The organism is Corynebacterium sp. HMSC075F02 (genome assembly GCF_001838335.1).
Classification (GTDB): domain Bacteria; phylum Actinomycetota; class Actinomycetes; order Mycobacteriales; family Mycobacteriaceae; genus Corynebacterium; species Corynebacterium jeikeium_D.
Window position 1 is genome coordinate 56808 of the sequence record NZ_KV836310.1, and the last position, 57671, is coordinate 114478.

Genomic DNA, 57671 nt, shown 5'->3' on the forward strand with positions numbered 1-57671 from the left:
CACCGCCGTGGCCATCAACCCGGACCGCAAGTTGCGGAATTACGCCCAGAAGATGGGGTGGACTATCTACGACTATCGCCACTTTCGCTCCGCAACCTTCGCCACGATGCGGTGGCTCTCGATCGGAGCACTGCTGGCAGGAGCTGTCGGGGGCGCGGGACTCGTCGGCAAGCGACTGTGGGACGCGAACAAGGAAAGTTAAACGCTGCTAGGCGCACTCGAGAGTTAGTGACTGCGTTTATGACAAAAATGGCTCGAAAAATGGCCTGAAAGTGTCATAAACTCCTACAGTTTCACATTTGCAGCCCGTAATCGGCAGCCCGTGATTAGCCCCCCCCCAACGACAAAACCCGCCCTATCTCAACGAGACCGGGCGGGTTTTGCTTTTAAAACGTGTACGCGACGCAGCACGCGCGCTCCTGCGATAACGGCAGGAATGCTGGCTTACTTGCCGAGCTTACGACGCTGCACGCGGGTACGGCGAAGCATCTTGCGGTGCTTCTTCTTCGACATGCGCTTGCGACGCTTCTTAATGACGGAACCCATCGGCTCGACCTCGCTATTCGTTGACGGAAATTTTTTCTTGCACAATGGCGGCGTACTCAATGCGGCCTTACAACCGCCGAGATGTCACGCCCTTTTTTTCCTTCCGCCTTCACAGCTCGATACTTCATGACTTGAAGACGATAGGAAACAGGGGCGCAGCACAGCACCATGTACTAATCGGATTAATCATAGCGGGGACATATGCGTTCAGGTCAAACAGCCCCGCTTAAAAGGCAGAAAAAATTAACCCGCGTTGTAGAAAGAGGAGTCCAGGTACTCCTTGACTGCGGACTCATGGACGCGGAAAGAACGGCCAACGCGCACTGCCGGCAGCTCGCCAGCGTGAACCAGGCGGTAGACGGTCATCTTGGATACGCGCATGATGTCAGCAACTTCCGCAACGGTCAGAAAGGTGCCTTTATCTGCATTCTGCATTAGTAAATATTCCCTTCAGCGCACGCGACGCGCTGCAGGCTTCCCCTCCTGCAGAAAATCGTGACACGCACGTGCTTTTCATATCCTACCGGTAGGCAAGGTGCCGGTGCGATTTTTGATAAAAAATAGGGGCATTGGCGAATGGTGTGACAGTTGTGACTAACTCATCGTCCCTGCGTATCGGATTAGCTACTGCCCCTAACCATTTCCAATGCCCCAAATATTGGGGTTACTTGTACACCCGCGACCACTCGGCGAAATACTTATTTACCCATCTCATTGGCCTTGTCATAGCAAGCCTGCAGCGCGCGATGCACCGCGCGACGAATACCCTCTTCCTCGAAAACTCGGGTGGCCGCTGCCGTTGTACCGCCCGGCGAAGTGACATCAGCACGCAACGCAGTCGGGTCCGCGCCTTCCTGCATCATCATCTCGGCTGCACCAGCAGCCGTAGCCGACGCCAGACGCTTAGCCTGATCACGCTTGAGGCCCAGATTCACACCCGCGTCGGTCATCGCCTCGACGAACTGGAAGAAGTAAGCCGGACCGGAGCCCGAGACTGCAGTGACTGCAGACATCAGCGACTCATCGACAACCTCAACGCTGCCGACCTTCTTCAACAGTTCGACAACCTCGTCGGTCTGGCTCTCCGTGACAAAGCGGCCCGGCGCGACTGCACAGACCCCCTTGCCCACCAGCATCGGGGTATTCGGCATGACGCGGATCACCGGAGTACCGACAGCACAGACGCTTTCCATCTTGTCCAGCGTGATGCCAGCCGCCATCGACACCACAATGGTGTCGACCTCAGAGTCATCGAGCACGTCGGCAATCTGCTCGAGCATGTCGATAATCAAGTACGGTTTTACGCACAAGAACACCACGTCGGCACCGTCGACGGCCCCTACTGGGTCGTCGGCATCGACAATGCCGTAGGTCTCCTTCAGACCGGCCAGGCTCTCCTTGGTGCGCCCCACCACATAAATCGAGGAGGGCGAGACACCACCGTCGATGAGACCACCGACGAGTGCGCTACCAATCTTTCCGCCACCAATTACAGCAATTCTTGTCATGGACGCTAAGTGTGCCAAAACTGGCCCACACATGCGAATGCAGGGACCGGAAAACTACGCTTCCGACCCCTGCATCAGGTGATGATTATTCTGTTGACCCCACTACAACTGGAAGAGAATCCAGGGGCCAAATGTCAGCGCCAAACCGACAAGTCCTGCAAGAATCGGTGTCAGTTTGTCCTTCTCACGGCGCAGGTAGTTCGCCATTCCCGCGAAGCCACCAGCGACCACGAGAGCCATGATGACAACCACAATCTTTGGCAGCGACGACCAGGCCATGGTGAAGCCCAGGAACACCAATGCACCAGCAATCAGACCCACGAAGACCTGGATTAGCAGCAACGGCACCGAGAGGGAATTGTCCTCGGCGTAGCCATCGCGCGCGACGGCCTTGCCCTTGGAGCTCTTGGATTCTTCACGCTTAACGACGTCCCGGGGCTCCGACTGCTTCTCGTCAGCTGCGGCCTGGGTCGGTGTGGTCTCGACCTGTGCAGCCTCAGTGGGGGCGTCCTCGGCCTGCTCGATATCGGCCTGTGCGTCTTCTGCCTGTGCAACTTCAGGAGCGACAGCGGCTGCCACTGCCGCCTTGGAAGCGGCACCGGTATCGGCGTCAGCGTCGGCAGCCTCGAAGGTAGCGGTTTCCTGAGCAGCTTCAGCCTCAGCAAATTGTTCACCGTCGACGTCATCCGATTCAGCGGATGCCTCGGACTCTTCGTCGACATTGTCCTGGACAACCGGAATGGAGGCAGTCGGACGGTCGTCGTAAGCGTTGGAACCGGTGAGTACCGCACGAGCGACTGGCCCCGGCTCCCCAAGCTGCTGCGACTCGTCTGCCATGTCACGCAGTTCGGTGAAGGTGTAGGTAATCTCCGAACGCTCGGAGTTGACCATGACCGGACGGGGTTCCATCGGAATTGCCAATGGCACCGCAGGGGCTGCTGGCTGCGCAGTTGGTGTGCTCTGCGCGGCTTGCTCCTGCTGCGGAGCTGCCGGTGCAACCGGTGCAACCGGTTCTTCAGCAACTTCGGCAACCTCGTCAGCTTCAACGTCGTCAGCTTCGACCTCAGCTACTTCGGCGTCAGCGACTTCGGCATCAGCCTCAGCTAATTCCGACTCCTCTTCTTCCTGAGCAGCAGCTTCAGCCTCGGCCTCAGCTTGAACCTCATGCTCCGAAGAATCCGCCCCTTCTGCAACTACCACTGACTCAGCGACAGCCTCCGAGTGCTCCGGAGCTTCTACCTCCGGTTCGGTTGCCTGTGCTTCGTCGGCGGCGTTGGCCGCAGCTTCGTCGGCAAGCAGATCGCTCGTAGTCGTCTGATCGTCGTCTGCGTTGGAAAGAGCGTGAGCACCACGTCGCGGTTCGTCGGCCTTTACACGAGGGATTGAGCCGGTGAGTTCCTGAACGGACACACCGCCTTCTTCAAGGCTGCGTCGACGGCGGCGCCGCGGTGGTTCAGAGGGGGCTCCCTCCTTCTGCCGCCGCGCCAGCAGTTCGGCAACGGTGAGCTTTTCCTCGCTCATCTCAACCCTTTCCGTATAGGTCACTGTCCAGTCGTCGGAAGATGATGCCCTCGCGCAGCGCCCAAGGACAAATCTCGACCTTCTCTAATCCCAATGCTCGCATACTAGCCTCTGCAACGAGAGCACCTGCGACAATTTGGTGAGAACGATTCGCACTAACACCCTCAAGTTCAGCACGGTCAGCCGCCGTCATGCGGGAAATAAACGCAATCAACTGGCGCAAACCAGCGGCAGTCAGAGTGCGCTTAACCCGGGGACCAGCAGCGGAAGGCGCCGCACCGGTCAGGCGGGCGAGAGTGCGGAAAGTCTTCGAGGTGGCGACAGCCAAGTCCGGCTCACCAAGCGTACGCAGATGACGCGCTGGCTCAGCGAGCTCAGCATCAATGTAATCGCGCAGCAGGTCAATCTTCTTGCGCTCCGGCGGATCGGTCTCGAACCACTCGTGGGTCAACCGTCCCGCACCGAGCAGCAGTGAGTACGCCGCCTCCGGATCTTCATCGGTACCCGACGTCAGCTCAAGAGAACCGCCACCGATATCCAGGTTGATTAGACGACCAGCAGACCAGCCGTACCAGCGCCGTACTGCCAAAAAGGTCAGACGAGCCTCATCCTCACCGGAGAGAATCTGCAGCTTAATGCCAGTTTCTTTCTCAACGTGGGCGAGAACCTCGTCCGCATTCGTGGCATCGCGAACAGCTGAAGTGGCGAAGCTAATCATCTCTTCGCACTTCATCTGCTCAACCAATTCCTTGGATTCAGCGACGTAGCCCGTCAGCTTGTCAATGCCCTTCTTGGACAGGTTGTTGTCCTTATCCAGGTACTCGACCAGCTTCATCGTCGACTTGGAATCGCTCATCGGAGTCGGATGTCCGCCCCGGCGGGCGTCCACCATCACCAAGTGGACGGTATTACTACCTACATCTAATACACCTAATCTCACTCTTAGTAGGTTAGACGGTCTACGGTGTATTGGTGTGAATCAACCCCACCCCCGCCCCGGTCGCGGACCGCAACCGTCTCCCGCTGAAGTCGCCTATGACTTTCCCCGCGAGTGGTTCGAGTTCGCCCACCCGGAGGACCCAGAACACATCATCACCTGCGACCTAACCTGGTTGATGAGCTCCTATCAATGCGCTTTCGGCACCTCCGCTTGCCAGGGCATCGACTCCGCGAACGCGGATGTCGGATGCTGCGGCCATGGCGCCTTTATCACCGACGAAGAAGACCGCGAGAGGGTTATTGACGTCGTAAAGCGAATGGAAGGCGACTCCACAGAGCCCCAGTGGTGGCAGAACCGCCCCAAACAAACCCTGAAGTGGCTCGAAACCTACGAAACCGACCCCTCCGAACCGTTGGAACCGTGGTTAGTGTGGGACGAGCTTGACGACGAAAACGGAGAGCCTGAGCCTGCTCTGAAAACGAAGGTCGTGAAGAATGCCTGCATTTTTGCCAACCGTGACGGGTGGCGCAATGGTGCGGGCTGTGCCATCCACCAGTGGGCAATGGCCAACGACATTGACCCCGTGAAGGTCAAGCCGGATGTGTGCTGGCAGGTGCCGCTGCGCCGACTGGAGGACTGGGAGGAACGCCCAGACGGCCAGGAGATTCTGCGCACGACCATTACTGAATATGATCGTCGTGCCTGGGGCGATGGCGGCGAGGACTTTGAGTGGTTCTGCACGGGCGCGCCGGCCACACATACCGGTGGCGAGCCGGTGTGGCGCACGCACAAGTCCGAACTAATAGAGCTCATCGGCGAAGAGTGCTACGAAATTCTCGCGGAGCACTGCCGTGCCCGAGAAGCAGCGGGCGCGGCCAAGGTTTTCGGGCCGAGTGGCTACCCACTGCTGGCGATTCACCCGGCCACACGCGCAGCGGCCGAGGGGCTGGCACCGGACGAGGTTTAAGTCGAGGTTTCTCAGACCGCCGGCGGAGATCGTCGGCAGCAGTCTGCTGAGCTAGTCCTCGAACTTGTAACCCAAGCCGCGAACGGTGACCAGGAATTCTGGCGAGGAAGGATTGCGCTCAATCTTGGAGCGCAGGCGCTTGATGTGTACGTCCAGCGTCTTGGTGTCGCCGACGTAGTCGGAGCCCCAGACGCGGTCGATGAGCTGGCCGCGGGTGAGCACACGACCACGGTTGCGCAGCAAGTACTCCAGCAGGTCGAATTCCTTGAGCGGCATTGCGACATCATCACCGTCAACGGTGACCACGTGGCGCTCGACGTCCAGCACGACCGGACCGCCGCGCAAGACCTCCTCGTAGATATCCTCGACATCGTCGGAGTCGTCGTGGCGACCGCGGCGCAGCACAGCCCGGATACGGGCAATAAGCTCCCGGGAGGAATACGGCTTGGTCACATAGTCATCCGCACCAATTTCGAGGCCGACGACCTTGTCAATCTCAGTGTCACGGGCGGTGACCATAATCACTGGGACAGAGGACTTTAAGCGGATGTTTTTGCAGACCTCGGTGCCACTCATACCTGGCAGCATGAGGTCCAGCAGCACAATGTCCGGTTCTGCCTTGGAGAATTCTGCAAGTGCTTCCTGGCCGTCAGCGGCCATCCGCACCTCGAATCCTTCGCGCTGCAGCAGAAACGCAAGCGGCTCCGCCAAAGCCGTCTCGTCTTCGACAATAAGTACCTCAGTCACGGATTACTTCATTCCTTCCTTGGAATCCTTGTTCTGGGAATCCTTATCCTTGCCACGGGTTTTGCCCGTACCTCGCTGCGCGTTTTTCTTAGCCGCAATTTTACCCGCAGGCTGGGTGTGGCCGATTGGCAAACGTGCAGATACATCGCCATCATTCGACGCGGAACCGTTCTTTTCCATCAGCGGGAGCTCAATGGTGAAGGTCGATCCTGTGCCCAGCCGACTCCACAGCTTCACGGTTCCCTTGTGATTCGCTGCAACGTGCTTAACAATTGCCAAGCCCAGACCGGTACCGCCTGTCGCCCGCGAGCGTGCCTTATCCGCACGGAAGAAGCGCTCGAAGATACGCTTCTGATTCGCCTGGGAAATGCCGATACCGCGGTCAGTGACGCGGATAGCGACGGTGTCGTTATCCTCCTTGACCGCAGTCACAGATACAGGCGTGGCCTCTGGCGAGTAGTTGATCGCATTTGAAATCAGGTTGGACACCGCGGTGATCAGCAGGCTGCGTTCACCTTCAACCACCAAATCCGGCTCACAGTCAACGGTGATTTCAATACCCGCCTGCTCCGAGAGCATCTGGTTACGACGCACAGCTCCTTGGACAATCTCTTCAACCTTCACGGGAGACATGTCCGGCAGTGGCTCTGCCCCCTGCAGCTTCGACAGCGAGATGAGTTCCGTAATCATGGTCGACATCCGCTTGGACTCCTGCGTCAGGCTCTCACTGAAGTGACGCACGGCAACCGGGTCGTCGGTAGCTTCATTCAGCGCCTCGACCAAGAGGCTGATGGCCCCCACCGGAGTCTTGAGCTCGTGGGAGACGTTAGCCACAAAGTCACGTCGCGCGGCCTCCATACGGGCCTGTTCGGAGACATCCGCCGCATAAATCACCACAAAACGGTCGTCCACCAGCGACAACGGAGTTAGCTGACAGCGGACGATTGTGTCCGGCGCCCCCGCCCGGCGCGACGGCAGCACCAGCGTTAGCTCCTGGTCCTCCTGCGAGTCAAAGACCTTGAGCGCAGCTTCCCAGCCCACGTCATTGAGGCGGCGCTCATAGACCAGCCCCAACTTGTGCGCCATGGAGTTCGACAAAATCAAATCACGCGAGATGTCAACGACCACCACACCCGTCGGAGACTTCTGAATGGCCAGGTGCATGACCTGCGCCATGGTGGTTATTGAACTTTCCTCGTCGCTCTTCTGACGCCGAGCGGCGTTATAGGCACCCGAGACAACTCCACCAAGAATCAGCACAGCTGCCATAACCGCAGCACCTAATAGAGCGGCGATAATGATTTTTGACACGGGTCTTACCCTAAGCTCTTTTCACAGTCCGCGCGCGCTGAAAAATCATTGCGCTAGCTAGCTCTAAATAGACCAAGGAGCACAGCCCCACTTGGCTGCGCCCCTTATCGGCCTATCAAACACCTACATATTTACTTGTTGCCCTGAGCAGCAACAGCAGCAGCACCTGCAGCTGCAGCTTCCGGATCCAGGTAGGTGCCACCCGGGTTCAAAACCTTGCCCTCAGCATCAAAGTCGTAAACCAGCGGGATACCGGTCGGGATGTTCAGAGCGGCAATGTCCTCGTCCGAGATGTTGTCCAGGTGCTTGACCAGTGCACGCAGGGAGTTACCGTGAGCTGCCACCATGACAGTCTCACCGGACTTCAGACGCGGCAGGATTTCCTCTTCAAAGTAAGGAATGAAACGCTTCACGACGTCCAGGAGGCACTCCGTGCGCGGAACCTCATCCAGGTTGGCGTAACGCGGGTCATTAGCCTGCGAGAACTCGCTGTCATCCGACAGCTCCGGCGGCGGAGTGTCGTAGGAGCGACGCCAGGACATGAACTGGTCCTCGCCGTACTTCTCCTTGGTCTCTGCCTTGTTCAGACCCTGCAGAGCACCGTAGTGGCGCTCGTTCAGACGCCAGTCACGGATAACCGGAATCCACAACAGGTCAGCGGTATCCAGGGCAATGTGTGCGGTGTTAATTGCGCGACGCAGCAGCGACGTGTAGAGAACCTGCGGCTTCAGGCCTGCCTCTACGAGCATCTCACCGGCACGTACTGCCTCAGCGCGGCCCTTGTCGGTCAGTGCAACGTCGACCCAGCCCGTGAACTGGTTGGATGCGTTCCACTCACTCTGGCCATGACGGACAAGAATCAGTTTTCCATTGCTCATACCCCCAATTGTGCCCCAAAACGGGAAAGCCCGCCGTTCGTTGCCCCGCTATGTGGGTTGCTACCCCCGGCTACTCAACCATGTGGCGGAACTGCTCCAGATTGGCCAGGTTTTCCCCACGGTCAACCCGCCACTCCCACTCGCGCTTAATTGCCGATGCAAAGCCGCGTTCGAGGATCTGGTTGAAGTCCCCATCGGCCGTCTCGAGCAGCTGACCGAGGAGGCGGTCGAGGTCATCGTCGGAAAGCTCAGCCGGCAGTTGACCGACCAGGTAGATGTCGCCGGCGGCGTCGATGGTGTAACCGATGCCGAACAGGCGGCGGTTGCGCTGCAGCAACCACTTGTAGACGGCCTCGTGGTTTTCTTCGACCGCGCGACAGACGAAGGCTTCGACGCGCAAGGAGTCCGGCGCCGGGATGAGGCCGACGACAGTCTTGAGCTTCTTCTTACCAGGCAGGACCACCACGGCGGCATTGTCTGCAAGACCATGCTCGACACCGAGGCGTTCCAGCTGCTCACCGAGGGATTTCAGCTGTACTTGGATGTCCGTGCTCATCGTGAATCATCTCCCTGCTTTTGTGGCTACGGCTCTGGCGGTACTGAAGCTAACGAAACCTACCGGGAGCCGCCCGCATCCCGGATAGAGCCGGGACAATTTTCCTTTTGGAGTTCGGTTCGATGATAGACATCGGCCAACCGATCCACGGTCTTTTGCCAGGAAAACTCCAAGGAGTGCTCGCGCGCCTGGGTGGCCAACTTAATGCGCAGCTCGTCGTCCTCCACCAGGCGACCGAGGGCATCGGCCCAGGCTGCAGACTCGTGACCGTCGACAAGCAAACCGCTGACCCCATCGTCGACAGCGATGGAGAGTCCGCCGACATTCGCCGCGACGACGGGAGTTCCGGTGGCTTGAGCCTCCATCGCCACCAACCCGAAAGTTTCGTTGTAACTGGGCACGGCGACAATATCTGCGGCCTGGTAGAGCTTCGCCAGATCCTGCGGCGGGCGCGGGGGCATGAACCGGACTAGGTGATCAATCCCCTCTTCCGCGGCGAGATTGGTGAATTCGTCGGGCGCGTGCAGCCCAGAACCGGACAGGCCACCGCAGATAATCACTCGGACATTAGTGGCGGGATGGCGACGCATGAGCTCACCGACACCCCGCAGCAATACCTGCGGGCCTTTCAGCCGCTGCAGCCTACCGACGAACAAAATGACCTTAGTGTGCAACGGGATGCCCAGCTCACGACGGGACCGCTCGGTGGCACGATCACTGCCCGGCGAAAAGAGCTCCACGTCCACCCCGGGCGGCACGACATTGATGCGCCACGGGTCGGCATCGTGGAGATCCGCGAGCTGCTTAGCCTCGGCATCGGTGTTGACGATGAGCCGGCACGCATTGTCCACAATCTGCTGCTCACAGATACGCCGAGACTCCGGCTCCGGCGTATCTCCCTCCGCCAGATGGAGATTCTTCACTGCCGCCAGCGTGTGCGCCGTGTGCACAAACGGAATGTCAAGCAAATCCGACAGCAGCCACCCCACCTGGCCAGAGAGCCAGTAGTGCGAATGGATCAGGTCGTATTCAATCCCCTGTTTGCGGGCGAATTCAATGACCCCACCGGCAAAGGCCGGCATCTGCGTAGCCAGGTCTGACTTCTCTAACCCCTCATATGGGCCAGCCACAATGTTGATGACGCGGAAGTTCTCACTGACCTGAATCACCGGCCCATCGCTGGAACGCGTGGCGCGGGTGAAAACATCCACCTTCACACCGCGTCGCGCCAGCTCCTCGCAGGTGCGCAGCACGTAGACATTCATGCCACCAGCGTCACCGATGCCCGGTTGCTCCAGCGGAGAGGTATGCATGGAGATCATCGCGATGCGGTTCGGCCACGCCGGGGTGTTAGAGGTGGCCGCGTCTGCGCCCGCCGTTGCCGCCGGAAATGTTTCGCTCATACTGCCCAGAGTGCCTATGCCAGGGGCAACCCCGCAAATGAGTACCTCAAATACGTGTATAGGAATTCCGGCATCGCAGTGCGACGTACGGCACAATAGAGGTCGATACCTACTACGTCGTAGGTTATTATCACCTCACGACATAGTCAGGCGATAAACAAAAACCTAGGAGGATCCCATGGCCGATACATCCAGCTCACACGCTGCAAATGACTCTGCCCCAGCTCACGGTTCCACACCCAACGCTGCGGCCTCCAAGGCCTGGCTGAACCTGTATCCGGAGTGGACCCCACCCCACATCGACTACAACTTCGACACCCTCCTAGACGTCTACCGCCACACTCTGAGCAACCACCCGCGCCGCAAGGCATTGACCTTCTTCGGTCGCTCCACCTCCTACGCCGAGCTGGATGCCAAGGTTCGCAGCGTTGCCGCCGGCCTGCGCGCACTTGGCGTACGCAAAGGCGATCGCGTGGCACTGCTCATGCCGAACTGCCCGCAGCACGTCATCGCCTACTGGGCAGTTCTGCACCTCGGCGCTGTTGCCGTAGAGCACAACCCCCTCTACACCGCCCACGAACTGCGCCACCCATTCAACGACCACGGCGCCCGCTTTGCCATCTGCTGGGACAAGATCGTCCCCGTACTTGAGGACCTCCGCAACAACACCCCGCTCGAGACCATCATCGCGGTCAATATGCTGCAGGACCTGCCGTTTGTCATGCGCACCGCCCTGTCGATCCCGCTGCCGAAACTCCGCGCCGCCCGCGCTAAGCTGCACTCCTCCGCACCGCAGGTCATGGGTTTTGACGCTTTGCTTCACGACGCCGTCGGCGGAGACGGCCACGACCTCCAGGCCGATGAATCCATCACTGCCGATGACACTGCAGTGATGATGTACACCTCTGGCACCACGGGCTCGCCAAAGGGCGCGCAGTTGAGTCACCAGGGGTTGGTAGCCAACATTCTGCAGGGCAAGGCCTGGGTGCCGGGCCTTGGCAAGGAGCGGGAGATCTCCCTCGGTGTTCTGCCGATGTTCCATGCCTACGGCCTGACCATTGTCACCAACTTGTCCATGCTGATTGGCGCTGAACTGGTGCTGGTGCCGGCACCGGAGATTCCGCTGATTATGAAGGTGATGAAGAACAATCGCCCGACATGGGTGCCTGGTGTGCCGACTCTCTACGAGAAGATTGTCGAAGCCGCCGAGCGCGATAATGTCGACCTCTCCGGCGTGAAGTTCGCCTTCTGCGGTGCTGCTACCCTGCCGGTTTCCCTTGTGCAGAAGTGGGAGAAACTCACTGGCGGGCGCCTTGTCGAAGGCTACGGCCTCACCGAAACGTCACCGATTATCGTCGGCAACCCGATGGACGGCAACCGCCGCCCGGGCTACGTTGGCCTGCCATTCCCCGACACCGAGGTTGCCATCGTTGACCCCGAAAATCCCACCAAACTCCGCGCTGACGGCGAGGAGGGCGAGGTCATCGTCCGAGGCCCACAGGTTTTCGCCGGTTATCTCAACCTCCCGGAGGCAACGGAGAAGTCCTTCACCGATGGGCCTGCTGAGCTTCCCGCTGGCGACCGTTGGTACCGCACCGGCGATGTCGGAGTCATGGAGTCGGACGGCTTCATCAAGCTGGTTGCCCGCATCAAGGAGGTCATCATCACCGGTGGCTTCAATGTCTACCCGGCCGAGGTCGAGGAAGTACTGCTCTCCCACCCGGACATCACCGATGCCACGGTCGTCGGCCTGCCGAAGAGTGACGGCTCCGAGATGGTCGTGGCCGCCATCACCCTTGCTGACTACGCCCGACTGGATTCCGACGCCTACCGCGACCACTGCTACGACAACCTGACCCGGTACAAGGTGCCGCGCGCATTCTTCCACCTGGAGGAACTACCTCGCGACCAGATGGGCAAGGTCCGCCGCCGCGATGTCCGCGACGTGCTGCTCACGCAGCTGGAGCAGAAGGGCCAGAGCGTCGATTCGCTTTCCCACCGCAAGCACCATTAGTTCACGGTGGTTTTGTAGTTGGGATAGGGGCCTGAGTAGAGCGGGCTCCTATCCCTTTAAGGCGGACCCCGGCTCCCCCCCCCAGACTTAGTGACTAGGTTTATGACAAAAAACTGAGGGTGAATAATATTCACGTGTCATAAACCTAGTCACTTTCTCTATCCCCGCCATTGGGAGAAGGCCCGGGAGCGCAAACTGAGGACTACCCGGCGGTTCTATCAGCCCCAGCGCCCCGGTCAGCCCCATCACCCCCGTTAGTCCCATCAGGCACGCCAGCCTCTCCAGTCCGCCCCCACTGGCCATCAGCCACCCGCCGCGGGCCTAATCGATGCTCACGCCGACCCACACCGGCTCGGGCACCAGGGTCACGCCGAAGGCCTTTTCCACGCCAGCGCGCACATCGCGCGCCAAAGCCACCAAGTCGGCGGCGGTCGTAGGCGTACCATCGCCGGACTCCCCGCGGTTGGTCAGGGCAAGAGTGTGCTTAGTCGACAGTCGCGCGGGCGCACCGTCACCGGGGTAGCCCTTGGGGAACCCGGCGCGCTCGATAAGCCACGCCGCCGAGAGCTTCACGGCTCCCTCGTGGCCGGGGCCAGCGGGGAATGCGGGCATATTCGCGGCCTCATCGGCCCCACGCAGCGCGGCAACCTTTGCACGCACGGCCTCCACCGAGTTCTCCGGAATGATCGGGTTGGTAAAGAAAGAACCCGCCGACCAGGTATCGCGGTCAGCATCTTCGAGCACCATGCCCTTGCCCCGGCGCAGCTCAAGCACCTTTTCGCGCACCAACTCAGCCGGCCTGCGAATCTCGCCTGCCGCAGCCTCGGCCTCGTCGACGCCCAGGCGCCGCGCCAGTTCGCCATAGCGAAGTGGCGCGGACATGCCATCCACACTGAGCTCGAACCGCACGGCCAGCACCACTGCCCGTGCGGTGAACTTCAGGTTCGAGTAGCGGTAGGAAAGGTCGAGAGACTCCGGTTCCACCCACTCGACCGAGCCGGTTGCGCGATCGTAAAGCTGCACCGAGTCCAGGACCTGCGACACCTCAGCACCGTAGGCGCCAACGTTCTGCACCGGAGTGGCTCCGGCCGATCCCGGAATACCCGACAGGCATTCAAGGCCGCCAAAACCGGCGTCGACACTCATCTCCACGACCTCGTCCCAGACCGCACCGGCCTCGGCCTCCACGATTGCCGACACGGACTCCAGCCCGTGTCCGCGAGTGCTCATGGTCACGTTGTCGGCCTCGATCACCACGGCCACCAGCGGCTCGAGTTCATCGGCTACCACCAGGTTGGATCCGCCTCCCACGATGAGGAGGGGCACGTTAGCGTCGTCAAGCGTGCGTACAACATCGACCACAGCGTCCGTCGTGCTACACCGGACGACGGCACGCGGCACCCCGCCGAGGCGGAGCGTCGTCAGATCCGAGAAAGCGGTATGCGTGCTGAGCTCCACCCCCTCTAGCCCCGCAAGCCCATCGATGGCTTCTTCCATGTCGGAGGTCAGGTGAATTGGGTTCGGCGATTGGTCGAGATTTTCCACGCCCCTAGCGTAGTGCAAATTACGTATCATCAAGCGCATGACTACGACTAACACGCACACCGTCAACTTCGACCAGCCGATTGAGAAGGTTTACGAGGCCCTCACCGACGCCGGTTTCTGGGAGAAGGTCGCAAACCGTTTCTCGGCAGCTGACGGCAAGGTGGAAAAGTTCGAGACCACCGACGCTGGCACCACCGTCGTGATTCGCCAGACCGTCTCTGCTGACAAGATTCCGGCGCAGGCACAGAAGTTCGTCAAGTCCGGGGTCGGCATGACGCGCACGTTCGTCATCAGCCCGCTTAACGACGACGGCGCGACCTCTACTTTGACCACAGAAGCTTCGGGCGTACCGGCGTCCTTCAGTGCGTCCCAGAAGCTCACCGCCCAGGGTGAAGGTTCCGTGCTGACCACCAACTCCGAGTTCGCCATCAACGTGCCGCTGCTCGGTGGCAAGCTCGAGGAGAAGGCAGCTCCGTACCTGGAGCGCGTCCTCAACGCTGAGACCGCTGTGCTGGCGGACTACGTCACTAAGTAGGTTGCGCAGCGGGGCACACCGAGGCGGCACCGGGGGCGGACACCCGGGCGAAGAAAGGTGGTAGCGACGGAGCCGTCGTTAAGCAAGACTGGGAACCATGAGTTCTGCTAAACGCTCGTCGAGCGTCAAAGTCCTGCCCACCGTCCTCGGTGTCATCATCGTGGTGGCACTCATTGCGATTGCCGGCGAAATCGGCGTCCGGATGTTCGTGAGCAAGGAGATTTCCGACGGCTACCGCACCTCCGCCGAAGAGCGTGGTGCGACGGTCACTGAAGACCCCAAGGTTTCTTTCGGCACCCGCCCGATGCTGCTCGCCTTGGCCACGAAGTCCGTGCCCTCGATGGACCTGTCCACTCCGAACACACTGGAGGTCAAGAACCCGGAGGCGCTGGGTGGCGCACCGGAGATCAACGGTGACCCGGCAGCGGAAGTGCACCTGGAAAACGTGGATCTGAGCAATCGTGCGGATCCGACGGCAGAGTCGCTGCGAGTAGACGTCACAATCCCACCTCAGCTGCTGCAGGCGCTAATTAACCGGGAAAGCGGTGTACGCGCTTCCACAATCACGCCGTTGCCGGACGAAGGCCTGTTCAACATTGAATTCGCCTCCGGATTTGCGACCTCCAAATTCCGCCCGATTGCCAACGGCGGACATATCGAAATCAACTTGGAGGGCGGCTCAATCCTCGGCTTAAACCTCGATGGCCTGGCCGGCTGGCTGGGAGAAGCGAGCGGTACGCTGTTGAGCTACGATATCGGCCACGGTATGCAGGTGGAGGAAGCCCACGTCACTGGGGAGGGCCTGGCGTTGACGCTGACGGGCGCAAATCTGCCTTTGTCGACCGTGAGCGAACTTACCTTTAGCTAGCAGGTAAGATACCGAGAATGACTCGCTCTCTCATCACCGCAAATAGCGGTACTCCCACCGAGCGCCAGTACATCTTCTCGCTCGGCTGTCCAGACCGTACCGGTATCGTTTCCACCCTGTCGACCTTCCTGTCCGACATTGGTGCATGGATTACCGAGGCGGACTTCTTCTCCGACCCGGAGACCGGATGGTTTTTCACTCGCCAGGCGGTCCGCGCCGACGCGCTCGACCTGACGGTAGAAGAGCTGCGCGAGAAATTCGCCGAGCTCGTCGGTGATTGGGGCCCTGAGGTCCGCTGGAAGGTCACCGACAACGCTGTCCCGAAGCGCGCTGTCATCCTGGTGACCAAGGAAGGCCACTGCCTGCAGGATCTGCTCGGCCGCGTCGCACAGTCCGACTATCCGATGGAAATCGCTGCAGTAATTGGTAACCACCGCGATCTGGAGCCACTGGTCGCAGCGTATGACATTCCCTTCCACCATGTGCCCTTCCCCAAGGATGCCGTCGGCAAGCGTAAGGCATTCGATGAGGTCGCCGAGATTGTCGACGCCGAAAACCCGGATGCCATCGTGCTCGCACGTTTCATGCAGATTCTGCCGCCGGATCTGTGCGAGAAGTGGGAAGGCCGCGCAATCAATATCCACCACAGCTTCCTGCCGTCGTTCATGGGCGCGCGCCCGTATCTGCAGGCTTATCGACGTGGTGTGAAGCTCATCGGTGCCACCTGCCACTACGCCACTGAGGACCTCGACGATGGTCCGATTATTGAGCAGGACGTCATGCGTGTCTCCCACAAATACACCGCTGCGGACATGCAGCGTGAAGGTCGCGATGCGGAGAAGCAGGTCCTCGCCCGCGGTTTGCGCTGGCACCTGGAGGACCGTGTGCAGGTTTACGGCAACCGCACCGTGGTGTTCCAGTAGGTTACCGTGGCGTTCCAGTAGGTTTTCGGGGAGCCAGACCTATCCCTATCCCCTCCCCCAGAAAGAAAGTGTCTGGGTTTATGACAAAATCACCGGGTTTTTCACCCAGAAACTGTCATAAACCCAGACACTTTCTCAGTTGTGCGGGCTAACACCCGCCCTGGACTAACACCCGCCCGGGACTAATAACCGCCCTGTGCGTTCGACAAAATGTCCTTGATCTGTGGGCGAACATCCAACCAGTAAATCCCCGTGATGACTAGTCCGGCAATCAGCGGGATGCCCAGCATTGCCCAGCCCAGCCACGGCAGGAGTAGGAAGATAGCCGAACCGACCAGCATGCCGGCCCAGACGTTGCGGCTCTTGCGGTCTGCAGCGTCAAAGGCATCCGCGCGGGTGGTGATGACAAGCACCGCACCGATTAGCGCCAAGATGCCGATGACAAACGGAATGGCGAACTGAAACAGGACGTCCACATAGACGGAAATTGCCATCAGCGGCGAATCCGCAAGACTGGGCAAAGATGGTAACAGGCGCACCGGGGGAACAACTCCTTTAACAGGGATGCATTGCTTTTTACATGCTAACGCACACGGTCTGATGTGCTGGGTTGTGCTGCTAAATAGCCCCAAACACCAAGGTCGACAGGGTGTAAATAGCCAAACCGGCCAGTGATCCGACAACAGTGCCGTTAACGCGAATGAACTGCAGATCGCGACCGACCATCAGTTCAATCTTGTCGGAAGCCTCATCGGCGTCCCAACGCTCGACGGTCTCGGAAATGATCGAGGTAATCTCGCCCGCGTAGTTCTCAGCGATGAAGACGACAGCCGCTTCCAGACGGCGGTCCATTCGTTTGCGCAACTCAGGATCGGACTGGATTCGCTCGCCGTAGCGGGCGGCCGTTTCCGAGACCTTCCGACGGAGCAGGGAGTCCGGGTCGCGGGCAGCGTCGACAAGCTTTGCGGATGTTGATGCCCAAATCTTCGCCGGTGCCTGTGTGACAGCGGCGGACGAAAGAATGTCAGTCTTAATTTCTTCGACCTTGGCGATGGTCTTCTCGTCGTTCTGCAAATCAACGGCGAGCTGCGTGAGGAAGCGGTGGAGCGCCAGGCGCGCGTCGTGCTTAGGGTCATGCTGCACCTGCCAGGTCCAATCAACCAGCTCGCGATAGACCTTGTCGCCGATGAGATCGTTGACAAAGCTCGGTGCCCAGGAGGGGGCGCGCTCTCCGACGAGTCGGTCGATAAGATTCTGCGAGCCCAGCGACTTCCGGTGCAGCCACTCAGCCATCTGCTGGACAATAGGCTCGGTGCGCCCTTCTTCGATCAGCTGCTCGAGAACCTTACCCGCTGGTGGCCCCCACTCCGGGGCTGCAACTTCGTCGATGACTGCTGACTTCAGCACTGCGGCGGCATCGTCAGGATTAATCGCCTCCAGCACATTTCCGGTGAACTTACCGACCTCTGCGGACACTTTGTCGGCGTTTCCCGGCGCTACCAGCCATTCGCCGATACGCTCAGGAATCTCGGCCTTACGCACCTTGTCCACAATCAAAGCGGGGTTCAGGAAGTTATCACCGACGAACTGCGCCAGGGACTCACCGACCTGGTCCTTCTTGCGACGGACGATAGCGGTGTGTGGGATAGGAATGCCGAGCGGGTGGCGGAACAGAGCTACGACTGCGAACCAGTCGGCGAGGGCACCGACCATGCCAGCCTCAGAAGCAGCGCGAACGTAGCCCACCCACGCGGGCACAACTTCGCCTGCGGATAAGTGTGAAGACTCAATACCGCGGCATGTGAAATACACAGCGGTTGCGATGACCAGCAGCATCGTAGCGAAGGCCTTAGCCTTACGCAGTTGCGCACGTTTTTCCGCCTCAACCTCTGGTGATGGCCCGGGAACTTCGAGACGGTCCGAGACCGTATCTACAGCTGCCGGGAGCTTAGCGGGGTTGTTATCCATGTGTATAGATTAGGCGCCGAAAACGCGAAAATGCCACCGCGCCGCAGTCCGCTGTTGGTGAGAGAGGTACTTCTCAATACTTCCCTACCCCAGCGCACTGTGCACAGTGGCATCAACTGTGGAGGTGCTAGTTCAAAAGGCTAGCGTTGCATCCGCCTAGAGGCGAGCCCCTTTAAACTGGGGCAAGCCTTTAGTGGTGAGTGCCGAATTCCTTTCGGTAAGCCTTGTAGTCACGACGACCGATGGAGATGCAGGCCAGACCCGCAATAACCATAACCAGTCCGACTACCAGGCCAGCCCACATGAACACGCTGCCGTCGAAGTTCCAACCACCGGTGTAGTCGGTGTAGTTGGCGGCATCCTTAGCCAGGAAACCGTTGCTGTGAGAGGCAGCAGTCTGGTCGGCAAAAACGGTCGTTGCGAGACCGAAAATGAAGGTGCCCCAAGCCGCCAGAGAGGCGAGCATGAGTCCCATGCCAATCCAGGTAATGCTCTTGTGAAGCGAGGAGTATTCGGCATTCATGCTCTGAGGCACGTAACCGTCGACGAAGTGCTCTTCGCCCTGGTAACGCTTGACTGCATTCGCCATAATCTATGTCCCTTCTGGAAAACTCTAATCGAGAAAGAGTTTAGTCGTCCTTACCGCGGAAGAACGAACGAGCTCGTTCCTTGGTAACGGCGGCAACCGCAGTCAGCGGGATACCGGCCGGGCAGACATCAGCACATTCACCATAGAGGGAGCACGGACCGAAGGTGCCTTCGACCTCGTCAACCATCTTGCGAGCACGCTTGCCACGCTCTTCCTTACCCAGCGGGACCAGGGAGAGGTGAACCAGCTTTGCGCCGGTGAACAGGTGTGCAGCACCGTTCGGGCAAGCTGCCACACAAGCACCACAGCCGATGCAGGCTGCGTGGTCAAGTGCGAACTCAGCGGTCTCGTGGTTCAGGTGCAGAGTATCTGCATCCGGAGCGGTACCAGCGTTGATGGAGACGTAGCCACCCTGCTCGAGGACACGGTCCAGAGCGGAGCGGTCAACGACCATGTCCTTGATGACCGGGTATGCGGCGGAGCGCATCGGCTCGATCTTCAGGGTGTCACCATCGCTGAACTGGTGCAGACGCTGCTGACAGGTCGGGGTGTTCTGGCCCGGGCCGTGCGGACGACCGTTGACGTTCAGACCACAGGTACCACAGATACCCTCACGGCAGTCAGATGCGAACGCGAACGGCTCCTTGCCGGACTCGACGTACTTGGAGTTGACGTGGTCAAGCAGCTCCAGGATCGACATCTCTGCGACGGCGTCGTCAACGTCAACGGATTCAAAGTGTCCCTCGACGTTCGGACCTGCTTGGCGCCAGATTTCAAGGTGCAGTTTCATTACTTGTAGTTCCTTGTCATGAGCGGGACGGCTTCGAAGGTGAGCGGCTCGGCGTGGCGAATGAATTCGTGACCGGACTGATCCCATGCAGGACCATTGTTGCCTCGCTCCCATGCGGAAACGAAGCACCAGTTAGCGTCATCGCGCTCTGCCTCGCCATCTTCGGAGATGTGGTCATCGCGGTAGTGAGCACCGCAGGACTCATCGCGGTCGAGGGCGTCGACACACATGAGCTCACCGAGGTCGATGTAGTCAGCAACGCGGTTAGCGTACTCGAGCTGCTGGTTCATCTCGTTCGGCTCACCCGGGATGAAAAGGTCAGACCAGAATGCCTTACGCAGTTCGCGGATCTCCTCGATACCGCGAGCCAGGTCTTCCTTGTTACGAGCCACACCACAGTCGCGGTAGAGAATCTCACCGAGCTGACGGTGGAAGTACTCAGCGCCGTGCTTACCCTGGATGCTCATCAGCTTGTCCAGGCGAGCCTGAGCGCGGTCCAGTGCTTCCTTGGCCTCCGGGGCATCCTCAGCCAGGCGGTCGGTACCGAGCAGCGGGCCAAGGTAGTTCGGAATGGTGAACGGCAGGGTGAACCAACCGTCGACCGAACCGGACAGCAGGGAGTTTGCACCAAGACGGTTTGCACCGTGGTAGGTCCAGGATGCCTCGCCACCGGTGAACAGACCCGGGATGGAGGTCATCTGGTTGAAGTCAGACCACAGACCACCCATGGTGAAGTGGCAGGTCGGAGCAATACGCATCGGAACCTTGTACGGGTCCTCACCGATTGCCTCTTCGTACATCTGAATCAGGTTCGAGTAGCGTTCCTTGATGACCGGCTGGCCCAGGCGCTCAATTGCGTCACGCAGATCCAGGTAGACGGAGTTCTTCAGCGGACCAACACCGTAGCCGGCGTTAATCTGCTGAGAGTTGGCACGGGAAGCGACGTCACGCGGGACGAGGTTACCGAATGCCGGGTAGCGACGCTCCAGGAAGTAGTCGCGCTCGTCCTCCGGGATGTCGTTGGCCGGGCGCTCGTCGCCCTTCTTCTTCGGGGTCCAAATACGTGCGTCGTTACGCAGGGACTCGGACATCAGAATGGTCTTCGACTGCCAGTGCGCGTTAACCGGAAGACCGGTCGGGTGGAACTGGATGAAGGACGGGGATGCGAAGTAAGCACCCTGGTCGTATGCACGCATGATGGCCGAAGCGTTGGAGTTCTTGGCCAGCGTGGACATGTGGTAGACGTTGCCGTAACCGCCGGTAGCCAGAATAACTGCGTGAGCAGTGTGAACGGTCAGCTCACCATTGATGAGGTTACGCATGATGGCACCCTGGCAACGGCCGTCGGCGACGATGATGTCAACCAGCTCGTTGTGGGTGAAGATCTCGACGTTGCCGAGACCAATCTGACGCTGCAGAGCCGAGGTAGTCGACAGCTGCAGCTGCTGACCCGTCTGACCACGGGTGTAGTACGTACGGGAGACCTGCACACCACCGAAGGAACGGGTTGCCAGGGTACCGCCGTACTCGCGAGCGAACGGAGCACCAATTGCATTCAGGTGGTCGATGACGCGGACAGACTCGACAGCCAGACGCCAGCAGTCGTTCTCGCGGCAGCGGTAGTCGCCGCCCTTAACGGTGTCCTTGACGTGGCGGTAAGCGCCGTCGTTGTCGACCTTCTTACCGCGAGCGGAGTTGACACCACCCTGTGCAGCAATGGAGTGCGCACGGCGCGGAGCGTCGTGGTAGGTGAAAACCTGCACGTCGTAGCCGAGTTCACCGAGGGCAGCAGCGGCAGCGCCGCCAGCCAGGCCGGTACCGACGACCATGACGCGGAACTTACGACGGTTCAGCGGCGAAACCAGGTTGGCGTGATCCTTCTGGTACTGCCAGTGGTCCTTCATGGAGACCTTGTCACCCGGGGAGTTATCGGACAGAACCTTGCCGATCTTGACCCCGTCGACAGCGCTTTCCGGCGCGCGGAAGTCCGCAGCGACGGTTGCTTCGGTGTTAGTCATAGTAAATTTCCTCCTCGACCTACGAGACCAGACCGGTCAGGACGGCGACTGGGATGAAGATGTTGCCGACAACAACCAGCAGCGGCAGCAGGCCGGACAGGAACAGCAGAACCTTGCGCCAGCGCTTACCGGTGATACCGAGGTCGGAAGTAGCGGTCCACAGACCGTGGGACAGGTGCAGCAGCAGAGCGAGCTGAGCAATGATGTACCAAACAACAACACCCGGACGCGAGAAGGACGCAACCACGTTCTGGTATGCCTCACCGTGCTCGAAAGAAGACGGAGAAACGCCAGCACCGATGGTCAGGTCCAGCAGGTGGAAGATGATGAAGGCCAGCAGCACGATGCCGGTGATCACCATCGAACGTGCGGTAAAGGTGTTCCAGCTGGACACCATGCCCTGACGGCGGAACTTGCCGCGGGACTGCTTTGCACGTGCAGCCAGGGTGAGGCCACCGAAAATGTGCAGGACAATAGCTACCAGCAGGACAATGCGGAAAATCCACAGAATGCCCTCGTTCGGAACTGCCGGAGCACCGACAGTGCGTAGGAAGGTCGCGTATGCGTTGAAGTCTTCCTCGCCAGCGAAAATCTTCAGGTTACCCAGCATGTGGACAATAACGAAGAGGCCAAACAGCACGCCAGTGACGGCCATGGTCAGCTTCAGAGCCCATGAAGGGTATTTAGGCTGCTCGCGCAGCGGTTCTACATTAATTTTGCCGTGCGCGATTGCGTCACGGTTTGAACTTTTAACAGTCATGGCACCTCCAGTGTCATATTCACTCTAAAGTCACACAGCGCCTGGTAAACATTTTTCCCCCTTTTGGGTGGGGATTTTCACAGGTTACCTAGGTCTTTTCTCCGCCTTTTCTCAGGTTATCGTATTTTAGCCACTTCTGAGGTCGTCACTGCATAAACCCTCTCCCCCACCATAAAAACGCGCCTACCCCGACTTTTGCCGATTTTTCACCCGTCCAAACCGACTAATAACGCAACATAAATAGCACGAAAATAAAAAAACCGCCCACTTTTCTCAGGTGGACGGATTTAATACTCAATAATTATGTTGCGAAATTCTTTATTTTTACCCCTGCCGAATTCCCCAAAGGCCCAAACAGCCACCCCCAACAGGCAATCCCCCCCATTGGCACCGGTACGGCCGAAGCCGTCCGACTAATCCTCGCCCTGATCCGAGTTCGCCATCACCACGGTCAACGGCTCCGGGCCAATGATCACCTCATGGCCTGCGACCATAATCGGCCCAACCTGGTGGTCTCCCTCCTCCAGGACTACTTCCACCGTGCGGCCGCGCACCGTCACTCGGATACGACAACCACGAATAGTGACTCGGTACGTCAGACCACTCCAGTCCTCCGGCAGACGCGGGTCAATACTGTAGCGGCCGTCATGATCGCGGAAACCACCGAAGCCATAGACCAGGGACTGCCACACACCACCGGCAGATGCGACGTGGACACCATCGGCAGCGTTGCCATGCAAGTTCGCCAGGTCCACATAGAGTCCGCGGAGGAAGAAATCCATTGCCTGCTCCTGCAAGCCCAACTCGGCCGCAACAATGGACTGCACAACGGCGGACAGCGAGGAATCACCAGTGGTGAGCGGATCGTAATACATGTAGTCTGCGCGCTTTTGTTCCGTCGTAAAGCGATTGCCCATGAGGAACAGTGCGAGGACGACGTCCGCCTGCTTAATGACCTGGTGACGGTAAATCGTCAGCGGGTGGTAATGCAGCAGCAACGGACGCAGGGGTCCGACCTCGGGATCGTCGAGATTCCAGCGCTTACGCAGTAGGAATTGGTCATCCTGAGGGTGAATGCCGAGCTTCTCATCGAACGGGATGTACATCGCCTCAGCAGCCTGCTCCCATTCTTCAACCTCTCGCTCGGTGAGGTCGAAGCGGTTGGTCAGTTCGCGATAGGCAGCAGGGCGATCACGCTTCATCTGCTTGACGACGTCCGCAGCAACCCGCAGGTTATACTGCGCCATCACGTTGGTGTACAGGTTGTTGTTCACCACCGTGTTGTACTCATCTGGACCGGTGACGCTGTGAATTTGGAACTCTCGCTGTTCGGCATCGAAGAATCCCAGCGACATCCAAAACCTGGCCGTGCCGAGCAGCAGATCCGTGCCCTCCTTGAGCAGGAACTCCTCATCGCCGGAGGCATAGACGTACTTCATCATCGCGTACACGATGTCCGCATCGATGTGGTACTGCGCCGTGCCGGCCTCAAAGTAGGCCGAGGACTCCTGACCATTGATAGTGCGCCACGGGAAGAGGGCACCGTCGTGCGCCAGTTCGTCGGCACGCGCCCACGCGGCTTCGAGCATGTCCCAGCGGAAACGCATGGCATTGCGCGAGAATTGCGGCGACGTATAGGTAAGGAATGGGGTCACGTAGATTTCCGTGTCCCAGAAGTAGTGGCCGCCGTAGCCGGTGCCGGTCATTCCCTTGGCCGGGACGCCTTGGAATTCGGCGCGGGCGGCGGCCTGGATAATCTGCCAAATGTTCCAGCGCACTGCCTGCTGAATCTCCGGCTGATTGTAAATGACCACGTCAGAGCGCCCCCAGAAGCGTTCGAGCCACTCCTCCTGGTTCTCCATCAGCCCCAGCATGCCGATGCGACCGACGCGGTTCAGGGTGCGTTCACAGCGGAATGCCAGCTCTTCAGCACGCACCTTACGGGAGGAGTGGTACGCGACCAGCTTCTCCAGGCGTATGACAGTGCCGACTGGCGCATCCAGGTTGAACAGGGAGCTGGCCACATCCGGCTCGGTCGACTGCGAAATCTCTACGAACGGCTCCGTGCCGTCGGGAGTGCGGACAGTAAAGGTGTGGTCCATGGAGGTAGCCACGGTCATACCGGAGTTCGCGCAGCGGTAGCCCAGCGTCGAGCGCTGCCCGTGCGCCGATTCCGACTGAAATGCCGGAATGAGAACGCGGTCTTCCAGCGCCTCGGCACGACGGGGATCCAGTTCGGTGCCCTGCGCCTTGGCGGCATCGTGGTATTCGTCCTCGCCGTCCTGGCGGTTGAGGATCTGCGAGTTAATCATCACCGCAGCATCCGCATCCAGCAGTTCGACTTCCAGACTCATCGCGGCGACATGCTTTTCCTGGAAAGACACCATGCGCTCAGAGGTGACGCGAACGCGCTTGCCACCCGGGGTGCGCCAAATGAACCGACGACGCAGCACACCCTCGCGGAAATCCAGGCTACGTTCGTAGTCGCTGACCTCAGCATTGCCGAGACGCAGGGGCTCATCGTCAATGTAGAGACGCATTGCCTTGGCGTCCGGAGCATTGGCAATCGTCTGCCCCTGACGGGCTAGGCCGTAGGCGTCCTCGGCGTGCCTAATCGGCCAGGTCTCATGCAGACCGTTGATATAAGTGCCGTGCTCACTGGAGTCACGGCCCTCCGGCGGGTTGCCACGCATGCCGATGTACCCGTTCGACAGCGCAAACAGCGTCTCGCCCAAACCGAGCGGGAGGCCGTTCGGCTTCGTCTCAATCAGACGCCACTCATCGACCGGAGTGATGTCTCGGTCCATGAGTCCCTCGGCATTTACAAGGTGGTGGTGCTTATCCGCACGATCCGCCGGGAAGTTACGACGCTGCTTACGACGAACTGGGGACACCGTCTCCTCCTGTTTTTCAGCTTCGGCGGTCTCCGCGTCGTGACCCTGCCCCTGCGGAATCACACGCTCGGTCTCGTCGACTGCTGCCGTGGTCGAATCGTTGGCCATGATGCCTTCCGGTTTTGTCTCAGCCATTTGTCACGAGCCAGCCTAGACGAGTGCCGCCAAGTCACTGACCACAACGTCGGCGCCCGCTCGGCGCAGTGCTTCTGCGCCAGCACCGCGGTCAACACCAATGACCAGACCAAATGCGCCGGCTGCACCCGCTTGCACACCACTGATGGCATCCTCGACCACCACAGCATCGCGCGGCGCCACCCCCAGATTCTTCGCCGCGTACACGAAAGTATCGGCGGCTGGCTTACCCGGCAGGTTGTTCTCATGCGCCACCACGCCGTCAACAATCTCCACGAACCGCTCACGCAGCCCAGCGGCCGACAGCACCGGCACCGCGTTCTTCGACGAGCTAACCACCGCCAACTGCGGTTTTTCGCTTGCCGACGAGTCCCTCGCGCCCTGTAACTCGTCGAGCAGCGCAACCGACCCCGGGTAGGCCTCAATTCCCCTCTCGACTCGCGCCAAGAAGTCATCATTTTTGCGCTTCCCGAGTCCCACAATCGTCTCGTCTTTCGCTGTGTCCTCATCGCTACCGTGTGGCAGCGAAATGCCGCGAGATTCCAGGATTGCTGCGATGCCCTCATCGCGGCGGCGGCCATCGAGGTAGGTGAAGTAGTCCTCCTCTGTGTAGGCCGAGACACCCTTGTGCTCGAAGTAGTCGCTAAACATGTCCGCCCACGCCTGCTCGTGCACATCGGCGGTAGGGGTAATCACTCCGTCGAGGTCAAAGAGGATTGCGCCCGCGCTATGGAGGAATTCTTTGGCCTTGGCGAGGTTGGTAGCACTGTCGGTCGTGGAATTAGTCATGGGGGGGTCGCAGCTCCTTGGACGTTGCAGACTGCATTTTCTCAATTAACTTCCCAATCAACGCTAGCAACGTTGCCCCTGCCCCGCTTGCGAACCCGGGTATCTCGAATCCGAGAATCATGGTGCGATTCCAACCCGAGCACCCAATGCGAGTGCTCCCGGCACAAGCTCGCCCTGCACGAAAAACAAAACTGCCGGCGCGCATGCGCGCCGGCAGTTTGGGTATCTATTTTGTTATTTCAGGCTCGGCAGCCGCAGCCCGACCAAGAATTAATCCTGGTCGATGCCCTCGCGCTTCTTGAACTCCAGGCGACGGCGGTGCAGGATCGGCTCGGTGTAACCGGACGGCTGGTTCACACCGTCGAGGATGAGCTCCTTGGCAGCCTGGAAACCAATGGACTTGTCGAAGTCCGGGGCCATCGGCAGGTATGCCTCATCGCCCTCGTTCTGGCGGTCAACGACCTCGGCCATGCGCTGAAGCGAATCGATGATCTGCTCCTCGGTGACAACACCGTGCAGCAGCCAGTTAGCCAGAGTCTGGGAGGAAATACGCAGGGTAGCGCGGTCCTCCATCAGGTCAACATCGTTGATATCCGGCACCTTGGAGCAGCCAACACCCTGCTCAACCCAGCGGATAACGTAGCCCAGGATGGACTGGCAGTTGTTGTCCAGCTCGTTAGCCTTGTCCTCATCGGACCAGTCAGCGCCCGGCTCGCCGGCCTTAGCTGCCGCTACCGGGATGGTGAGCAGATCACCGAAGGTGTCGCGGCGACCGTCGGTAAGCAGCTTGTCCTGAACGCCGAAGACGTCAACCTCGTGGTAGTGGGTAGCGTGCAGCACACCACCGGTCGGGGACGGAACCCATGCGGTGGAAGCACCCTGCTTCGGCTGACCGATCTTCTGCTCCAGCAGCTCGGCCATCTGCTCGGTCATGGCCCACATGCCCTTACCAATCTGAGCCTTGCCCTGCAGGCCGTGTGCCAGACCGGAGTCGACGTTGTTGTCCTCGTAAGCCAGCATCCACGGAGCGGTCTTCTGAACAGCCTTGCGGAACATCGGACCAGCCTGGATGGAGGTGTGGATCTCATCACCAGTGCGGTCCATGAAGCCGGTGTTAATGAAGACGACACGCTCGGAAACAGCCTTGATGGCGGCGTCCAGGTTGACGGAGGTACGACGCTCCTCGTCCATCAGGCCGACCTTCAGGGTGTTGTGCGGGAGACCCAGCAGCTTCTCAACGTCTGCGAACAGCTCGTTGGTGAATGCAGCCTCATCCGGGCCGTGCTGCTTCGGCTTCACGATGTAGATCGAACCGGTACGGGAGTTCTTACGTGCGTTGTCCTGGTCCAGGCCCGGGATTGCACACACAGCGGTGACGACGGCATCCATGATGCCCTCGAAAATCTCCTCGCCGTCGCGGGCGAGGATGGCCGGGTTCTGCATCAGGTGGCCGACGTTACGGACCAGGTTCAGGGAACGACCGTGCAGGGTGACCTCGGAACCGTCAAGAGCGGTGTAGGTGCGGTCGTCGTTGATGGTACGGGACAGCTTCTTGCCGCCACGGGTGAACTCGACTGCGAGGTCACCGACGTTCAGGCCCAGCCAGTTGGTGTAACCCAGGGTCTTGTCAGCAGCGTCAACTGCGGCGACAGAGTCCTCGAGGTCCATGATGTTGGTGACAGCGGCTTCCAGGATGATGTCCTTGACGCCAGCCTTGTCAGTCTTGCCAACCGGGGACTCCGGGTCAATCAGCAGCTGGATGTGCAGACCGTTGTGCTTGAAGTAAATGGACTCCGGCGCGTCCTTGTCACCGGTGTAGCCGACCAGGGTCTCCGGCTCGCGCAGACCGGAGGTAGCGCCGCCTTCCAGGGTTGCCTGCAGGTGACCGTCGACGATGTCGTAAGAGGTGACGTCCGCGTGGGAACCGTCGACCAGCGGCAGAGCCTTGTCCAGGAAGTTACGACCCCATGCGATAACGCGGTCACCGCGGACCTTGTTGTAGCCCGGGGTGTCCTTCTCCGCACCGCCATCTTCAGGAATAGCGTTGGTGCCGTACAGCGCGTCGTAAAGCGAGCCCCAGCGTGCGTTCGCAGCGTTGATGGCGAAACGGGCGTTGAGAACCGGCACAACCAGCTGCGGGCCAGCGGTGGAAGTGATCTCGGTGTCGACGTTAGCGGTAGTGACCTGGAAGTCACCCGGGTTGTCAACGAGGTAGCCAATTTCCTTCAGGAATGCGACGTACTCATCCTGATTCTGCTCGCCCGGGTGTTCCTTGTACCAAGCGTCGAGCTTTTCCTGCAGCTCATCGCGCTTGGCCAGCAGCTCGCGGTTGCGCGGAGTGTACTTAGCGACAATGTCACCGAAGCCGTTCCAGAACGCGTCCTTGTCCTCAATGCCGGCGGCGGGGAGTGCGGTGTCATTAACGAAGTCGTAAAGAACCTTCGCGACCTGCATTCCACCTGCCGAAATACGCTGTGCCATTGCTCTCCTCAAAACTATTGATTGCAATTTGCCCATCCAGCCATGGCCACGTCAGCGGCTCACACTGGATGCGTTGTTCCCCTACTGTATGTGATTCGGCGCACTTATGAACCGTCTTTTTCCATAACCGCCAACCGCCAGCCCGGTATAGCGCCGCTCACATTTGCCATTTCATTCGCTTTACGACGAGCACCCTGCGAACAGACCCCACCCCTCCCCAATGACCATTCGGGCATTCAGTCCTGACGCCACAACCAGCCCTCCCCCACCCGCATTGACTACAGCATCCCCGGCACTCTTTCCTCCAGCCACAGAACACCACACACAATGGGAAAGTGTCGCGCCTCACAGACATTTACTATTGCGACCTGCATATCAACGGCCAGCGACCAATCACGTCGCTACAGCCTCCGCCTTCAAACCAGACCATAAAAGCGAGATGACAACCGAGACCCTGGCCACTACCCAGGGATGCTCCGGCGGGGTACTGACGGTGTAACGGCAGTGTATTTAGAAGCCCGTTTCCACCTTTACGGCCGTAATTTCGGGGGTAGCGAAACACCCCCTAAACCCCAAACACTGTTAACGGCCAGCTTTGATAAATACCAAAATATAAATCACCCCAAAGCGGGGGGAACATTATTCGCGAGTCCGCCATAGGGAAATAACAGTACAAATGTACCGGCCGGTCACAGGCGAAAATTGTTAAAGCCAAGCTACACATCACAATGTTTGCAATCTTCACAAGTGTTATCCGTATTACATACTTGAATTCACATCGGAAGCTGCTTGACGAACGTAGCGCTATGCCCCAAAATGTGAGACATGGCACGCGGAAGCGGACATTGTTTTTGTTCGCGTGTTTGTGTGCAGGGGTACAGCACTTTGCTAGCGCCCCCTGCATTCACGTGACACCGCGGTCACTATCGGGTCAGCCTGTAGATCGGTTCTGTCGGAATTGTTCTTAAGTCAGCACCCGGAGTTCAAAAAGCAAGCAAAAGGAAGTGACTCCGTTTATGTCTAACGTTGGTAAGGCACGTACCGCCGCCGAAATCCAGAAGGATTGGGACGAGAACCCGCGCTGGGAAGGTATCACCCGCGACTACACCGCTGAGCAGGTCGCTGAGCTCCAGGGCACCGTCGTCGAGGAGAACACCCTCGCTCGCCGTGGCGCTGAGATCCTGTGGGAAGGCGTCAACGTTAAGGACGACTCCTACATCAACGCTCTGGGTGCACTGACCGGTAACATGGCCGTTCAGCAGGCTCGCGCTGGCCTGAAGGCTGTCTACCTCTCCGGTTGGCAGGTTGCTGGTGACGCTAACCTCTCCGGCCACACCTACCCGGACCAGTCCCTGTACCCGGCTAACTCCGTGCCGAACGTCGTTCGCCGCATCAACAACGCTCTGCTCCGCGCAGACGAGATCGCTCGCATCGAGGGCGACGACTCCGTCGACAACTGGCTGCTGCCGATCGTCGCTGACGGTGAGGCTGGCTTCGGTGGCGCTCTGAACGTCTACGAGCTGCAGAAGGCCATGATCAACGCTGGTGCCGCTGGTACCCACTGGGAGGACCAGCTTGCTTCTGAGAAGAAGTGTGGCCACCTGGGCGGCAAGGTCCTGATTCCGACCCAGCAGCACATCCGTACCCTGACCTCTGCTCGCCTGGCTGCTGACGTCTCCAACACCCCGACCGTCATCATCGCCCGCACCGACGCTGAGGCCGCTACCCTCATCACCTCCGACGTTGATGAGCGCGACCAGAAGTTCATCACCGGTGACCGCACCTCCGAGGGCTTCTACCACGTCCAGAACGGCCTGGAGCCGTGCATCGCGCGCGCAAAGTCCTACGCTCCGTACGCTGACATGATCTGGATGGAAACCGGTACTCCGGACCTCGAGCTGGCTAAGAAGTTCGCTGAGGGCGTCAAGTCTGAGTACCCGGACCAGCTCCTGGCTTACAACTGCTCCCCGTCCTTCAACTGGTCCGCTCACCTCGAGAAGGACGAGATCGCCAAGTTCCAGAACGAGCTGGGCAAGATGGGCTTCAAGTTCCAGTTCATCACCCTGGCTGGCTTCCACGCCCTGAACTACGGCATGTTCGACCTGGCTTACGGCTACGCTCGCGAGCAGATGTCCGCATTCGTCGACCTGCAGAACCGCGAGTTCGAGGCTGCCGAGAAGCGCGGCTTCACCGCTGTCAAGCACCAGCGCGAGGTTGGCGCTGGTTACTTCGACCGCATCGCCACCACCGTCGACCCGAACTCCTCCACCACCGCCCTGAAGGGCTCCACCGAGGAGGGTCAGTTCTAAGTCACTCGGCTTAGGGCTTAGGTCTAAGACCTAGCTTCAACACCCAGCGAGGGCTGCACCTGCAGCCACCGCTGGGTGTTTTTGTGTGTTCATCGACGTGTCGACTCCGGGCCGTCGTGAAGCGTGCCTGAGAACCTCAGCACCTACACACGTAAGCAAAGGTTGCAACGGTTTTCTACACAAGTTCAGCAAAGCCCGCGATATGCTGGGCAGTATGTCGAAAACCTATGTCGGATCCCGCCTCCGCCAGCTACGCCGCGAGCGCGACCTCAGCCAGGCTGCGCTCGCACAGGCGTTGGGCCTCTCGGCTAGTTACGTCAACCAGATTGAGCACGACGTCCGCCCGCTGACTGTGCCCGTGCTGCTCCGCATCACGGACACATTCGGCGTTGACGCGACTTTCTTCTCCCGAGATGACGACTCCCGCCTCCTCGCTGAGGTCCAGGACGTGGTAATGGACAAGGAGATCGCTAAGTCTCCCATGGATCTGCAGGAGATCTCGGAAATGGTTCGCGACCACCCTGATATCGCCCGCATCATGGTGGACATTCACCGCCGCTACCGCAACGTCACGGACAAACTCTCTCTGGCCACCGAGGAGCGCAACTTCGGCAACAGCACCGACACCGCCTCCGGTTCACAGGCGCTGACCATGCCTCATGAGGAGGTCCGCGACTACTTCTACGCCCGCCAGAACTACATCGCTTCGGTCGACACCGCCGCTGAGGAGCTGGCCCGCGAGCTGCGCATCACCGACGAGACCACCGATGTGGTCTCTGTGCTGGCCGACAGGCTGTCCAACGACCATGGGATTCGGATTGCGCTGGAATCGTCGTTAGGCGATGTGCAGCACAGCCTTGATCGGCGGACGAAGACGCTCTACCTCGCGCGGCACCTCTCGCCGGGACAGCGGGCCTTCCGCATGGCCACGGAGCTGGGGTTTTTGGAGCAGGGCGAGACCATTTCCGAGGCCGTCGCGTCCGGGCATTTCATGTCGGAGGAGTCGCGGAAGCTGGCGCAGCGCGGAGTCGCGACGTATTACGCGGCGGCGCTGATTCTGCCGTATGAGTCGTTCCATGCGATGGCTGAGTCGAAGCGCTACGACATCGAGCTGTTGTCGCGCACTTACGGTGTCGGCTACGAGACCATCTGCCACCGATTGTCCACGATGCAACGCCCCAGCTTGCGCGGCATCCCGTGGACATTCGTGCGCGTCGACCGCGCGGGCAACATGTCCAAACGTCAATCCGCCACGGGCTTCCACTTCACGCATTCGGGCGGTACCTGCCCGCTGTGGAACGTCTACGAGACTTTCTCCTACCCCGGCAAAGTCATGCGGCAGGTCGCGCTCATGCCGGATGGTCGGCCGTACATGTGGATCTCGCGGACCGTGGAGCATCACGCGGCACGTTTCGGCAAGCCAGGTAAGGTTTTTGCCATCGGTTTGGGCTGCGAGGCCCGTCACGCTGAGCGCACCGTGTACGCCGATGGTCTCGATCTCGCGGACCTCGACGCCGCCACTCCAATCGGTGCCGGCTGCAGGGTCTGCTCCCGCGAGGCATGTCCGCAGCGCGCGTTCCCGCCGATCCATCGCGATATCGACATCAACATGCACCGCTCCACCGTCTCGCCGTACTAGTTCGCTTTACGACGGGCGCGGAGCCGGCCTGTTTGCGGGGGCTTGGTTCGCGCAGGATGCTCCCCCCCCCAAAAAAAAGGAAGACCCAAAAAGAAAGTGCTTAAGTTTATGACACTTTCGCACCGATTTTCACGGTCAAACTGTCATAAACTTAAGCACTAACTCGTATTTGCCTGAACCGGGACCAGCCCAGTGAGAGCCAGGACCAGCGAAAACTGGCCCCAGGCCAAAGCCACAACCTCTTACAGGTTGATCATCTTGCCCATAACGCCCTCAGCTGCTTCCTTCATAGCCTCGGACATGGTCGGGTGAATGTGGACGGCGCGGCCGATTTCCTCAGTGGTCAGCTCGTACTTCTCAGCCAGAACCAGCTGCGGCATGAGCTCGGAAACGTTGGCACCCACCATATGGCCACCCAGCAGCTCGCCGTATTCGGCATCTGCAATGAGCTTCACGAAACCAGCCGGCTCCGCCAGCCCCTGGGCCTTACCGTTTGCAGAGAACGGGAAGGTGGAGACCTTAATCTCGCGACCGTTCTCCTCTGCCCACTTCTTGGCCTGCGCCTCGGTCTTACCGAAGGAACCAACCTGCGGGTTACAGAAGGTTGCGCGCGGCATCATGTTGTAGTCCGGGATGGTCTCGGTCTCGTGACCCGCCATGTGCTCAGCTGCGATAACGCCCTGTGCCTCAGCGACGTGTGCCAGCTGCAGCTTCATGGTGACGTCACCGATGGCGTAGATGTTGTCGACGTTGGTGCGCATGTACTCGTCGATGACAATCTCGCCGCGCTCGCCCAGCTCAACACCGGCCTTGTCCAGGCCGATGCCCTCGGTGCGCGGTGCGAAGCCGATGGAGACCATAACGCGGTCGACGGTCAGAGTCTGCTCGTCGCCGCCATCCTTGGCCTCGACCTTGACCTCAACCGAGTCACCATTGTCCACGATGGAGGTGGTCTTGTGCCCGGTCATGAGCTTGACGCCCAGCTTCTTGTATTCCTTGGCAATAACCTTGGAGACGTCTGCGTCCTCGTTCGGCAGAACGTTGTCCATGAACTCGACGATGGTGACATCCACGCCGTAGTTAGCCAAGACGTATGCGAACTCCATACCGATGGCGCCAGCACCGACGATAACCATGGAGTCCGGCAGCTCGTCGGAGAGAATCTGCTCTTCGTAGGAAACGATGTTGCCGCCGACCTCAACGCCCGGCAGGGAACGGACGACAGAGCCGGTCGCAATAATCGCCTTATCGAAGGTAATTTCCTTGCCTTCGTCATCGCCATCAGTGATGGCCATGGAGGTCGGGCCAGTGAATTCACCGAAACCGTTGATTTCGGTGATCTTGTTCTTCTTCATCAGGAAATGAACACCCTTGACGATGCCCGCGGACACCTTGCGCGAACGCGCGTGTGCGGCACCGAAGTCAAAGGAGACATCGCCGGAGATACCGAAGGTCTTAGCCTCATGGTTGAAAATGTGCGCCACCTCGGCGTTCTTCAACAGAGACTTGGATGGAATACAGCCAACGTTGAGGCAGACACCGCCCCAGTATTGCTTCTCCACCACAGCGGTCTTCAGACCCAGCTGGGATGCACGGATTGCTGCGACGTATCCGCCAGGACCGCCGCCGAGTACTACAAGATCAAAATGTTCAGCCACGTGCACAAGTCTACGCACGACTTGTCTTTACTTCACGCGCGAGTCCCGGTTTTACCTACTGCGGTCGGCTACGGTGGTGGGCATGGGCACCGACACGGACACCGACTTGGGCAACAATCTCTCCTTCCTCTCCACTGATCTTGTCCCCGATTGGCTGGACGATATCGACGGCTCCCAGGCGCTGGCGTGGGCCCGCGCGCAGTCGGAGGCCACCGTCGCAGGTGTCGATTCGCTTGCCGACGACACCAGCGACCGCACCAACCTGGAACAACGCATCCTGGCTGCGCTCAACACCGATGCCCGGATCGCATACCCGGTGCGGCGCGGCGAGTACCTCTATAACTTCTGGCGGGATGCCGAGCATCCGCGGGGCCTGTGGCGGCGCACCTCGTTGCAGAGCTATCTGGCTGGCCAGGAAGATCCGCAGGCGACCGAGTGGGAAACTCTCATCGACCTCGATGCGCTGGCGAAAGCCGAGGGAGAAAACTGGGTCTGGAAGGGCACGGTGTGCCGTTATCCGGAGTATGACCGCGCGTTGATTCTGCTCTCTCGCGGCGGCGCCGATGCCACTATGGTGCGGGAGTTTGACCTCGTCAACTGCACTTTTGTGGAGGATGAGCCGTTCTACCTCCCGGAGGCGAAGTCCGATGTCTGTTGGTTGGGTCGTGACGAAATTCTCGTTGGCAGTGACTTTGGTCCGGGGTCACTGACGGATTCGGGCTACCCGCGGCAGGTGCGTCGGTGGCGGCGCGGCATGCCGTCGTCAAGCGCGGATGTGATTTTCTCAGGCCACAGTGATGATGTGGCCGTGGGCGGCTGGTTCGACGCGACGGAGGGTTTCGAGCGGCTGTTTGTCGAGCGTGCGCATGATTTTTATAATTCGCAGCGGTTCGTGGCAGCGGAGCGTCCGGGCAAGTTGGCGGCGCAGCAGAATGGGGACTTTTCCCTGCAGATCCTGGAGGTACCGCAGGACTGCCGGACGAGTGTCCATAGGCAGTGGTTGGTGCTGATGCCGCGCACGGAGTTCAATGGCATTCCGGCTGGTGGCGTGGCCGTTGTGGAGCTCGAAAAGTGGCTGGCGGGCTCGCGTGAGGTGGAGGTGATTTTCACCCCTGATCCGCACACCTCGTTCCAGCAGCTGGCGTGGACGAAGAACTTCCTGGTGTTGACGCTGTTGGAGGATGTCGCGACGAAGTTGGTCGTGTTGCGGGAGGGCTCGTGGGAGCCGGTGGAGGCTTTCGGCGAGTTACCGGCACAGGCCACTGTGAGCGTGATTGATACGGCCTCTGAACGCGACGATGAAATCTGGTTGGTGTCGACCTCGGCAACGCAGCCGGCAACTCTCTGGTACGGGCAAGTCGGCAACCCGCTCACGGAAGTGCGGCGTGCTCCGGCGCTCTTCGACAGTGAGGGGATGGAGACGCGGCAGCACTGGGCGACCTCGGCCGATGGCACGCGGATTCCGTATCGCATCACCGGCCGCTTCAGCGCGGGCGCTGGTGCAAGTGCTGACGCAGGCGCTAGTGCAGAGACAACCACAGCCACACCCACTCCGAACCCAGCCCCTACCCTCGTGCACGCCTACGGCGGTTTCGAGGTCTCACTGGTCCCGCAGTACTCGGCGATTCGTGGCCTGACCTGGCTCGAGCGGGGCGGGTACTTCGTGGAGGCCAACCTGCGTGGCGGTGGCGAATTCGGCCCGACCTGGCACTCCTCGGTGGTCAAGACTGAGCGGATGAGGGTCTATGAGGATCATCAGGCCGTGCTGCGCGACCTTGTTGCACGTGGCTACTGCACGCGCGAACAGCTGGGCGTGCGCGGTGGTTCCAACGGCGGGTTGCTGACCGCTGTCTGCCTCACCTCCTACCCGGAGTTGGTAGGCGCAGTGGTGTCCCAGGTGCCGCTGGCGGACATGATGCGCTATCACAGGCTGTCCGCGGGAGCCTCCTGGATGGCCGAGTATGGAAACCCGGACGACCCCACCGAGCGGGCTGCAATTGCGCAGTATTCGCCGGTCCAGCGCGTCGTCAAGCGAGAGCAGCGCGCCTACCCACCGGCGTTGATTACGACTTCCACCAGGGACGACCGTGTCCACCCGGCGCATGCGCGGAGCCTGGCGTGGCTGCTGGAAGAGGCGGGACAGCCGGTGGACTATCACGAAAACACAGAGGGCGGGCACGCGGGCGCAGCGGATAATTCGCAGGTCGCGTTTGTCGAGGCGCTCATATCTACGTGGCTGTGGAACAAGCTCAAGTAAGGTAACAGCCGTGAGTAGCGCTGATTTCACTAATCCATATACCGGTATCGCGTTCAACCTGGGTTTCCGGGTGAACAAATACGAGCTGGACCTCGACTATCGGGTCGGGCCGAATCGTCTGAAGGCGACGGCGACTCTGCATATCGAGATCAACGCCTGGACCTCGCACATCACGCTCGACTTTGCGGATGCGCTGGGGGCCGATTCGGTGGATGCGATTTCCGATTCGCAGGCACACTCTATCGATGTGAAGCGTTGGCGCCATTCGGGTCGTAAGCTGCGAGTCACCTTTGACCGCCAGCTAGCTCCCGACGAGACGCTGCAGTTGATTGTCACTTACTCGGGCACGCCACGTCCGGTGCGCTCGAAGTGGGGCGAAATTGGCTGGGAGGAACTGGAAAACGGTGCGCTCGTGGCATCGCAGCCGGTGGGCGCGGCATCGTGGTACCCCTGCGATGACGATCCCGAGGTCAAGGCGTTCTACGAGTTCACGATGGTCACCGACGCTCCCTACGAGGTCGTCGCACCAGGGCTTGCCGACGCTCCGGTGAACGTGGGCGGATCGCGCCGCCGCTGGCGGTTTGTCACCGAGGAGCCCATGGCCTCCTACCTGGCCACCATCAATGTCGGTCAGTTTAAGAAGGTCGAGCTGCCGTGTGAAACCTCGACTGTGGTGGCGTGGGTGCCTTCTGAGCTGGTGGCCAATGCTCGCCATGACTTCCGCGATCAGGGGCGCATGCTCGATGAATTCGCCAAGCTCTTTGGCCCTTACCCCTTCCGCGCCTACCAGGTGGTCATTTGTGAGGATGATCTGGAGATCCCCATTGAAGCTCAGGGGCTTTCCATCTTCGGTGCCAACCACGCCGACGGCAAGGACACGTGGAATCGACTGATCGCCCACGAGTTATCGCACCAGTGGTTTGGCAACAGTGTCGGCATTTCGCAGTGGCGCGATATCTGGCTCAACGAAGGGTTTGCCTGCTACTCCGAGTGGGTATGGTCCGAGGTCAGCGGTGGTGCCAGCGCGGATGTGCACGCCCGCAAGCACTACCTGGATCTGCTTGAGGAAGAGCAGGACATCGTCATCGCCAACCCAGGGCCAAAGCTGATGTTCGACGACCGTCTGTACAAGCGCGGCGCGCTGACTGTGCACGCTCTGCGTCTGCTGCTGGGCGACGAAGTGTTCTTTGACCTGGTGCGCAAGTGGACCACCACTAACCGCCACAGTGTGGTCGATGCAGTGGACTTCCGCGCACTGGCCAACCGCGTGTGCCGTGAGCGTGGCATCACCACCTCGCACCTGGATGTCATCTTTGACTCCTGGCTATCACGCAGCTCCTTGCCAAACTTCCCCGCTGACCCGACGCGCTCCCCTGCTGACCAGGGCATCGGCGATAATGGTGCTCCAATCGTGGACGAGAAGCTGGCTGCTCAGTTTGCAAAGCTCGGCTACTCGAAGGCCAAGGACTAGAGAGCTAGAGGCACGTCAATGTCCGGTTTCAAATGGTTGTCGCTGGCCACGATTGTCGCGGCGATAGGCAGCTTCGCGGTGCTGATTATTTCGGCCCGCGCACTTCCCAATGCTATAAACCTGCAGTTCGTGGCGTTTTGGGGACTGTTCTTCGCGCTCACGGGTGTTCTCGGCGGGTTGATGCAGGAGACCACGCGCGCGATTGGTGCTGCGGAAGCGCGGAACCGGGGGCGGGAGCGGCCCCGTGAACAGACCCCAGAGCAGAAGCCGGAGCAGGAACAGGAACAGACAGCTACCGAAACGGGTCAAACTCTCGGCGCTCGTCCCATCACAGTTTCCCTGGGCGTCGCCGCAGTTACTTTCATCACCATGACAGTGACGGGTCCGCTGTGGGCCCCACTGGTCGTGCAGGATGATGCCGGCACTGCAATTCTGCTCATGGCCTGTGGCCTTGCTCTGTACTCCATGCAGGCCACCACCTCGGGTCTGCTCAGCGGCCGCCAGCTGTGGGGCCCCTACGCCGCCCTAATCATGATCGACATTCTCGTGCGCGTAGCACTGGCACTCGTCGCCTGGTACTTCGGCTGGGGTCTGCTGGCCTGGCTGATTATTACGGTGTTCGGGACAGTCAGTTGGCTTATTCTCGCGCTGTTTTCCTCGGCAACCCGCTCGGTCATGTTCGCGCGTGCCGACGTCCCGGTGCGCCGCTTCGTCACTCTCATGGTCACGGCCATGGGCGCATCTGGCGCATCTGCTGTGCTGGTCACAGGTTTTCCGACAATCGTCAAGATTGCCGGCGAAGCGGTCACCACTGGCGCCGGGATAGCCGAGTCACTTACCCCTCCGCATGCCAACAACTTCACCGCAGCGGTGACCATTGCGGGAATCGCCTACGCCGTAACGCTGACCCGCGCTCCGCTGCTCATGCCCTTGGAGAAGTTCCAAAACGCCATCATTGTGAGCTTTGTCCGGCATCGCTCCGAGGGTGTACTGGCAGCGCTGGCCAAGCCGTTGGGAGCGTTGGCTGCTTTCGGCACCTTCGGGACGGGCCTGGCATGGCTCATCGGCCCGTGGATCATGACTCTCATCCTGGACGACAGCTATCACGTGTCCGGGCCGGTGCTCGCGGCGCTGACGCTCGGTGCGACGTTGACCGCCATGTTGATGATTACCGGCTCGGTCACCTTGGCAGTGGAAAAGCACCATATGTATCTGATCGGTTGGTTGGCTGCGACCACGATCGCCGTTGCCATTCTTTTCCTCCCTGGGCACCTGTCGGTACGCACGGTCGCGGCTATCGCCGTAGGCTCTGCAGTAGGTGTTGCCATTCACCTGCTTGCGCTGCGCACACTTTCCCCACGTGCTGCCAGGTCAGCCGTATCGGAGGCTTTTGCGGTGGAATAACACCACCCGCATCCGATGCCGTCCCAAAAAGCACCGTCCATATCTCCCTGCAACTCCCAAGGTTCGAGACTCACATGTCCACCATCACTGACCTCACGGTTCTCATGACCGTCTACCACCGCGTCGTCCCCGACCAGCTCGATACTGCGCTGCAGTCGCTGTGGAACCAGACGCGTCCGGCCGCGCACGTCATTGTGGTCATCGATGGCCCGATTGGGCAGGAACTCGACCGGGTCGTCGTCAAGCATGAACAGGCGCATTCGGAGATGACAGTGCTGCGGTGTGCGGAAAATGGTGGCTCGGGAGTGGCTTCGCAGGCGGGTCTTCGGCTGGTGGAAACACCATGGGTGGCGCGGCTGGATGCGGACGATATTGCGCGTGCGGACCGATTTGAAAAGCAGTGGGACGCGCTGACCGCTGACCCGGAGTTGGATGTATTGGGCAGTGCAATGGCGGAGTTCGAGGGCACGCCGAACAATGTGGTGCGCGTGCGGACTCTGCCGCAGACGCACGCCGAGATTGCGCGTTATATCAAGATCAATTCGCCTGTAAATAACCCCTCCTCGATGCTGCGCACGGCGAAGGTGCGTGAGGTCGGCGGATATCGCGACATCCGTCTGATGGAGGACTATGACCTCTGGGTGCGTCTCATGGCCGTTGGCGCGAAGTTTAAGAATCTGCCCGAGCCGCTGGTGTACTTCCGCGCCGACGGCATGTTCGAGCGACGAACCTCGCGCGGCATCATCCGCGGTGAACGCCAGCTCCAGCGCACGCTGGTAGCTAAGGGACTGATTTCCCGGCCGCGGGCGGTATTTAACTTGGCGGTGCGGACACTTTTCCGACTTTTGCCAACTCAGCTCATGTCACGCGCATATCGACGATTGTTTGTGCGGTAGGCTTCGGAGCGATGACTGACAACATGGATTTCTCGGACACCTGGCTGATTGTGCCGTGCTACAACGAGGGCCAGGTTATTCGTGAGGTTCTCGAGCACGCTCGCGAGACCTTCCCCAACATTGTCGCGGTCAACGACGGCTCTTCGGATAACTCCAGCCTGGAGATCCACAGGGCCGGCGCTCACCTGGTCAACCACCCTGTCAATTTGGGTCAAGGTGCCGCTATCCAGACCGGCGTGGAATACGCTCGCGCGCAGGCTGGATCGAAGTACTTTGTCACCTTCGACGCCGATGGCCAGCACCAGGTCAAGGACGTCGTCGCTATGGTGCAGCGACTGCGCACCGAACCAATCGACATCATTGTGGGAACCCGTTTCGGCCGCCCTCGCGCCGAGGATGACCAGGTGCCGCTGATTAAGCGAATTGTCCTCAAGACGGTGGTCATGTTGTCACCACGCACGCGCCGGCTCGGGCTTACCGACGCCCACAACGGCCTACGCGCCTTCAACCGCACGGTGGCAGAGCAACTGAACCTGCGCATGAACGGCATGAGCCATGCCTCCGAATTTGTCGAGGTCATGGACAACAGAGGCTGGCGTACCGCTGAGCAGCCGGTGGATATCCTCTACACGGAATACTCCATGTCCAAAGGACAATCCTTGTTCAACGGTGTCAATATCCTTGCCGACTCCCTGATTTCGAAGAGGCTGCCATGACCGCATCCATCGTTCAAATTATTTTGCTGCTGGCGATGGTGGGCCTGGTCGCTTACTTCGTCGCTAACCGTCGTAAAGCGCGCGCCAAGGCGGGCGTGAAGCTGGGATTCGTCGTTTTCGTCATCGCGTGCCTGTGGGCAATCGTGCGTCCCGACGATCTGACCGTGGTGGCCAACTGGATTGGTGTGAACCGAGGCACCGATTTGCTGCTCTACGTACTGGTGTTGGCGTTCGTGTTTACCACGGTGTCGTCCTACATCCGCTTCCGCGAACAGGAGCTACGCTACGCGCGACTGGCTCGTGCAGTGGCCTTGAAGACCGCTGTGCGTCCGGAAGAAGAAATTGTGATTTCGGGCAGCCAGAACAGCAGCCAAAAAGACAGCGCGACGAACGCCGAGAACAACGCTCCGTCCGACTAATCGGCACGCTAAGCGCATGTGAATCTGAGGCTGTGGTTCCATAGAAGCCATGAGCGAAGAAAATAAGGACAACATCGCCGCTGACAACAGCAGCGATTCGCAGCAGCCCTCGGCAGACGCAGCGCCGCAGGGGACACAGCAGGAACCCCAGCAGGCTTCTCAGCCGGTACCCACTGAACAGGACTTGGAGTCCTGGTCTGCCGACAGTGATGGAAAAACCAAGTCGTGGTACTCGATTCCGAACGCCGCATGGGCGCTAGCTGTCGTCGCATTGATCGTTGTCGGCGCAGCGGGCTTCTTCGCTGGCTCGCGTTCGGCTAGCTTCAACGGCGTGAGCACCGTCAACATGGCGGGCGTTGCACCAGGCAAGGGGGAAATTGCGCCTGTACCTGGCCCGAATGGCTCTTTCGACGCCAGCATCTACGGCCCAAAGGCGGGAGCGCAGCTGAAGTCCCCGGAGGATATGGACAATGTCCACCGCCGCAATGAAAATGATCCTTTTGCTCTCGGTGCAGTGGATGCGCCGGTCGTAATCTCGATCTACTCGGACTTCGAATGCCCGTTCTGCGCGAAGTTCGCAAACGAAACCGAGCCTGACCTCGTGGAAAAGTATGTCAATGAGGGTCTGGTCCGCCTGGAGTGGAACGATATGGCCATCAATGGTGAGAAGGCCATCAAGGACGCTGAGGCCGGCCGTGCCGCGGCAGCTCAGGGCAAGTTCTGGGAGTTCTCCCGTGCGCTGTTTAAGAAGGCCGGCGAAAAGGGCCAGGGCCACCCGGAGTTCACTGAAAAGGAACTGATTGCCGTCGCTCGTGAGGCCGGTGTGCCGGACATGAAGCGCTTTGAAAAGGAGCTTAAGGACGGCAAGTGGACCGAGGCGGTCGAGAATGCCACCCAGTTCGGTTCCATGCTGGGCATTTCCGGTACTCCGGGCTTCCTCGTTGGTACTCAGTTCGTCTCGGGCGCACAGCCGCGCGACGTGTTCGAGGACAACATCGAGTTGGCTCTCATCCACGCTAAGCGCATGGAAGAAGCTGGCAAGTAAGCTGCGCTAACCCTGATTCCGGAAGTATTCGACAGTGCGAGCCACGCCCTCCTGAATACTCATAGCTGGTTCCCAGCCGAGTACCTCATGCGCCCGTGTGGGGTCCAGCGCCGACCGCGCCACATCACCAGTGCGCGGCGGTGCAAACTCCGGATTATCCTCAGCACCCGCAGCCTGCGCCACCAACGAGTGCAGCTGCCGATCCGAAGTTTCTACACCGGTGCCGACATTAAAGCGCATTCCGCCACCGACCTCGCCGGATGCGCGGTAAAACGCATCCACCACATCGTCTACATACACATAGTCGCGGGTATTTCCGCCGTCGCCGAACACCTTGGTCGACTCCCCCGCCAGCAGTCGCTGGGCGAAAATAGCCACCACTCCGGCCTCGCCGTGCGGATCCTGCCGCGGGCCGTACACATTCGCCGGGGCAATGTGCGAGCACTCGAGACCATAGAGGTTGCGGAACATGTTCAGGTACAGCTCACCCGTCGCCTTCGAGGCGGCATAGGGGCTCAGCGGATTGACCGGCACGCTTTCCGACACCGGCAGCTTCTCCGGCGTGCCGTAGATAGATCCACCCGAAGAAGTAAACACAATCTTGCGAACCCCCTGCTTTCGGGCCGCATCGGCGAGCTTGATGGTGCCGATAATGTTCAGTGTCGCATCCCGCACCGGATCGGCCACGGAAATCCGCACATCAATCTGCGCTGCCAGGTGGAAAATGACTTCCGGACGGCTACGCTCGAGCAGCTCGTCCCAATCCACCTCCAACACATCGGCGGCTACGAACTCAAAGTCGTCGTTAAGCGATGCCTGCTGGAGGTTTTCCAGCTTTCCATGGGAGAGATCGTCCAGCGCCGTGACTGCGTACCCTTCCGCCAGCAGCCGGTCAACCAGCGTCGAACCGATGAATCCCGCACCGCCCGTCACCAGCGCGCGGGGTTTCGCGCTTGCCGACGATACTGTCATCGCGGTGGCCGGTGATTCGTTCTTGTGCTTCTCCATAGGAAGAACTATAGGCGCTTGGTAAGGAAAACCGCTTATACGTGTGCCAACCTCACATTGACGGGGTTGATTAGTCTTCCGAGGAATGCGAGATTACTCAGCGCGCTGTGGCAGGTTGACAGTGGAATTGAAGAGAATAACCAAGCCCATCAAGATGGCGATGACCATACCGCCACCGAGCATGACCGGGTAGGTCATCCAGGAGATGGACTCGGAGAGTTTGGTCAGAATTGCCGGGAATGCGAAGCCGATGTAGGTCAGGCAGTAGAAGATACCGGTCAGACCAGCCATATCGCGTGGGCCAGCGATGCGCTGTACCTCGTTGAGGCCGGTAAACATGGACAGACCGTAGCCGGCGCCCAACACCAGCGCTGCAATGAACGCCGTCACTGCGGTGGGGTTGGTGGACATCCAGGCCGCCAAGCCCATACCGATAACCACAATGCCAATTGCGATTAGCGAACCGCGGGCGTTGTGCTCGGTCACAAAGCGGGGACCAATCTGCTGAATACCAAAACCGCAGAGCAGCGCAAACAGTGTGACCATCGCGGAGTAGAACACTGGCTGGGAGACGTGGTCCTGAAGCAGAGACGGAATGATTGCGTAGGCAACACCGGCTGCACCGAAGACCCACGGCGCTCCCATCGCGGCGACGAGCAGGAAGCGACGGTTAGTTACCGATGGGGTACGTAGAGACTCCCAGAGGGTCTCGCGCGGAGCATTACTGCCGCCCAGGTGCGGCGACTGGCGGGTCTCCGGCACGGCCAACAGACCGAAGATTGTCGGGATAGAAATCAGGATGTGGATGATATAAGCCAGCTGCCCCGGCAGCGGTGCGAACTGCGCCAGCGTGCCGGCAATTCCCGCACCCAGACCAAAGCCCAAGGTCAGCGCCATGGACTGACGCTTCGCACCCGAGGTTGACTTGGCCTTGGGGTCAAAGCGCGGATCAGAGAGCTCTTTTACCCACGAGCCGCCCACGGCCATGACAATGCCGACTGCCAAGCCAGAGATAAAGCGACCAGTGAGAATAAGCGGGGCGGTAGTCTCGCCCAACGCAATAAGAGTCGACCCCAGAATCGAGAGAACCGGCGCGGCGAGCATCACCGGCTTACGGCCGATACGGTCCGAGATTGGGCCGGAAATCAGCAGTGCCGGCGCGATACCGAGGGCGTAGACCAGCAATAGAAGGTCAATAAACACCGGCGCCAGGTCGGCATTTTCGCGGTACATCACCATCAGCGGCGTGAATTCGTTGCCACCCCACGCGACGGCGAAAACTGCAATTGCGGCAAGCAACCACAGCGGCGTGCCCTTATTGGATTTGGCCCTGCCGTGAGGTACCTCATTTTCATTGCCGTTAGTTCCTGCGTGAGAAGACATGTCGTTTACTTTACGACGGTCCCCAGCGCCTTACGCGCAATGGTGGAAATTGAGTTACGGGGGCTAACCACAAAAGATGTGTCGGGGTGGTTTCGGCGCTTGGCGCTACCACCGCCCCAAAATGCCCCTGAAACCTGGGGCCCACACCCCCGTCTCGGGGTGACTTGTTGCCAACCTTGTTTCCCTGCCCCATCCGGGGGCAGTGCCCTTTTCGACACTACATCGTTATTGTTCCGTTACTTCTTCTGTATCTTGAGCCACTTTTGCCACACCATTCACACAACTTCTGAATATATAATTACAAATTAGTTCAATGTGGGGGTAGTCGAACAGCCATAAAACGCAGATTTCCCCTATTTAAGACAATCTCGCACATAGACGGCCGCCAGGTCGCGCAAATCGATCCAGAAACAACCCGTCGTTAAGTAGTGCCCAACCCACCCCCTTTGCACACCCCCGAATCCGCCTTTTTCAGGCATGCGTATAAATAAATCGGTCACAAACAAAGGAAATCTACCGCCATTCACCGACCCCCATTACCCCCGTTGTTCACTTTTTGTCACCGCTCGCTGAAGTTCAAACGCTGGTCGCTACCGGTCTGGCTGTGTAAGAATTCGACACCGTCAAACAATCTGTCCATTCCCCAAACGCTGGCTGAGAAAAACCTGGGGCGATTTCTGCGCGACCGCTGAGATCACCAAGGTCCTCGATGGCCGTGCGGACGGGTATGTAAAGAAAGTCTTGTTTTTTTATGACTACTTCGATCATCGCGAATGATCCCAAGCAGCGCCGTCAGGTGCTCACGGGAACTCTCGTGGGTACGACCATCGAGTTTTATGACTTCCTGATTTACGCTCAGGCCGCAGCTATCGTGCTTGCTCCGCACTTCATCGAGCCTGCTGCACAGTCGAATCCACAGGTGGCCCAGGTCCTCGCTTGGGCAACCCTGGGTATTTCCTTCCTCTTCCGCCCGCTTGGCGCGATCGTCGCTGGCCATATCGGTGACCGTTACGGCCGCAAGATGATTCTGGTCTTCACCCTCATCGGCATGGGTGCGGCTACTTTCTGCATCGGCCTGCTACCGACCTATGAATCAATCGGCATCGCCGCACCTATCCTGCTGGTTCTCCTCCGTGTTTTCCAGGGTATTTCCGCTGGCGGTGAATGGGGCGGTGCAGCCCTGATGTCCGTGGAGTACGCACCGAAGGAAAAGCGCGGTCTCTACGGCGCATTCCCGCAGGCCGGTGTTCCGCTGGGTCTGACCCTCGCGACCGGCACCATGCTGATTGTTATGGCAATCGTCGGCGAGGAAGCCTACATGGACTGGGGCTGGCGTGTGCCGTTCCTGCTGTCCTTCATCTTGGTTCTGATCGGTTACATGATTCGCCGTTCCGTTGACGAGTCCCCGGTCTTCCAGGCTATGCAGACTGAGTCTGCCGAGCGTTCCGCTCCGCTGCCGGAGCTCTTCCGCAACCACTGGGGCAAGGTCATCCAGGGTGCTCTGATCTTCGCTGCTCAGCAGGCTACCGGTTACCTCGTGATCGCATTCTTCGGCGCTTACGCACAGAAGACACTGGGCTACCCCGCAACCGTCGCATGGACCGGTACTCTCGTCGCTGGTATTTGCTGGACCATCTTCATGTTCATCGCCGGTGCTTGGTCCGACCGCATCGGCCGCGCTAAGACCTTCATCATCGGCTACGTCGTGATTATGATTTGGGAGGCCGTCATGTGGAGCATCCTGGACCAGGGTCCGTTCCTGTACATCATGACCGTCGCAGTTCTCACCCTGCCACTGGCCCTGACCTTCGGCCCGCAGCCAGCCATGTACTCCGAGATGTTCCCGGCTGAGGTCCGCTACTCGGGCGCTTCCATCGCTTACGCCATCGGCGCCGTCCTCGGTGGCGCATTCGCTCCGATGATTGCCCAGATGATCATGGACGCCACCGGCAACCCGTTCTACATCTCCGTCTACCTGATGGCCATGGCTATCCCGGCACTGATTGCCCTGTTCCTGCTGCCGAAGGGTCTCGAAGACCGAGACCTGATCGAGCACCCGGAAACTAACCTCGACGAAGTTAAGTCGCGCGTCTAGTTCCCACAGCTAAGGGATCTGCCCCACCGAGGGTCTGATTACGCAAGCCGTCGTCAAGCATTGCACAACGCAGCATTTGCTTGACGACGGCTTTTGCGTTTCCACCTTCTTTTTCTCCCGATAACCCGCTTTCTCTTTCCTCGGTCCCGATTTCCTCATGAGTTTCTCAGTCGAAAGCGACTGACAAGCCCCAGATATCCCATTAACGTTGGGTTATGGCACAGAATTCTTCCAGCTCCACGCGAATCCCCCGCCGGCGCTCGACCGACGCTCCGAAGACACTCCCCTCCCGTCCGGAACCGGAAGTGGCACGCGCACTGCAAAAGGTCCTGGACGGCTATTTCCCCGAGGCGCGCGCTGATGTCCGCGCCCTTTTAGAAGACCCCACCCTGCGGCCCACCTCTGGGCTGACCGTGGAGGAGGCCAGGCAGCACACCACCGAGGCGTTGTCCAAGGTGCTTAAGACCGGCATGCCCTATGGTGCTTTCCGCACTGACCAGGGAGGCACAGGAGATACCGGCGGGACACTCTCCGGGATTGAAATGCTCGGCCACACCGACTTGTCGTTGATGGTGAAGTCCGGAGTGCAGTGGGGCCTTTTCGGCGGCGCTGTCAGCAATCTGGGGACTGAGCGTCACAGCGAGTTGGTGCGTGACCTCATTGAGCTGCGGGCTCTCGGCTGCTTTGCGATGACCGAACGCGGCCACGGCTCGGACGTGCAATCACTCGAAACCACGGCACATTACGACCCCGAGACGGAAGAATTCATCCTCAATTCGCCGACAGCTTCCTCTGAGAAATGGTTTTTGGGCAACGCCGCGCGCGATGGGCGCTGGGCTGCGGTTTTTTGCCAGCTCTACACACCAGGACAAGAAGAATCCCATGGTGTGCACTGCATTGTTGCCCGGATCCGCAATGATGACGGTTCGCCTGTCGACGGGGTTGCGATTGGCGACCACGGCACCAAAGGTGGCCTCTTGGGCGTGGACAACGGCACTCTCATGTTCGACCATTACCGCGTGCCGCGGGAGAACCTGCTTAACCGTTTCGCAGATGTCTCGGCCGCTGGCGAGTACAGCAGCGATATTGGCAGCCCCAATGCACGGTTTTTCACGATGCTCGGTGCCCTCGTGCGCGGCCGCGTGACAGTCGGTGCGGCCGCTGGTGCGGCAACCCGCACCGCACTGACCATCGGCACCAAGTACGCACACTTGCGGCGCCAATTTGCTCCCGACGATTCGCTGCCGGAAAAGAAACTCATTGAGCACCGCCAGCACCGAATCCGACTACTCCCCCGCATTGCGCGTTCGTACGGTCTGCAATTTGCCACCAACCTGCTGATCAAGCGGATTCACGACCTCGAAGCGGAAGGGCTGGACCGTGCGAATCTAACCCCGGAGCAGGCTCGCGATCTACGTGAAGCGGAGGCACATGCCGCCGCATTGAAGGTCGCCAACACCGCGCATGCCACCGATGCCATCCAGGAGATGCGTGAGGCCACCGGTGGAGCTGGCTACATGGCGGAGAACCTGTTGACCATTCTCAAAGAGGACTCTGACGTATTCACTACCTTTGAGGGCGACAACGTGGTGATGTTGCAGCTGGTCACCAAGGAACTTTTGGGTGGTTTTGCCCGGGAGGTACAGAGTTTTTCCAACCTGGAAATGGTGCGCTTCGGCCTCGACAATTTCAGTGGCATTTTGCGCCGTCGCACCGGTGCGGACGCCGTCGTTCAGAACCTCTTGGATGCGCTGACTGACGCTGATGAGTCCTCGCTCTTTGACCCCGCCAGCCAGATGCAATTGCTCATCGAGCGCGAGAATCGACTTCTCAAGTCCCTTGCTCGCAGGCTGCGCCCGGCGCGGAAACTGCCTGTGGAAAAGGCCGCGAAGCTGGTGGACAAGGTCCAGGACCACATGATTTCCTGCGCGTGGGCGCATATCGATCGCATGATTTTGGAAGCGTTCTTTGAAGCTGAATCCACACTCACAGATGAGCGCTCTCAAGAGGTGCTCGAGCAGGTTCGCGATGTGTTCTTCCTGTCGGTGGTCTGCGATAACGCCGGCTGGTTCTTGGAGCAGTCACTGCTCACCGGTACTCGCACCAAGGGCGCGCGGGCGGGCTTGGCCGATCTTGTTGATTCCCTTGGCCCCTGGTCTGAGGTGCTTGTCGACGCCTTCGGTGTCCCCAGCACCATGCTGGATATCCCCATGATGGAGCCTTACGACGCGATGACACCGAAAGCTAAGGCAAACCCGGCTAGTTAGCGTGTTGGCCGGTTGGCTGCTGTGGCGGTGACTGGTGTGAGGTAGCTACGGCCTGGATGCGCAGGTTGGCTACTGCGCCAAGAAACCTTCCAACCCAGCCACAGTGGCCTCTGCCAAGCGCTGACGGCCTTCGTTGGAGGTCAAGAGGGCAATGTCGCTGCTATCACGCATGTTGCCGTATTCGACCAGTGCCTTTGGTTTCGTCGATAGGTTGAGTCCGGTGAGGTCAGCGCGCGGATTCAGCCCCTGGCTACCGAGGTAGTTGGATGGAGCAAAACCGGCTGCGACAAAAGCATCGCGCAGCGCGGTTGCCAGCGCGGTAGATCCCTGCTCGTCATTATTGGCGAGCGGCTGCGAAATCGCAGACACATGGAATCCGCGGTTGCCCTCTCCAGCACCATCTGCGTGAAGGCTCACCACGGCATCGGCGTTGGAGGCATTTTCCTTCTCTGCACGGGCATCGATGCAATCTGCACGACCGGTGTCATCGACGCGGCTGAGCAGCACCTGAGCACCGCGCTGTTCGAGCAGCTGCTTAATTTCCTGCGCCATCAGCCAATTGAACTCATGCTCCGGGAAGCCGTCATTGGAAGCGGTACCGGAGGTATTACATGGCTTCTGGCCACCGCGGCCGTCAGTGACCATCATGTCCGCTGGTGGTGGGGTGCCGGCGTGTCCCGGGTCGAGGTAGATGACCTTGCCGGCTACAGCGCTGGAGCCGTCGGCACGCGAAGTAGCGCGATTAGCTTGCTGTTGTTGTGCATCGCCAGAAGCGACTGCGTCGGGGTTAGCAGAATCAGACATTGCAGACTCCTCATTCGGCGGAGTGGGGTTCGGCATCTGCATAGCCTCTTCTTCAGCTGCCAACGACGTTTGCGTTTCTGTCGACGCAGCTTGCTGAGCGCTTCCTGCTTTGGAAGCCTCCGTGTCGATGGTGCAAGCTACAAGACCGGCTGGCAAAATTGCCGCAGCCACCAAAGCCACAGCTAGTCGTCTTGCTGATCGCTGCACTGCTAGTCCCTGGTGTCCGGGCTGCCGCATAGTGCGTTCTCCTAGTTTCCGCGTACCTGCTATGTGCTGAGTAACAGTAGCAAACACTCGATTGAGAGTCGCCGGCTCCGAGATTTCCTCCCCCTTCGTTTCGGGGAATCACCGCACGTCGGGACGTGTGCAGGATTTTTCAGGACTTATCACCGAGGGGTTTAGTGATTCCCCTTCGCCTGTGCTGCCAAACCCGTAAGCATTAAGTCCACAAGCTTTTCTTGCACACCGGGAAAGTACTGCTCGACCGCTGCAGAGTTAGGAAGGGGACGCGACACCACAGCGAGCCCAAGGTGGAAATCAAGCGGTGCAACGTCCTCCGGGCATAGCCCAGCTGCTTTTGCCTTATCCAGCAGTCGCGTATAGCTCTGACGCAACTCCGTCATTCGCTTTTCGATAATGCCATCAATCTTTTTCGCCTCGCTCCCCAAACTGGTATTGAGATCGCTGAATAATGCCTGGGCAAGTGCCGCAACACTTAATTTCGCGATCGCGTGGACTGCTTCGTGCCAAGCGCCGTCCGGATCGTCGTCAAACTGAGCTACGGCTGCCTCAGTAACCCTGTCGATATCAGCTGCAACACGAGCACTGACTGCGCCGAGAAGCTCAATCCTGCTGGGAAAGTGCCTGCTTGCCGTAGCTAAACCGACACCGGCCTCCCTGGCAATCGCACGCATGGATACACCGGCTCCTTGCTCTATCAAGAGTTTTCGCGCTGCTTCCACGATGGCATCACTGTTCATCACTGCATCTTGTCTCACACTCGCATCCTAACAAACGGAACACTATGCTCCACTTTGTAAGTGAAACACTCTGCTCCAGTTAGGAGATAGGCCATGTCAACAGCTACGACTGAGACGAAAAAAGCCTCACCCGCCCCCAAAGCAGTAGCCGTGATCTTCGGTATTCCGCTCGTCATCGGGCTCATGCTCTTCGCGTTCCTGGCACCGACATTTGCCTCCGGCCCGAACGATGTCCCCATTGCGCTGACTGCCCCCGCCCCAATATCCGAACAAATCACCCAAGCCATCGAACACAAAGCTGGCGACGATGCTCCTGATATCCAGGTGATGGACACCCCTGACGCCGTACGCGAGTCAATCCTCAATCGCGAAACTGTTGGCGGCATCGTCATCTCCCCGACGGGCGCTACCGCCTACACCGCTTCAGGCAACGGCGCACCTTACTCGCAGCTTATCGACGGCATTGCGACGACCCTCGAGTCTCAAAACATCCCTGTAGAGCGGGAGGATTTGGCTCCAACCACACAGGATGACCCACAAGCTTCCGGTGTCGCGCTCCTCGGCTTGCCGCTGGCTTTCGGCGGTATCATCTCGGCAGTTATAGCCACCTTCCTCTTCCGAGGTAAGAAGTGGACGAAATTGGGTGTCCTCGCTGGCATCGCAGTCTTCGGAGCCCTCGTGGCAACGTGGATGCTCCACTCTGTCTACGGCACGCTTTCGGGCAGCTTCGGCATGGAATGGCTGGCTATTTCTCTGGGAATCCTGGCTACCTCAATGCTTACCGCCGGGCTTGCGGCCATTATTGGCACTCCCGGTGTGGGCATCGGCGCCATTTTGACGATTTTCTTGGCGAACCCGCTCTCTGGACTGTCCACCGGCCCCTGGCTGCTTCCGGCCGGTTGGTCCACCCTTGGCCAGTGGATGCCCATTGGGGCGACTGGCTACCTAGTCAGGTCACTGTCATTTTTCGATGGCAACGGTGCTGGGGCAGCGTGGTGGGTTCTCATCGTCTGGGTTGCCGCTGGATTCGCTCTCCTCATGTTTGACCGATCCAAAAAATAAAAAACGGGACCCTTTTTAAAGGATCCCGTTTCAAACCGAGCCGCCTGCGAGAATCGAACTCGCGACCTTCTCATTACGAGTGAGACGCTCTACCGACTGAGCTAAGGCGGCACGCACATTGCGCCGAGCTTTCAAGCAAGCAGAAATAACCCTGCACAAAATGTACAAGCGGTAATACTACTGTACTGCCCCCATCGCTACCAAAATGGGGCCTGCAGTCCGCTGCATTAGGCGCGGCTACCGGCTTACCTACGACCAACCTGCCCCGCGATCTGCAATTTAGCCATCAATTCATCCATCAAGACCGTCAACTTCACTGCAGTCACGAGCATGCCGCGCACCTCGGTGACAGCATCGATGGAGGCCAATATCGCCTCCGGCGGAAGGCGTCGGGCTAGCTCCGTGGCTGTCCGACGACGGTCTGGATTTATGAGGTAGACCGCGCCATCGCCAAACTCAGAACCAGCACCAAAGCCCGAATCCCCCGAAGCAGTCTCACCACCACGTTCCGCCCCAAACGCCAGCACCAGGGCGTCACGGTAAAGCCCCATAATGTCGGTCAACGACAGGTCGATCAGATCTGACTCCGCGCGCCTGCGCCGCCGCTTCTGATTTTCCTCCAGCTCCTTGATAACCCCCTTAGAGCCGCGCAGTGCCGCCTGCGCACCCTTGCCGGACGCACCTACGCCCAGTGAGCGCTCGAGGTTCTCCAGCTCCTCAGCCTCTAGTGGCTCCATCCGCCGCTTCACCTCGCCAGCCACTTCGTTGGCTAACTCTCGCGCCGCCAAATACGACTTCGCCGGGTCGAACACGGCCTCTACGAAATCCAGGGCCTTGCCCCGCCAGGCACGCGAGCCCTCATCGGAGACAAAGCCACGCGCACGCCCAATGTGACCGTTGGACACCGTCGCGGCCCAGACCGCTTGCTCGTCGGTAAGCTCTGGCCGCTCGGCGCGCAGGAGGTTTGTGACGTCGTCGATATGCGGCGTCGGCACATAGACGTGGCGGCAGCGCGAACGGAGCGTAACGGAGAAATCCTCCGCGTTCGTCGTTGGTGCGCACATGATGATGACGGTGCGCAGCGGCGGTTCTTCCACCACCTTGAGCAGCGCATTTGAGGCGGATTCGTTGAGGCGGTCGGCGTCTTCGATGATTAGCACGCGACAATCCGCCGTTGTGGGCATCTTGTAGGCCCAGGGCCGCAGCTCGTCCCTCACCGTCGCCACGGAAATGATGGTGCCCTCCGGGCGCACAATCTTGATATCGCCATGTGTTCCCGCCAGCGCCGTCCGGCAGCCCTCGCACTCGCCGCATCCGGGGTTGTCATGCCGCGTGCACAGCAGCGCCGCCGCAAACGCCGTCGCCGTCACCGACCGCCCCGACCCCGCAGGTCCCGTGAACAGCCAGGCGTGCGTCATGTCCGAGTCGCGTGGCACATCGCTTAACGACGACCCCGCGTCCCCACCTTCCGGCGAAACCTCCACCCCATCGCCTGCCAGCGGTTGACCGTTGGCAAAGCGATAATGCGCAGCGCGCACAGCAGCCTGCAGCCGCTGGCGAACCCCACCGGTTTCGGGCATACGAGAAAACACGCTGCGCTCTGTCATCGGCTCTGTCATGGCCACAACTCTAGCGCGCCCCACGAGACTCTTGTGAGGTAACTACTCCCTGCAATCCGGGGTTGCCACTAAGGTAGTAATCATGCAACGGCTCTGGCGAAATCTGAAATGGCTAAGCGGGACAATGTGGCCTGCTTATGCCTCATTTATCTTCGTCTGCAACCTTGTCGGAGCCATGATTGTCGGCTTGTTCCTCGGCATGCTGTTGCCACTGAACCAAGAAACTCACCTGCCGCGGTTGGCTAATGGGGTCATCTATGCCCTGGCTGGTTACCTGGTTCTGGCAATTATTGCGGGAATCGGCACTACTTGGATCCTGTTCAAGCCGCTGTTGAAATGGCAGCGTCATCCAGAGCTGCACGATCCGCGGCGGGTGCGCTATCTGGTCATGCGCGTGCCTGTCTATCAGGCACTCTTGGGTACCGTCATCTGGTCTCTGGGCGTGATTGTCTTCAGTGGAGTCGCGTTCGCCTATGACAGCAAGATTGGCCTGATGGTGCTGCTCACCTCGGTGCTCGGTGGCGCCATGGTGGCACTGTTGACCTATCTAATTGCGGAGCGCATGGTGCGTCCGGTTGCTGTGGAGGCGCTGGCGCGTAGGGCCCCGGATTCTTCGCTGGAGCCACCGATTGGCCACCGCCTGCGCCAGACGTGGGTGTTGACCAGCGGTGTTCCAGTGGTAGCAATCCTGCTTGTGCTGATAGGTCAGCGCCGTGGTCTATTCACAGATGACGCGGCAGATTTGCTGCCCACCATCACCGCGCTGGCAATTCTGGCTCTGATTACCGGCTATTTCGGCACGATGTTGGCCACTATGTCCATCGTCGACCCGATTCGTGATCTCACGGGTGCGATTAACAAGGTCCGCCAGGGCCAGGTGGATACGCGCGTGCCTATTTACGACGGCTCCGAGATGGGCGTTCTCCAGGCGGGTTTCAATGAAATGATGCGTGGCCTGCAGGAGCGTCAGCGGGTCCGTGACCTCTTCGGCCGCTATGTCGGGTCTGAGGTCGCCCGTAAGGCTCTGGAAGAAAAGCCGACTTTGGGCGGCGAGAATCGCCTCGTCGCGGTGCTGTTTGTGGACGTGATTGGTTCGACCAACTTCGCGGAGAAGAACTCGCCAGAAGTCGTTGTCCGTGAGCTCAATGCCTTCTTCGACCACGTTGTTGACTGTGTGCACCGCAATAAGGGCATTATCAACAAGTTCCAGGGTGACGCGGCTCTGGCTGTCTTCGGCGCTCCCCTGCCCCTCGATGACACTGCTGGGCACGCCCTCACAGCCGCCCGTGAACTGCGCGAGGAACTGCTCGACCTCCAGCTCACCGCGGGTATCGGCGTCTCCGCCGGGCACGTCGTTGCCGGCCACATCGGTGCCCGCGACCGTTTTGAATACACGGTTATTGGTGACGCGGTTAACCAGGCTGCCCGTCTGACCGAGCTGGCCAAGGACACCCCGGGCCGCGTGCTCGCCACAGCTTCCACCATTCGCCTGGCCAACGAGGACGAGCAGGCTCGCTGGACCACCCTGAAGTCCGTGGAGCTGCGCGGCCGTACGCACATGACGCAGCTTGCGCGCCCGGTGCGCCCGACGCTTGCCGACGAAGCTTAGGGCTCGTTGGGCGCCCAGTACCCCTAGACTTCTCAGACGGCGAACACACTTACTCCACCGAGAATAAATCTCCTGGCTGGCAGTCCAAAGCTTCGCACAACATAGTGAGCGTCGTGAATCGCACGGCCTTCGCCCTGTTGTTTTTCAGCACTGAGAGGTTGACCGGAGTGACCCCGACCTGTTCGGAAAGGGCTGCCAACGTCATTCCGCGGCTTTCAAGCAGCTCATCTAAGTGGCACACAACCTTCGCCATTTAAATGAGTCCTTCCTGATCTTCCTGCATTCGCGCAGCTCGGAACAACATAACTCCGAGAGTGGAGATGACTATCATAAGCACAAACCATATTCCCAGGTGCTCATTGAAATCGGCATGATCACGCTGGTACCACGCGCTCAGATTCAGGCCACTTGCGACCCAGTTTTCACCCATATGCTGTAGGAAACTACTTGCCGGATACATCGCTACCAGCCAGGAGATAGCCATAACTCGTCGCGCAGTCTTAACTGTAAAAAACTCGCCCTTCAGGTACGAGAGTGAGAACAACACGCAGAGCACGGCAATCGCGGCGACGATAGCGCATCGAACAACAGTCGCAGCAATAAACAAGGAGAGGACTCCACCACTCATAACCTCGATAGGAACCCCTTTGCCACTTCCCAGCACTTCGGGCAAAAGCAGGGTCAGATCACTGGGGAACTGCTGATGAAGAACCGGATGGCGGAGCTGGAGCAAAATGTAAACCAGTGCAAACACTCCGGCAAAAAGGCTCACGATTACATCCCGGCGCTCCTTAGTTTGATTGACATACGGGTCATTTGGCTTCTTGGTCTGTGGAGATACCATAGCTAACTTCCTTACTGCACCGTAATTGGCGCGGTTAGTGAGATTATTCTGCGGGGCGCTTGGAGCTGCAGCCAAACCCCAACACATCGTTATTCGATGTATCGATTTTCGATACTATATCGCTTTTCGATATGTCGCAAGGCTCCTGCAACAATCGCCGTCCGCCGCCAACCTGCGTACCCTCCCGCAAATCCTTTACGTTGGAGGAATGACTGACAGCCGCTCCAGCTCTAGCACCAACCCCAGACCTCGCATGCTCGTCCCCGACGCTGCGCGCGGATTCGCTCTTCTCGGCATCGCTATCGCAAACATTGCCACTGCCTGGCTGGTTGCAAGCCCCGAGCTGCCCGGAGCATTCTTCGGCGGCGTCATAAACGACAGCATCGCCGACAAGGCCACCGTGCTTTTTACCGCTGTGACCGCACACAATCGCGGGCTGCCGATGTTCGCAACGCTGCTCGGTTTCGGTGTCGGACTCATTGTCCGCAGTTTGGCCAGGAGGAACTTTCCACGGTCGCGGGCGCGAGTGGTCGTCGTAAAGCGTTATGCGTTCCTGGGGCTGTTCGGCATCGCGCACATGCTGTTTCTGTTCTTTGGCGACATCATGTTTCTCTACGGCATCTGCGGCATCATCCTGGGGCTGCTTATGGGGCTTAGCAACAAAGTGCTGACTATCCTCGCATGGATTGCGCTGACAGTTAATGCGGTATTGAGCCTGCTGTTTTTGGTTTTCACAATTGCGATGCCCGACGTCGGGTTGGACGGTTCCGACATGACCGAGCTCGTCAACGGCGGTGCGATTGAAACAAGTTACCTGGATATGCTCGCCGCGAATCTCGAGGCCCTGACAATGAGCATCACTACTCTGCCGCTGCAGCTGTTCCTCTACCTGCCGGTGATGATGATTGGCTTCGTGTGGGCTCGCAAGGGCGTGCTTGACGACGTTGACGCGCACCGCCCCCTGCTTATTCGGTGGCTCGTGGTGGCTGTGGTCGTGGCTTTCGGTATCGGCATCCCTATGGGGTTGGCAGCGATTGGTGTTCTTCCAGCCGGACAGCACATGGCCTTCGTGGTAATTAACAGCTTTGCTGGAGTCTTCACCGGCCCGGGAATTCTGGCCGGGCTGGCGTTAGCACTGCAGCCGCTCCAACGACGCCTGAACGAGGGCGCCGCTGTACCTGGTTGGCTGGTGCCGATTGTGGCGCTCGGCAAGCGTTCGATGACAGGCTACCTGATGCAGTCGGTCATCTTCTTTGTGCTGGTGTACCCATTTATGCTGGACATCCCGCGCGACATGGGCGCGTTCGTGCAAACTCTCATTGCTGTGGGCGTCTGGTTGGTGACATTGTTCGCCGCGTGGGCGATGGAGCGTCGCGGCATGCAGGGTCCGTTTGAGAAGGTGCATCGCCGGCTGTCGTACGGGCCGACGATGCGGGCGGAGTTGGCCGGGGTCGGTGGCCCCAAGCCAACTCCGCAGGAGGCGCCGGGCGCACCAGCTCC

The 57671-nt window shown here is 59.6% G+C and carries 48 protein-coding genes and 1 tRNA gene (2 of these 49 cut by a window edge); 20 read left to right on the forward strand and 29 right to left on the reverse strand.

Annotated elements, in window-relative coordinates:
• On the forward strand, positions 1–202 hold the 3' portion of the coding sequence (locus tag HMPREF2920_RS04060; RefSeq protein WP_016421984.1) for an HAD family hydrolase. The gene continues 923 nt to the left of window position 1, outside the view; 202 of the gene's 1125 nt are visible here — the last part of the coding sequence; its start codon lies off the left edge, out of view; its stop codon occupies positions 200–202.
• Between the two features lie 242 nt (positions 203–444).
• On the opposite strand, the gene HMPREF2920_RS10605 is transcribed toward HMPREF2920_RS04060, so the two are convergent.
• The 5 genes from HMPREF2920_RS10605 to HMPREF2920_RS04080 all read right to left on the reverse strand — a co-directional run bounded on the left by HMPREF2920_RS10605 (position 445) and on the right by HMPREF2920_RS04080 (position 4515).
• Complete coding sequence (locus tag HMPREF2920_RS10605; RefSeq protein ID WP_003855542.1) at positions 445–546, reverse strand: 30S ribosomal protein bS22; 102 nt, start codon at positions 544–546, stop codon at positions 445–447.
• A 243-nt stretch (positions 547–789) separates the two neighbouring features.
• Complete coding sequence (locus tag HMPREF2920_RS04065) at positions 790–981, reverse strand: helix-turn-helix domain-containing protein (protein ID WP_005509751.1); 192 nt, start codon at positions 979–981, stop codon at positions 790–792.
• Between the two features lie 263 nt (positions 982–1244).
• Positions 1245–2054: a pyrroline-5-carboxylate reductase gene (gene proC / locus HMPREF2920_RS04070; protein ID WP_016421983.1), complete on the reverse strand. Its 810-nt coding sequence runs from the start codon at positions 2052–2054 to the stop codon at positions 1245–1247.
• Positions 2055–2156: 102 nt separating this feature from the next.
• Positions 2157–3575 (reverse strand): hypothetical protein, encoded by a 1419-nt coding sequence (locus HMPREF2920_RS04075; protein WP_070854025.1) that lies wholly within the window; start codon positions 3573–3575, stop codon positions 2157–2159.
• Between the two features lies 1 nt (position 3576).
• Complete coding sequence (locus HMPREF2920_RS04080) at positions 3577–4515, reverse strand: Ppx/GppA family phosphatase (protein ID WP_161798518.1); 939 nt, start codon at positions 4513–4515, stop codon at positions 3577–3579.
• 34 nt (positions 4516–4549) lie between these two features.
• On the opposite strand from HMPREF2920_RS04080, the gene HMPREF2920_RS04085 reads away from it, so the two are divergent.
• Positions 4550–5482, forward strand: coding sequence for a DUF3109 family protein (locus HMPREF2920_RS04085; protein WP_070854026.1), 933 nt, complete (start codon positions 4550–4552; stop codon positions 5480–5482).
• A 51-nt stretch (positions 5483–5533) separates the two neighbouring features.
• Here HMPREF2920_RS04085 and HMPREF2920_RS04090 read toward each other — a convergent pair whose 3' ends face one another.
• The 5 genes from HMPREF2920_RS04090 to mshA all read right to left on the reverse strand — a co-directional run bounded on the left by HMPREF2920_RS04090 (position 5534) and on the right by mshA (position 10296).
• Positions 5534–6229, reverse strand: a complete 696-nt coding sequence (locus tag HMPREF2920_RS04090; protein WP_016421979.1) for a response regulator transcription factor — start codon at positions 6227–6229, stop codon at positions 5534–5536.
• Positions 6230–6232: 3 nt separating this feature from the next.
• A complete protein-coding gene (locus HMPREF2920_RS04095) occupies positions 6233–7540 on the reverse strand; it encodes a sensor histidine kinase (protein WP_016421978.1) in 1308 nt (435 codons plus the stop codon).
• A 131-nt stretch (positions 7541–7671) separates the two neighbouring features.
• Positions 7672–8418, reverse strand: coding sequence for a phosphoglyceromutase (locus HMPREF2920_RS04100; RefSeq protein ID WP_070643272.1), 747 nt, complete (start codon positions 8416–8418; stop codon positions 7672–7674).
• Positions 8419–8488: 70 nt separating this feature from the next.
• A complete protein-coding gene (locus HMPREF2920_RS04105) occupies positions 8489–8974 on the reverse strand; it encodes a type III secretion system chaperone family protein (protein ID WP_070643274.1) in 486 nt (161 codons plus the stop codon).
• A gap of 59 nt (positions 8975–9033) precedes the next feature.
• Entirely contained in the window at positions 9034–10296 is a 1263-nt protein-coding gene (mshA, locus tag HMPREF2920_RS04110) for a D-inositol-3-phosphate glycosyltransferase (protein ID WP_180950668.1), read from the reverse strand.
• Positions 10297–10555: 259 nt separating this feature from the next.
• Between mshA and HMPREF2920_RS04115 the strand changes: the two genes are divergently transcribed.
• On the forward strand, positions 10556–12391 hold the full coding sequence (locus HMPREF2920_RS04115) for a long-chain-fatty-acid--CoA ligase (protein WP_080969550.1): 1836 nt from the start codon (positions 10556–10558) through the stop codon (positions 12389–12391).
• Positions 12392–12712: 321 nt separating this feature from the next.
• Here the strand turns inward: HMPREF2920_RS04115 and HMPREF2920_RS04120 are convergent, their stop codons facing one another.
• Positions 12713–13888, reverse strand: coding sequence for a UDP-N-acetylmuramate dehydrogenase (locus HMPREF2920_RS04120; RefSeq protein WP_070854046.1), 1176 nt, complete (start codon positions 13886–13888; stop codon positions 12713–12715).
• 85 nt (positions 13889–13973) lie between these two features.
• Here HMPREF2920_RS04120 and HMPREF2920_RS04125 point away from each other — a divergent pair, with 85 nt between their 5' ends.
• The 3 genes from HMPREF2920_RS04125 to purU all read left to right on the forward strand — a co-directional run bounded on the left by HMPREF2920_RS04125 (position 13974) and on the right by purU (position 16262).
• Positions 13974–14471 (forward strand): DUF2505 domain-containing protein, encoded by a 498-nt coding sequence (locus HMPREF2920_RS04125; protein ID WP_049172369.1) that lies wholly within the window; start codon positions 13974–13976, stop codon positions 14469–14471.
• A 97-nt stretch (positions 14472–14568) separates the two neighbouring features.
• Entirely contained in the window at positions 14569–15339 is a 771-nt protein-coding gene (locus HMPREF2920_RS04130) for an LmeA family phospholipid-binding protein (protein WP_016421971.1), read from the forward strand.
• 17 nt (positions 15340–15356) lie between these two features.
• Positions 15357–16262, forward strand: coding sequence for a formyltetrahydrofolate deformylase (gene purU, locus HMPREF2920_RS04135; RefSeq protein ID WP_016421970.1), 906 nt, complete (start codon positions 15357–15359; stop codon positions 16260–16262).
• Positions 16263–16444: 182 nt separating this feature from the next.
• Here the strand turns inward: purU and HMPREF2920_RS04140 are convergent, their stop codons facing one another.
• The 9 genes from HMPREF2920_RS04140 to HMPREF2920_RS04180 form a co-directional block, all read right to left on the reverse strand.
• Positions 16445–16801, reverse strand: a complete 357-nt coding sequence (locus tag HMPREF2920_RS04140; RefSeq protein WP_016421969.1) for a DUF2516 family protein — start codon at positions 16799–16801, stop codon at positions 16445–16447.
• 79 nt (positions 16802–16880) lie between these two features.
• Entirely contained in the window at positions 16881–18230 is a 1350-nt protein-coding gene (locus HMPREF2920_RS04145) for a DUF445 domain-containing protein (protein ID WP_070549781.1), read from the reverse strand.
• A 190-nt stretch (positions 18231–18420) separates the two neighbouring features.
• Complete coding sequence (locus tag HMPREF2920_RS04150; RefSeq protein WP_016421967.1) at positions 18421–18819, reverse strand: hypothetical protein; 399 nt, start codon at positions 18817–18819, stop codon at positions 18421–18423.
• Positions 18820–18859: 40 nt separating this feature from the next.
• A complete protein-coding gene (locus HMPREF2920_RS04155; protein ID WP_016421966.1) occupies positions 18860–19609 on the reverse strand; it encodes a succinate dehydrogenase/fumarate reductase iron-sulfur subunit in 750 nt (249 codons plus the stop codon).
• Positions 19609–21627 carry a fumarate reductase/succinate dehydrogenase flavoprotein subunit gene (locus HMPREF2920_RS04160; protein ID WP_016421965.1) on the reverse strand — a complete coding sequence of 673 codons (2019 nt, stop codon included), beginning with the start codon at positions 21625–21627 and terminating at the stop codon, positions 19609–19611. Before HMPREF2920_RS04160 ends, HMPREF2920_RS04155 begins: the two co-directional genes overlap by 1 nt.
• 19 nt (positions 21628–21646) lie before the next feature.
• Entirely contained in the window at positions 21647–22387 is a 741-nt protein-coding gene (locus HMPREF2920_RS04165; RefSeq protein WP_016421964.1) for a succinate dehydrogenase cytochrome b subunit, read from the reverse strand.
• A 413-nt stretch (positions 22388–22800) separates the two neighbouring features.
• Entirely contained in the window at positions 22801–25416 is a 2616-nt protein-coding gene (locus HMPREF2920_RS04170; RefSeq protein WP_070854028.1) for a glycoside hydrolase family 65 protein, read from the reverse strand.
• Between the two features lie 15 nt (positions 25417–25431).
• The gene (locus HMPREF2920_RS04175) at positions 25432–26205 is read right to left on the reverse strand and encodes an HAD family hydrolase (protein WP_210400864.1); all 774 of its coding nucleotides are present in this window, start codon (positions 26203–26205) and stop codon (positions 25432–25434) included.
• A gap of 270 nt (positions 26206–26475) precedes the next feature.
• Positions 26476–28686 (reverse strand): malate synthase G, encoded by a 2211-nt coding sequence (locus HMPREF2920_RS04180; RefSeq protein ID WP_070546355.1) that lies wholly within the window; start codon positions 28684–28686, stop codon positions 26476–26478.
• A gap of 1016 nt (positions 28687–29702) precedes the next feature.
• On the opposite strand from HMPREF2920_RS04180, the gene aceA reads away from it, so the two are divergent.
• Complete coding sequence (aceA, locus tag HMPREF2920_RS04185; protein WP_070549779.1) at positions 29703–30995, forward strand: isocitrate lyase; 1293 nt, start codon at positions 29703–29705, stop codon at positions 30993–30995.
• A 214-nt stretch (positions 30996–31209) separates the two neighbouring features.
• On the forward strand, positions 31210–32634 hold the full coding sequence (gene ramB, locus HMPREF2920_RS04190) for an acetate metabolism transcriptional regulator RamB (protein WP_038629316.1): 1425 nt from the start codon (positions 31210–31212) through the stop codon (positions 32632–32634).
• Between the two features lie 242 nt (positions 32635–32876).
• Here ramB and lpdA read toward each other — a convergent pair whose 3' ends face one another.
• Positions 32877–34292, reverse strand: a complete 1416-nt coding sequence (lpdA, locus tag HMPREF2920_RS04195) for a dihydrolipoyl dehydrogenase (RefSeq protein ID WP_042389081.1) — start codon at positions 34290–34292, stop codon at positions 32877–32879.
• An 82-nt stretch (positions 34293–34374) separates the two neighbouring features.
• Between lpdA and HMPREF2920_RS04200 the strand changes: the two genes are divergently transcribed.
• From HMPREF2920_RS04200 to HMPREF2920_RS04230, 7 genes are all read left to right on the forward strand, one after another.
• Positions 34375–36549 (forward strand): prolyl oligopeptidase family serine peptidase, encoded by a 2175-nt coding sequence (locus HMPREF2920_RS04200; RefSeq protein ID WP_083327111.1) that lies wholly within the window; start codon positions 34375–34377, stop codon positions 36547–36549.
• Positions 36550–36559: 10 nt separating this feature from the next.
• Complete coding sequence (locus tag HMPREF2920_RS04205; protein WP_070854029.1) at positions 36560–38020, forward strand: M1 family metallopeptidase; 1461 nt, start codon at positions 36560–36562, stop codon at positions 38018–38020.
• Positions 38021–38038: 18 nt separating this feature from the next.
• Positions 38039–39424, forward strand: a complete 1386-nt coding sequence (locus HMPREF2920_RS04210) for a polysaccharide biosynthesis protein (RefSeq protein WP_070854030.1) — start codon at positions 38039–38041, stop codon at positions 39422–39424.
• 74 nt (positions 39425–39498) lie between these two features.
• Positions 39499–40320, forward strand: coding sequence for a glycosyltransferase (locus HMPREF2920_RS04215; RefSeq protein ID WP_070854031.1), 822 nt, complete (start codon positions 39499–39501; stop codon positions 40318–40320).
• Positions 40321–40343: 23 nt separating this feature from the next.
• On the forward strand, positions 40344–41036 hold the full coding sequence (locus HMPREF2920_RS04220) for a glycosyltransferase family 2 protein (protein ID WP_048732520.1): 693 nt from the start codon (positions 40344–40346) through the stop codon (positions 41034–41036).
• On the forward strand, positions 41033–41455 hold the full coding sequence (locus tag HMPREF2920_RS04225) for a DUF2304 domain-containing protein (protein WP_070854032.1): 423 nt from the start codon (positions 41033–41035) through the stop codon (positions 41453–41455). Before HMPREF2920_RS04220 ends, HMPREF2920_RS04225 begins: the two co-directional genes overlap by 4 nt.
• Positions 41456–41504: 49 nt before the next feature.
• Positions 41505–42500 (forward strand): DsbA family protein, encoded by a 996-nt coding sequence (locus HMPREF2920_RS04230; protein ID WP_070854033.1) that lies wholly within the window; start codon positions 41505–41507, stop codon positions 42498–42500.
• A gap of 6 nt (positions 42501–42506) precedes the next feature.
• Here the strand turns inward: HMPREF2920_RS04230 and HMPREF2920_RS04235 are convergent, their stop codons facing one another.
• Positions 42507–43472 carry a GDP-mannose 4,6-dehydratase gene (locus HMPREF2920_RS04235; protein WP_070854049.1) on the reverse strand — a complete coding sequence of 322 codons (966 nt, stop codon included), beginning with the start codon at positions 43470–43472 and terminating at the stop codon, positions 42507–42509.
• Between the two features lie 129 nt (positions 43473–43601).
• Positions 43602–44891 (reverse strand): MFS transporter, encoded by a 1290-nt coding sequence (locus HMPREF2920_RS04240; protein WP_070854034.1) that lies wholly within the window; start codon positions 44889–44891, stop codon positions 43602–43604.
• Between the two features lie 751 nt (positions 44892–45642).
• On the opposite strand from HMPREF2920_RS04240, the gene HMPREF2920_RS04245 reads away from it, so the two are divergent.
• Both HMPREF2920_RS04245 and HMPREF2920_RS04250 read left to right on the forward strand, forming a co-directional pair.
• Entirely contained in the window at positions 45643–46986 is a 1344-nt protein-coding gene (locus HMPREF2920_RS04245; protein ID WP_016421948.1) for an MFS transporter, read from the forward strand.
• 215 nt (positions 46987–47201) lie between these two features.
• Complete coding sequence (locus tag HMPREF2920_RS04250; RefSeq protein WP_016421947.1) at positions 47202–49253, forward strand: acyl-CoA dehydrogenase family protein; 2052 nt, start codon at positions 47202–47204, stop codon at positions 49251–49253.
• 69 nt (positions 49254–49322) lie between these two features.
• Here HMPREF2920_RS04250 and HMPREF2920_RS04255 read toward each other — a convergent pair whose 3' ends face one another.
• On the reverse strand, positions 49323–50294 hold the full coding sequence (locus HMPREF2920_RS04255) for an N-acetylmuramoyl-L-alanine amidase (RefSeq protein ID WP_016421946.1): 972 nt from the start codon (positions 50292–50294) through the stop codon (positions 49323–49325).
• 161 nt (positions 50295–50455) lie between these two features.
• Positions 50456–51055 carry a TetR/AcrR family transcriptional regulator gene (locus HMPREF2920_RS04260; protein ID WP_048732292.1) on the reverse strand — a complete coding sequence of 200 codons (600 nt, stop codon included), beginning with the start codon at positions 51053–51055 and terminating at the stop codon, positions 50456–50458.
• A 75-nt stretch (positions 51056–51130) separates the two neighbouring features.
• Here HMPREF2920_RS04260 and HMPREF2920_RS04265 point away from each other — a divergent pair, with 75 nt between their 5' ends.
• The gene (locus HMPREF2920_RS04265; protein ID WP_016421944.1) at positions 51131–52099 is read left to right on the forward strand and encodes an ABC transporter permease; all 969 of its coding nucleotides are present in this window, start codon (positions 51131–51133) and stop codon (positions 52097–52099) included.
• Between the two features lie 38 nt (positions 52100–52137).
• On the opposite strand, the gene HMPREF2920_RS04270 is transcribed toward HMPREF2920_RS04265, so the two are convergent.
• Together HMPREF2920_RS04270 and HMPREF2920_RS04275 are read right to left on the reverse strand one after the other, a co-directional pair.
• Positions 52138–52210, reverse strand: a tRNA-Thr gene (locus tag HMPREF2920_RS04270).
• A gap of 134 nt (positions 52211–52344) precedes the next feature.
• A complete protein-coding gene (locus tag HMPREF2920_RS04275; RefSeq protein WP_070546349.1) occupies positions 52345–53718 on the reverse strand; it encodes a DNA polymerase III subunit delta' in 1374 nt (457 codons plus the stop codon).
• A gap of 82 nt (positions 53719–53800) precedes the next feature.
• Between HMPREF2920_RS04275 and HMPREF2920_RS04280 the strand changes: the two genes are divergently transcribed.
• Positions 53801–55327, forward strand: a complete 1527-nt coding sequence (locus tag HMPREF2920_RS04280) for an adenylate/guanylate cyclase domain-containing protein (RefSeq protein WP_070549776.1) — start codon at positions 53801–53803, stop codon at positions 55325–55327.
• Positions 55328–55376: 49 nt separating this feature from the next.
• Here HMPREF2920_RS04280 and HMPREF2920_RS04285 read toward each other — a convergent pair whose 3' ends face one another.
• Complete coding sequence (locus tag HMPREF2920_RS04285) at positions 55377–55580, reverse strand: helix-turn-helix domain-containing protein (RefSeq protein ID WP_005511351.1); 204 nt, start codon at positions 55578–55580, stop codon at positions 55377–55379.
• The gene (locus HMPREF2920_RS04290) at positions 55581–56171 is read right to left on the reverse strand and encodes a hypothetical protein (protein WP_016421941.1); all 591 of its coding nucleotides are present in this window, start codon (positions 56169–56171) and stop codon (positions 55581–55583) included.
• Between the two features lie 208 nt (positions 56172–56379).
• Here HMPREF2920_RS04290 and HMPREF2920_RS04295 point away from each other — a divergent pair, with 208 nt between their 5' ends.
• On the forward strand, positions 56380–57671 hold the 5' portion of the coding sequence (locus HMPREF2920_RS04295; RefSeq protein ID WP_371259422.1) for a DUF418 domain-containing protein. The gene runs 22 nt beyond the window's last position; only the first 1292 of its 1314 coding nucleotides appear in the window; its start codon is at positions 56380–56382; the stop codon falls past the right edge of the window.

Excerpts from the sequence above, each read along its gene's own strand:
- HMPREF2920_RS04170 (WP_070854028.1), bottom strand. The coding sequence starts at position 25,416 with ATGGCTGAGACAAAACCGGAAGGCATCATGGCCAACGATTCGACCACG.
- HMPREF2920_RS10605 (WP_003855542.1), bottom strand. The coding sequence starts at position 546 with ATGGGTTCCGTCATTAAGAAGCGTCGCAAGCGCATGTCGAAGAAGAAG.
- HMPREF2920_RS04065 (WP_005509751.1), bottom strand. The coding sequence starts at position 981 with ATGCAGAATGCAGATAAAGGCACCTTTCTGACCGTTGCGGAAGTTGCT.
- HMPREF2920_RS04220 (WP_048732520.1), top strand. The coding sequence starts at position 40,344 with ATGGATTTCTCGGACACCTGGCTGATTGTGCCGTGCTACAACGAGGGC.
- HMPREF2920_RS04175 (WP_210400864.1), bottom strand. The coding sequence starts at position 26,205 with ATGACTAATTCCACGACCGACAGTGCTACCAACCTCGCCAAGGCCAAA.
- HMPREF2920_RS04215 (WP_070854031.1), top strand. The coding sequence starts at position 39,499 with ATGTCCACCATCACTGACCTCACGGTTCTCATGACCGTCTACCACCGC.
- HMPREF2920_RS04200 (WP_083327111.1), top strand. The coding sequence starts at position 34,375 with ATGGGCACCGACACGGACACCGACTTGGGCAACAATCTCTCCTTCCTC.
- HMPREF2920_RS04290 (WP_016421941.1), bottom strand. The coding sequence starts at position 56,171 with ATGGTATCTCCACAGACCAAGAAGCCAAATGACCCGTATGTCAATCAA.
- HMPREF2920_RS04255 (WP_016421946.1), bottom strand. The coding sequence starts at position 50,294 with ATGCGGCAGCCCGGACACCAGGGACTAGCAGTGCAGCGATCAGCAAGA.
- aceA (WP_070549779.1), top strand. The coding sequence starts at position 29,703 with ATGTCTAACGTTGGTAAGGCACGTACCGCCGCCGAAATCCAGAAGGAT.
- HMPREF2920_RS04275 (WP_070546349.1), bottom strand. The coding sequence starts at position 53,718 with ATGACAGAGCCGATGACAGAGCGCAGCGTGTTTTCTCGTATGCCCGAA.
- purU (WP_016421970.1), top strand. The coding sequence starts at position 15,357 with ATGACTCGCTCTCTCATCACCGCAAATAGCGGTACTCCCACCGAGCGC.
- HMPREF2920_RS04105 (WP_070643274.1), bottom strand. The coding sequence starts at position 8,974 with ATGAGCACGGACATCCAAGTACAGCTGAAATCCCTCGGTGAGCAGCTG.
- HMPREF2920_RS04250 (WP_016421947.1), top strand. The coding sequence starts at position 47,202 with ATGGCACAGAATTCTTCCAGCTCCACGCGAATCCCCCGCCGGCGCTCG.
- HMPREF2920_RS04265 (WP_016421944.1), top strand. The coding sequence starts at position 51,131 with ATGTCAACAGCTACGACTGAGACGAAAAAAGCCTCACCCGCCCCCAAA.
- HMPREF2920_RS04160 (WP_016421965.1), bottom strand. The coding sequence starts at position 21,627 with ATGACTAACACCGAAGCAACCGTCGCTGCGGACTTCCGCGCGCCGGAA.
- HMPREF2920_RS04115 (WP_080969550.1), top strand. The coding sequence starts at position 10,556 with ATGGCCGATACATCCAGCTCACACGCTGCAAATGACTCTGCCCCAGCT.
- HMPREF2920_RS04145 (WP_070549781.1), bottom strand. The coding sequence starts at position 18,230 with ATGGATAACAACCCCGCTAAGCTCCCGGCAGCTGTAGATACGGTCTCG.
- HMPREF2920_RS04210 (WP_070854030.1), top strand. The coding sequence starts at position 38,039 with ATGTCCGGTTTCAAATGGTTGTCGCTGGCCACGATTGTCGCGGCGATA.
- HMPREF2920_RS04150 (WP_016421967.1), bottom strand. The coding sequence starts at position 18,819 with ATGGCGAATGCAGTCAAGCGTTACCAGGGCGAAGAGCACTTCGTCGAC.
- HMPREF2920_RS04075 (WP_070854025.1), bottom strand. The coding sequence starts at position 3,575 with ATGAGCGAGGAAAAGCTCACCGTTGCCGAACTGCTGGCGCGGCGGCAG.
- HMPREF2920_RS04155 (WP_016421966.1), bottom strand. The coding sequence starts at position 19,609 with ATGAAACTGCACCTTGAAATCTGGCGCCAAGCAGGTCCGAACGTCGAG.
- mshA (WP_180950668.1), bottom strand. The coding sequence starts at position 10,296 with ATGATCTCCATGCATACCTCTCCGCTGGAGCAACCGGGCATCGGTGAC.
- HMPREF2920_RS04125 (WP_049172369.1), top strand. The coding sequence starts at position 13,974 with ATGACTACGACTAACACGCACACCGTCAACTTCGACCAGCCGATTGAG.
- ramB (WP_038629316.1), top strand. The coding sequence starts at position 31,210 with ATGTCGAAAACCTATGTCGGATCCCGCCTCCGCCAGCTACGCCGCGAG.
- HMPREF2920_RS04280 (WP_070549776.1), top strand. The coding sequence starts at position 53,801 with ATGCAACGGCTCTGGCGAAATCTGAAATGGCTAAGCGGGACAATGTGG.
- HMPREF2920_RS04180 (WP_070546355.1), bottom strand. The coding sequence starts at position 28,686 with ATGGCACAGCGTATTTCGGCAGGTGGAATGCAGGTCGCGAAGGTTCTT.
- HMPREF2920_RS04165 (WP_016421964.1), bottom strand. The coding sequence starts at position 22,387 with ATGACTGTTAAAAGTTCAAACCGTGACGCAATCGCGCACGGCAAAATT.
- HMPREF2920_RS04130 (WP_016421971.1), top strand. The coding sequence starts at position 14,569 with ATGAGTTCTGCTAAACGCTCGTCGAGCGTCAAAGTCCTGCCCACCGTC.
- HMPREF2920_RS04230 (WP_070854033.1), top strand. The coding sequence starts at position 41,505 with ATGAGCGAAGAAAATAAGGACAACATCGCCGCTGACAACAGCAGCGAT.
- HMPREF2920_RS04240 (WP_070854034.1), bottom strand. The coding sequence starts at position 44,891 with ATGTCTTCTCACGCAGGAACTAACGGCAATGAAAATGAGGTACCTCAC.
- HMPREF2920_RS04285 (WP_005511351.1), bottom strand. The coding sequence starts at position 55,580 with ATGGCGAAGGTTGTGTGCCACTTAGATGAGCTGCTTGAAAGCCGCGGA.
- HMPREF2920_RS04225 (WP_070854032.1), top strand. The coding sequence starts at position 41,033 with ATGACCGCATCCATCGTTCAAATTATTTTGCTGCTGGCGATGGTGGGC.
- HMPREF2920_RS04100 (WP_070643272.1), bottom strand. The coding sequence starts at position 8,418 with ATGAGCAATGGAAAACTGATTCTTGTCCGTCATGGCCAGAGTGAGTGG.
- proC (WP_016421983.1), bottom strand. The coding sequence starts at position 2,054 with ATGACAAGAATTGCTGTAATTGGTGGCGGAAAGATTGGTAGCGCACTC.
- HMPREF2920_RS04120 (WP_070854046.1), bottom strand. The coding sequence starts at position 13,888 with ATGGAAGAAGCCATCGATGGGCTTGCGGGGCTAGAGGGGGTGGAGCTC.
- HMPREF2920_RS04235 (WP_070854049.1), bottom strand. The coding sequence starts at position 43,472 with ATGACAGTATCGTCGGCAAGCGCGAAACCCCGCGCGCTGGTGACGGGC.
- HMPREF2920_RS04245 (WP_016421948.1), top strand. The coding sequence starts at position 45,643 with ATGACTACTTCGATCATCGCGAATGATCCCAAGCAGCGCCGTCAGGTG.